The 56488-nt window shown below is 68.2% G+C and carries 54 protein-coding genes (2 of these 54 only partly in view); 16 read left to right on the plus strand and 38 right to left on the minus strand.

The genetic code is table 11. The features are described from left to right. Together M2352_RS13820 and M2352_RS13825 are read right to left on the minus strand one after the other, a co-directional pair. Positions 1-542, minus strand: the 5' end (the start) of a protein-coding gene (locus tag M2352_RS13820; RefSeq protein ID WP_264665055.1) for a metallophosphoesterase. Its footprint begins 1021 nt before the window's first position; 542 of the gene's 1563 nt are visible here — the first part of the coding sequence; its start codon is at positions 540-542; its stop codon lies beyond the left edge, outside the window. Between the two features lie 289 nt (positions 543-831). Beyond that, positions 832-1392, minus strand: a complete 561-nt coding sequence (locus M2352_RS13825; protein ID WP_264665056.1) for a single-stranded DNA-binding protein — start codon at positions 1390-1392, stop codon at positions 832-834. A 281-nt stretch (positions 1393-1673) separates the two neighbouring features. On the opposite strand from M2352_RS13825, the gene uvrA reads away from it, so the two are divergent. Beyond that, on the plus strand, positions 1674-4526 hold the full coding sequence (gene uvrA / locus M2352_RS13830) for an excinuclease ABC subunit UvrA (protein WP_264665057.1): 2853 nt from the start codon (positions 1674-1676) through the stop codon (positions 4524-4526). 63 nt (positions 4527-4589) lie between these two features. Then, positions 4590-4802 (plus strand): hypothetical protein, encoded by a 213-nt coding sequence (locus tag M2352_RS13835; protein WP_264665058.1) that lies wholly within the window; start codon positions 4590-4592, stop codon positions 4800-4802. 323 nt (positions 4803-5125) lie between these two features. Here the strand turns inward: M2352_RS13835 and M2352_RS13840 are convergent, their stop codons facing one another. The 3 genes from M2352_RS13840 to pdxH form a co-directional block, all read right to left on the minus strand. Further along, positions 5126-6517, minus strand: a complete 1392-nt coding sequence (locus M2352_RS13840; RefSeq protein ID WP_264665059.1) for a methyl-accepting chemotaxis protein — start codon at positions 6515-6517, stop codon at positions 5126-5128. 351 nt (positions 6518-6868) lie between these two features. Beyond that, complete coding sequence (locus tag M2352_RS13845; RefSeq protein WP_264665060.1) at positions 6869-7807, minus strand: cation diffusion facilitator family transporter; 939 nt, start codon at positions 7805-7807, stop codon at positions 6869-6871. A 39-nt stretch (positions 7808-7846) separates the two neighbouring features. Continuing rightward, entirely contained in the window at positions 7847-8455 is a 609-nt protein-coding gene (pdxH, locus tag M2352_RS13850; RefSeq protein WP_264665061.1) for a pyridoxamine 5'-phosphate oxidase, read from the minus strand. 223 nt (positions 8456-8678) lie between these two features. Here pdxH and M2352_RS13855 point away from each other — a divergent pair, with 223 nt between their 5' ends. The 3 genes from M2352_RS13855 (at position 8679) to M2352_RS13865 (ending at position 12134) form a co-directional block, all read left to right on the plus strand. After that, the gene (locus M2352_RS13855) at positions 8679-9173 is read left to right on the plus strand and encodes an RT0821/Lpp0805 family surface protein (protein ID WP_264665062.1); all 495 of its coding nucleotides are present in this window, start codon (positions 8679-8681) and stop codon (positions 9171-9173) included. Positions 9174-9218: 45 nt separating this feature from the next. Then, a complete protein-coding gene (locus tag M2352_RS13860; protein ID WP_264665063.1) occupies positions 9219-10145 on the plus strand; it encodes a DnaJ C-terminal domain-containing protein in 927 nt (308 codons plus the stop codon). 132 nt (positions 10146-10277) lie between these two features. Beyond that, positions 10278-12134, plus strand: coding sequence for a potassium/proton antiporter (locus M2352_RS13865; RefSeq protein ID WP_264665064.1), 1857 nt, complete (start codon positions 10278-10280; stop codon positions 12132-12134). Between the two features lie 3 nt (positions 12135-12137). Here the strand turns inward: M2352_RS13865 and M2352_RS13870 are convergent, their stop codons facing one another. Next, positions 12138-12590, minus strand: a complete 453-nt coding sequence (locus M2352_RS13870) for a flagellar basal body-associated FliL family protein (RefSeq protein WP_264665065.1) — start codon at positions 12588-12590, stop codon at positions 12138-12140. A 248-nt stretch (positions 12591-12838) separates the two neighbouring features. Here M2352_RS13870 and M2352_RS13875 point away from each other — a divergent pair, with 248 nt between their 5' ends. Further along, positions 12839-14008 (plus strand): extracellular catalytic domain type 2 short-chain-length polyhydroxyalkanoate depolymerase, encoded by a 1170-nt coding sequence (locus M2352_RS13875; protein WP_264665066.1) that lies wholly within the window; start codon positions 12839-12841, stop codon positions 14006-14008. Positions 14009-14186: 178 nt separating this feature from the next. Further along, positions 14187-14861: an FkbM family methyltransferase gene (locus M2352_RS13880; RefSeq protein ID WP_264665067.1), complete on the plus strand. Its 675-nt coding sequence runs from the start codon at positions 14187-14189 to the stop codon at positions 14859-14861. A gap of 62 nt (positions 14862-14923) precedes the next feature. Here M2352_RS13880 and M2352_RS13885 read toward each other — a convergent pair whose 3' ends face one another. From M2352_RS13885 to M2352_RS13910, 6 genes are all read right to left on the minus strand, one after another. Beyond that, complete coding sequence (locus M2352_RS13885) at positions 14924-15949, minus strand: agmatine deiminase family protein (protein WP_264665068.1); 1026 nt, start codon at positions 15947-15949, stop codon at positions 14924-14926. Positions 15950-16090: 141 nt separating this feature from the next. Beyond that, a complete protein-coding gene (locus tag M2352_RS13890) occupies positions 16091-17782 on the minus strand; it encodes a methyl-accepting chemotaxis protein (RefSeq protein ID WP_264665069.1) in 1692 nt (563 codons plus the stop codon). Between the two features lie 215 nt (positions 17783-17997). Further along, entirely contained in the window at positions 17998-18732 is a 735-nt protein-coding gene (locus M2352_RS13895; RefSeq protein ID WP_264665070.1) for a protein phosphatase CheZ, read from the minus strand. A gap of 202 nt (positions 18733-18934) precedes the next feature. Continuing rightward, a complete protein-coding gene (locus M2352_RS13900) occupies positions 18935-20164 on the minus strand; it encodes a protein phosphatase CheZ (protein ID WP_264665071.1) in 1230 nt (409 codons plus the stop codon). Between the two features lie 12 nt (positions 20165-20176). After that, on the minus strand, positions 20177-20545 hold the full coding sequence (locus tag M2352_RS13905; RefSeq protein WP_264665072.1) for a chemotaxis response regulator CheY: 369 nt from the start codon (positions 20543-20545) through the stop codon (positions 20177-20179). A 379-nt stretch (positions 20546-20924) separates the two neighbouring features. Beyond that, positions 20925-22742, minus strand: a complete 1818-nt coding sequence (locus M2352_RS13910) for an aminopeptidase P family protein (RefSeq protein ID WP_264665368.1) — start codon at positions 22740-22742, stop codon at positions 20925-20927. 438 nt (positions 22743-23180) lie between these two features. Here M2352_RS13910 and M2352_RS13915 point away from each other — a divergent pair, with 438 nt between their 5' ends. Further along, positions 23181-24569 carry an ABC transporter substrate-binding protein gene (locus M2352_RS13915; RefSeq protein ID WP_264665073.1) on the plus strand — a complete coding sequence of 463 codons (1389 nt, stop codon included), beginning with the start codon at positions 23181-23183 and terminating at the stop codon, positions 24567-24569. 41 nt (positions 24570-24610) lie between these two features. On the opposite strand, the gene M2352_RS13920 is transcribed toward M2352_RS13915, so the two are convergent. After that, a complete protein-coding gene (locus M2352_RS13920; protein ID WP_264665074.1) occupies positions 24611-25666 on the minus strand; it encodes a class I SAM-dependent methyltransferase in 1056 nt (351 codons plus the stop codon). A 411-nt stretch (positions 25667-26077) separates the two neighbouring features. Here M2352_RS13920 and M2352_RS13925 point away from each other — a divergent pair, with 411 nt between their 5' ends. Further along, positions 26078-26671 carry an NUDIX domain-containing protein gene (locus M2352_RS13925; protein WP_406567255.1) on the plus strand — a complete coding sequence of 198 codons (594 nt, stop codon included), beginning with the start codon at positions 26078-26080 and terminating at the stop codon, positions 26669-26671. On the opposite strand, the gene mtnA is transcribed toward M2352_RS13925, so the two are convergent. After that, complete coding sequence (mtnA, locus tag M2352_RS13930; protein ID WP_264665076.1) at positions 26672-27763, minus strand: S-methyl-5-thioribose-1-phosphate isomerase; 1092 nt, start codon at positions 27761-27763, stop codon at positions 26672-26674. Positions 27764-27924: 161 nt separating this feature from the next. Here mtnA and M2352_RS13935 point away from each other — a divergent pair, with 161 nt between their 5' ends. Next, positions 27925-29499, plus strand: a complete 1575-nt coding sequence (locus tag M2352_RS13935) for a sensor histidine kinase (protein WP_264665077.1) — start codon at positions 27925-27927, stop codon at positions 29497-29499. Between the two features lies 1 nt (position 29500). On the opposite strand, the gene M2352_RS13940 is transcribed toward M2352_RS13935, so the two are convergent. The 5 genes from M2352_RS13940 to M2352_RS13960 all read right to left on the minus strand — a co-directional run bounded on the left by M2352_RS13940 (position 29501) and on the right by M2352_RS13960 (position 34788). Beyond that, positions 29501-30049 (minus strand): 3'-5' exonuclease family protein, encoded by a 549-nt coding sequence (locus tag M2352_RS13940; RefSeq protein WP_264665078.1) that lies wholly within the window; start codon positions 30047-30049, stop codon positions 29501-29503. A gap of 11 nt (positions 30050-30060) precedes the next feature. After that, the gene (locus M2352_RS13945; RefSeq protein WP_264665079.1) at positions 30061-31875 is read right to left on the minus strand and encodes a DUF294 nucleotidyltransferase-like domain-containing protein; all 1815 of its coding nucleotides are present in this window, start codon (positions 31873-31875) and stop codon (positions 30061-30063) included. A gap of 164 nt (positions 31876-32039) precedes the next feature. Then, positions 32040-33758 (minus strand): cation acetate symporter, encoded by a 1719-nt coding sequence (locus M2352_RS13950; protein WP_264665080.1) that lies wholly within the window; start codon positions 33756-33758, stop codon positions 32040-32042. After that, a complete protein-coding gene (locus tag M2352_RS13955) occupies positions 33758-34060 on the minus strand; it encodes a DUF485 domain-containing protein (RefSeq protein ID WP_264665081.1) in 303 nt (100 codons plus the stop codon). Before M2352_RS13955 ends, M2352_RS13950 begins: the two co-directional genes overlap by 1 nt. 218 nt (positions 34061-34278) lie before the next feature. Then, a complete protein-coding gene (locus M2352_RS13960) occupies positions 34279-34788 on the minus strand; it encodes a DUF1178 family protein (RefSeq protein ID WP_264665082.1) in 510 nt (169 codons plus the stop codon). A gap of 105 nt (positions 34789-34893) precedes the next feature. Here M2352_RS13960 and M2352_RS13965 point away from each other — a divergent pair, with 105 nt between their 5' ends. Together M2352_RS13965 and M2352_RS13970 are read left to right on the plus strand one after the other, a co-directional pair. After that, a complete protein-coding gene (locus tag M2352_RS13965; RefSeq protein ID WP_264665083.1) occupies positions 34894-35484 on the plus strand; it encodes a class I SAM-dependent methyltransferase in 591 nt (196 codons plus the stop codon). A gap of 52 nt (positions 35485-35536) precedes the next feature. Beyond that, entirely contained in the window at positions 35537-36892 is a 1356-nt protein-coding gene (locus M2352_RS13970) for a glycosyltransferase 87 family protein (protein ID WP_264665084.1), read from the plus strand. Between the two features lie 147 nt (positions 36893-37039). Here M2352_RS13970 and M2352_RS13975 read toward each other — a convergent pair whose 3' ends face one another. The 5 genes from M2352_RS13975 to M2352_RS13995 all read right to left on the minus strand — a co-directional run bounded on the left by M2352_RS13975 (position 37040) and on the right by M2352_RS13995 (position 40435). Beyond that, positions 37040-38116: an IS5 family transposase gene (locus M2352_RS13975; RefSeq protein WP_264662801.1), complete on the minus strand. Its 1077-nt coding sequence runs from the start codon at positions 38114-38116 to the stop codon at positions 37040-37042. Positions 38117-38196: 80 nt separating this feature from the next. Then, a complete protein-coding gene (locus tag M2352_RS13980) occupies positions 38197-39051 on the minus strand; it encodes a carbon-nitrogen hydrolase family protein (RefSeq protein ID WP_264665085.1) in 855 nt (284 codons plus the stop codon). Then, the gene (gene grxC / locus M2352_RS13985; protein ID WP_264665086.1) at positions 39051-39311 is read right to left on the minus strand and encodes a glutaredoxin 3; all 261 of its coding nucleotides are present in this window, start codon (positions 39309-39311) and stop codon (positions 39051-39053) included. Before grxC ends, M2352_RS13980 begins: the two co-directional genes overlap by 1 nt. Before the next feature lie 76 nt (positions 39312-39387). Next, a complete protein-coding gene (locus M2352_RS13990; RefSeq protein WP_264665369.1) occupies positions 39388-40152 on the minus strand; it encodes a ComF family protein in 765 nt (254 codons plus the stop codon). Between the two features lie 16 nt (positions 40153-40168). Continuing rightward, on the minus strand, positions 40169-40435 hold the full coding sequence (locus M2352_RS13995) for an EscS/YscS/HrcS family type III secretion system export apparatus protein (RefSeq protein ID WP_264665087.1): 267 nt from the start codon (positions 40433-40435) through the stop codon (positions 40169-40171). A gap of 103 nt (positions 40436-40538) precedes the next feature. On the opposite strand from M2352_RS13995, the gene M2352_RS14000 reads away from it, so the two are divergent. Then, positions 40539-41441 (plus strand): methyltransferase domain-containing protein, encoded by a 903-nt coding sequence (locus M2352_RS14000; protein ID WP_264665088.1) that lies wholly within the window; start codon positions 40539-40541, stop codon positions 41439-41441. Position 41442: 1 nt separating this feature from the next. Here the strand turns inward: M2352_RS14000 and M2352_RS14005 are convergent, their stop codons facing one another. The 5 genes from M2352_RS14005 to M2352_RS14025 all read right to left on the minus strand — a co-directional run bounded on the left by M2352_RS14005 (position 41443) and on the right by M2352_RS14025 (position 45713). Continuing rightward, positions 41443-42207 carry a sulfite exporter TauE/SafE family protein gene (locus M2352_RS14005; protein ID WP_264665089.1) on the minus strand — a complete coding sequence of 255 codons (765 nt, stop codon included), beginning with the start codon at positions 42205-42207 and terminating at the stop codon, positions 41443-41445. 91 nt (positions 42208-42298) lie between these two features. Beyond that, complete coding sequence (locus tag M2352_RS14010) at positions 42299-42748, minus strand: NUDIX hydrolase (protein WP_264665090.1); 450 nt, start codon at positions 42746-42748, stop codon at positions 42299-42301. 24 nt (positions 42749-42772) lie between these two features. Beyond that, positions 42773-43156: a fluoride efflux transporter CrcB gene (gene crcB / locus M2352_RS14015; RefSeq protein WP_264665091.1), complete on the minus strand. Its 384-nt coding sequence runs from the start codon at positions 43154-43156 to the stop codon at positions 42773-42775. 31 nt (positions 43157-43187) lie between these two features. Then, positions 43188-44606, minus strand: a complete 1419-nt coding sequence (locus tag M2352_RS14020) for an FAD-binding oxidoreductase (RefSeq protein WP_264665092.1) — start codon at positions 44604-44606, stop codon at positions 43188-43190. A 99-nt stretch (positions 44607-44705) separates the two neighbouring features. Next, on the minus strand, positions 44706-45713 hold the full coding sequence (locus tag M2352_RS14025; protein WP_264665093.1) for an L-threonylcarbamoyladenylate synthase: 1008 nt from the start codon (positions 45711-45713) through the stop codon (positions 44706-44708). Positions 45714-45861: 148 nt separating this feature from the next. On the opposite strand from M2352_RS14025, the gene parA reads away from it, so the two are divergent. Both parA and M2352_RS14035 read left to right on the plus strand, forming a co-directional pair. Further along, the gene (gene parA, locus M2352_RS14030) at positions 45862-46509 is read left to right on the plus strand and encodes a ParA family partition ATPase (RefSeq protein WP_264665094.1); all 648 of its coding nucleotides are present in this window, start codon (positions 45862-45864) and stop codon (positions 46507-46509) included. Between the two features lie 140 nt (positions 46510-46649). Beyond that, positions 46650-47747: an acyltransferase family protein gene (locus tag M2352_RS14035; RefSeq protein WP_264665095.1), complete on the plus strand. Its 1098-nt coding sequence runs from the start codon at positions 46650-46652 to the stop codon at positions 47745-47747. Between the two features lie 19 nt (positions 47748-47766). Here M2352_RS14035 and M2352_RS14040 read toward each other — a convergent pair whose 3' ends face one another. Both M2352_RS14040 and M2352_RS14045 read right to left on the minus strand, forming a co-directional pair. Next, positions 47767-48714, minus strand: coding sequence for a peptidoglycan-binding domain-containing protein (locus M2352_RS14040; RefSeq protein ID WP_264665096.1), 948 nt, complete (start codon positions 48712-48714; stop codon positions 47767-47769). Between the two features lie 30 nt (positions 48715-48744). After that, a complete protein-coding gene (locus M2352_RS14045; RefSeq protein ID WP_264665097.1) occupies positions 48745-49497 on the minus strand; it encodes an ABC transporter ATP-binding protein in 753 nt (250 codons plus the stop codon). 198 nt (positions 49498-49695) lie between these two features. Here M2352_RS14045 and M2352_RS14050 point away from each other — a divergent pair, with 198 nt between their 5' ends. Then, complete coding sequence (locus tag M2352_RS14050; RefSeq protein ID WP_264665098.1) at positions 49696-49944, plus strand: hypothetical protein; 249 nt, start codon at positions 49696-49698, stop codon at positions 49942-49944. Positions 49945-49989: 45 nt separating this feature from the next. On the opposite strand, the gene pyrC is transcribed toward M2352_RS14050, so the two are convergent. The 7 genes from pyrC to xdhB form a co-directional block, all read right to left on the minus strand. Beyond that, positions 49990-51045, minus strand: coding sequence for a dihydroorotase (gene pyrC / locus M2352_RS14055; RefSeq protein ID WP_264665099.1), 1056 nt, complete (start codon positions 51043-51045; stop codon positions 49990-49992). Positions 51046-51139: 94 nt separating this feature from the next. Continuing rightward, a complete protein-coding gene (locus M2352_RS14060; protein WP_264665100.1) occupies positions 51140-51550 on the minus strand; it encodes a bacteriohemerythrin in 411 nt (136 codons plus the stop codon). Between the two features lie 450 nt (positions 51551-52000). Further along, positions 52001-52786, minus strand: coding sequence for an enoyl-ACP reductase FabI (fabI, locus tag M2352_RS14065; protein ID WP_264665101.1), 786 nt, complete (start codon positions 52784-52786; stop codon positions 52001-52003). Positions 52787-53095: 309 nt separating this feature from the next. Beyond that, the gene (locus M2352_RS14070; protein ID WP_264665102.1) at positions 53096-53464 is read right to left on the minus strand and encodes a YgaP family membrane protein; all 369 of its coding nucleotides are present in this window, start codon (positions 53462-53464) and stop codon (positions 53096-53098) included. Positions 53465-53488: 24 nt separating this feature from the next. Then, positions 53489-54151, minus strand: coding sequence for a PRC-barrel domain-containing protein (locus tag M2352_RS14075; RefSeq protein ID WP_264665103.1), 663 nt, complete (start codon positions 54149-54151; stop codon positions 53489-53491). 76 nt (positions 54152-54227) lie between these two features. Next, positions 54228-55091 (minus strand): glutamate racemase, encoded by an 864-nt coding sequence (locus tag M2352_RS14080; protein ID WP_264665104.1) that lies wholly within the window; start codon positions 55089-55091, stop codon positions 54228-54230. Positions 55092-55164: 73 nt separating this feature from the next. Beyond that, positions 55165-56488 carry the 3' portion of a xanthine dehydrogenase molybdopterin binding subunit gene (gene xdhB, locus M2352_RS14085; RefSeq protein ID WP_264665105.1) on the minus strand. 1025 nt of this gene lie beyond the right edge of the window, so the window shows 1324 of its 2349 coding nt (coding positions 1026-2349); its start codon lies off the right edge, out of view; its stop codon occupies positions 55165-55167.

The raw sequence follows: 56488 nt of genomic DNA on the forward strand, positions 1-56488 counted from the left end.
TGCTCCAATCCGGCAAAATTCATCTGATAGTTGTCGTTTCCCTCCATCAGATATTCTTCCTGCGTCTTGGACTCGGTGAGGGAGGGGGACGGCGCGGTAACGGTTTTCCGATATTTCTGCTTCCACCAGTCATGGTCCCCGATCGCCGGGAACAGACGCATGGTTTCCGATGGGGTGACGCCAGGCGGGGTATAGGGATTGGGGGAGAGCGCCAACTGCTCCACGTCGTAACTGACCGACGGGTAACACAGGAAACCACCATACAGTTTGCCGACGGCGTTGATGTAATCCGTGCTCGTCGCCGGCTCGTTTTCATCGCCCTGGCTCCACGGGCAATAGACCTGATCCCCCACCGAAACCACGAAATTCGATGGGATGGCGGGGGAAACATACTGTTGCATGGCCGTGGCCACACCCGCCGCGGCCATGGCGACGACGCTGGTGGTGCTGTTGTTGGCATCGACGCCGCCCGACCCGTAATCGCCGACCACACCGAAGGTAACCAGAGGAGCAAGGGAAGCAGGAGAGGGAGTTCCGGTCATGATGGCCTCTTATTTTTTGGTACAAGGCGGGCGAAAACCTCGTTGATACGCAAAGAACGCACCCGGATACTCGCCAAAGCCCAATCATGGCACAGTAAAAATTGCAACCAAACGCCGACAATCACATAAATAAGTTCTCAAATAAGATCACATTTTGTCAGATTTGATGAATTGAAGATTGATTGTTTTCATTACCACCGCACCGGGGGCCGGCAGCCGAACAAAGAAAACGGGCGCCGAACCACGTGTCCGGCGCCCGCTTCATCACCCTGACGGCCCGATGACCGGATCAGAACGGAATTTCGTCGTCCAGGTCGTTGTGGACCGGGCCGCGGCCACCGCCGCCCTGACCACCGCCACCGCCGCCGTAGCCGCCGCCCTGGCCGCCACCGCCACCACCGTAGCCGCCGCCACCCTGGCCGCCGCCGCCGTAACCGCCCTGGCCACCGCCATAGCCGCCACCGCCGCCGCCATAACCACCGCCCTGGCCGCCCCCGCCACCGCCGTAGCCGCCGCCGCCGCCGCCGCCGCCTTCGCCGTCACGGCCGCCGCCCATGAAGTCGATCTCGTTCACGCGCACCGACAGGCCGGCACCGCGGGTGCCGTCGCGCTTTTCGAATTCGCGCAGCGTGACTTCGCCCGACACCACCACGGCCTTGCCCTTGGTCAGGTGCGGGGCCAGGGATTCCGCACGGCGGCCCCAGATGGAGCAATCGACCCACTGGGTCGTCTTGCGGTCGCCGAAGCCGACGTCGTTCGCCACCCGGAAGCCCAGAACCTTTTCCCCGCTCTGGACCGAGCGCAGTTCCGCATCGGCCCCCAAACGCCCGCTGAAGGTCCACACGTTCATCTCTTGCCTACTCCTCTCATCCGGGCGCCCGGCTCGGGCGGCGCCTGCTTGGTCTGGTGGGGAAAAAACAACGCCGCGGGGCCGGCGTCAACCGGCCCGTGGACGCCCGCCGGAACCGGCGCTGCGGCGGGCGGTTTAGGGCTTGCGCAGCCCACGGGCTGCTGGTAAGAACAATAGAGGAACACCCTGTGCGATTGCAACGATCCTGACGTTTGCCGTCCTCCGGCCCACCGTTCATCGGCCCGCCGTTCACCGGCCACCGTCCACCGGATGAAGACCCCATGACCAAATGCCTCAGCGTCCGCGGTGCGCGGGAACACAATCTGAAGAATGTCGATGTGGATCTGCCCCGCGACAAGCTGATCGTGATCACGGGCCTCAGCGGGTCGGGCAAATCCTCGCTGGCCTTCGACACCATCTATGCCGAGGGCCAGCGGCGGTACGTGGAAAGCCTGTCGGCCTATGCCCGCCAGTTCCTCGAACTGATGCAGAAACCCGATGTGGAATCCATCGAGGGGCTGTCGCCGGCCATTTCCATCGAACAGAAAACAACCTCGCGCAATCCCCGTTCCACCGTCGGCACGGTGACCGAGATCTACGACTACATGCGCTTGTTGTGGGCGCGGGTCGGCGTTCCCTATTCCCCCGCCACCGGCCTGCCCATCGAAAGCCAGACGGTGTCGCAGATGGTGGACCGCGTGATGGCGATGGATGAGGGCACGCGCCTGCTCCTCCTGGCCCCCATCGTCCGCGGGCGCAAGGGGGAGTACAAGAAGGAGATCCAGGATCTGCGCAAGCGCGGATTCCAGCGCGTGCGGGTCGATGGCACCCTGCACGACATCGACTCGGTGCCCGCCCTGAACAAGAAACTGAAGCACGACATCGACGTGGTGGTGGACCGCATCGTGGTGCGCGAGGGGCTGGGCAACCGGCTGGCGGATTCGCTGGAAACCGCGCTGGGGCTGGCCGACGGCATCATCTTCGTCGAGAACGCCGACAGCGGCGAACAGACGGTGTTCTCGCAGAAATTCGCCTGCCCCGTCTCCGGCTTCACCATCCCGGAGATCGAGCCGCGGCTGTTCTCGTTCAACAACCCCTTCGGCGCCTGCCCCACCTGCGACGGGCTGGGGTCGAAGATCTATTTCGATCCCATGCTGGTGGTCCCGGACGAGCGGCTGACGCTGGCCAAGGGGGCCGTCGCCCCATGGGCCGGATCCTCCTCCCCCTATTACGGCCAGACGCTGCACAGCATCTGCGGCCATTTCGGCGCGTCCATGGACACGCCGTGGCAGGATCTGCCCGAGGAGGTGCGCAAAACCATCCTGTTCGGGTCGGATGGCAAGCCCATCACCATGACCTACGACGACGGCCTCAAGCACTACCAGACCCACAAGGCGTTCGAAGGCATCGTCAACAATCTGGAACGGCGCTACCGCGAGACCGAAAGCAACTGGACCCGCGACGAGCTGTCGAAATACCAGTCGTCCCAGCCGTGCGAGACCTGCAAGGGTGCGCGCCTGAAGCCGGAGGCGCTGGCGGTCAAGATCCGCGGCCTGCACATCTCCCAGACCGCCGAGATGTCCATCGGCGCCGCCGCCGACTGGTTCGCCACCCTCAACGGGCACCTGCGCCCCAAGGACCAGGAGATCGCCCACCGCATCCTGAAGGAAATCAACGAGCGGCTGGGCTTTCTCAACGCGGTCGGGCTGGAGTATCTGACGCTGGCCCGCGGGTCCGGGTCGCTGTCGGGCGGCGAGAGCCAGCGCATCCGGCTGGCCTCCCAGATCGGCTCGGGGCTGACCGGCGTGCTCTATGTGCTGGACGAACCGTCCATCGGCCTGCACCAGCGCGACAACGACCGGCTGCTGGCGACACTGAAACGTCTGCGTGATCTCGGCAACACCGTCATCGTGGTGGAGCATGACGAGGACGCCATCCGCACCGCCGATTATCTGGTGGACATGGGGCCGGGTGCGGGCCAGCACGGCGGCAGCGTGGTGGCCCAGGGCACGCCGGCGGAGGTGCAGCAGAACCCCGCCAGCATCACCGCCGCCTTCCTGAACGGCACCCGCGGCATCACGGTGCCCGAGGCGCGGCGGCCCGGCCATCCCGGCCAGTTCCTGGAGATTACCGGCTGCCGCGGCAACAACCTGCAGAACGTGTCGGCCCGCGTGCCGCTGGGCACCTTCACCTGCGTCACCGGGGTGTCGGGCGGCGGCAAATCCACCCTGGTCATCGAATCCCTGTACAAGGCGGTGGCCCGCAAGCTGATGGGGGCCCGCGAGCACCCCGCCGAGCACGACGCGCTCTTGGGGTTGGAGCATCTGGACAAGGTGATCGACATCGACCAGTCGCCCATCGGGCGCACCCCGCGGTCGAACCCGGCCACCTACACCGGCGCCTTCACCCCCATCCGCGACTGGTTCGCCGGCCTGCCCGAGGCCAAGGCCCGCGGCTACGGCCCCGGCCGCTTCTCCTTCAACGTCAAGGGCGGACGGTGCGAGGCATGCCAGGGCGACGGCGTCATCAAGATCGAGATGCACTTCCTGCCCGACGTCTACGTCACCTGCGACGTCTGCCACGGCAAGCGCTACAACCGCGAGACGCTGGAAATCCTTTACCGCGACAAGAGCATCGCCGACGTGCTCGACATGACCGTGGAAGAGGGCAAGGAGTTCTTCAAGGCCGTGCCCTCCATCCGCGACAAGCTGGAAACCCTGGAACGGGTCGGGCTGGGCTACATCCACATCGGGCAGGCGGCCACCACGCTGTCGGGCGGCGAGGCCCAGCGCGTCAAGCTGTCCAAGGAACTGAGCCGCCGGGCCACCGGGCGGACCCTCTATATCCTCGACGAGCCCACCACCGGCCTGCATTTCGCCGACGTGGAAAAGCTGCTGGAGGTGCTCCACGCCCTGGTGGACCAGGGCAACACCGTGCTGGTGATCGAACACAATCTGGAGGTCATCAAGACCGCCGACTGGATCATCGATCTCGGCCCCGAGGGCGGCACCGGCGGCGGTGAGATCGTTGCCGCCGGCACGCCGGAAGACGTGGCCAAGGTGGAGCGCAGCTACACCGGGCGCTACCTCGCTCCCTACCTCGAAAGCGCCCGGAAGACGCGCAAACGCGCCTGAACGAAACAAGCCTCCCGCAGCAGCGTTTCCGCCCCATCGGAAACCTGCCAAGGGAGCGGTTCGATGAAAACGCGCGTTCTGCCCGGTATCGTTCTGGCGACCGGTGCTGCCCTGCTGGTCGCGGCCTGCGGGTCCAGCGAGACCACCAGCCACCGGACGTCATCCACCACCACCACGACCACCACCACGCCGAACTACGGCACCACCGTGGTCACCCCGGCGCCGTCGGGATCATCCACCACCACCATCGAGCGGCGGACCACGACCAGCGAATGACAGAGGCAGACCGGAGGGCGCCGCCCTCCGGACCTCCATGCCTGATGGCTGGATTCCATGGCTGTCCCAGATTCTCCAGATTCTATGGCTGTCCCAACGGCTGTCCCAACGCCATGCTTGCCCATGGCCCCGGACATGGGACGGGCACGCTGCCAGCGATGCCGATCACGGGACCAACCAGAACACACCGCCGGCGGCACCAGCCAAGGCCAATAACCGCCATAGGGCGGACGCCCGCGCCTTGACAGGGTCCACCCGCGGTTTGCTCGCCTTTGTCCTGATCACGGTTGCTCATCCCCGATGAGGCGGGGGAATCCGAAACCTCAGACCTTGTACGCGATGCGCAGGCCGCCCCAATGACGCCCGCGCACCATGATCGGCGCCGACACGTCCTTCATCAGCGCGAACTTCCCCCCGCCCATGTCGCGGCGGTAGGTCTGGAGCAGGAACGGCTTGACGTTCTTGCCGGCGGCCAGCCCCACCCGGTCGTTGAAGATGCGGCGGTTGCGGCAATTGGCGGCGTTCCACACCGGATCCCTGCCCTGGGGCTGGCTGAAGGCGCGGTTGTGGGTGGGGAGATAGCCGTTTTCGTCCACCGCCACGCAGAACACCACCCGGCCGTTGCGGGTCAGCGTCTCCTCCTGCACCTCCGGCAGCACACGATCGCAGAAATTGGTGAAGCGGGCCATGTACTGCTGCGGGTCGGAGCCGCCGATGGGCTGATACTGACGGTCGAACAGGTCGCCTTCCGCCACCTCACCGCGGGCCAGCCCATCCTCGAACCGGGTGGCGATGCGGGCCGCCGCCTCCTTGGCCATGCGGATGAAGGGGGTGTCCACCGTGTCCACGTCCAATTCGGCGGTGACGCCGATCAGCCGCTCGCTCATGCCCAGCAGGTTGTGGATGCGGTCGCGGGCCTGGGCCAGATTCTCGTTGGAAAGCTGAACGCCGACCGCGAGATCGCCGATCTCCCGCTCCAGCTCGCGGCAGTTCAGCGCGATGTCGGACGAGGCGTTGTCGATCTTGTCGGTTTCGCTGTGCAATTCGGCCATGGCCCGGCCCACGGTGTCGATCACCGCCCCGATGGCCGTCGTGCCCTCGCTCACCGCGCGGGCGCGGCTGGCGCTGGCCGCACTCTCGCCCATCAGGCGCTGGGCCTGCTCGTTGAGGTACTTCAGGGTCGAATCGATTTCCGCCGTCGCCTCGCTGGTCTTGGTGGACAGGGCCTTGACCTCCCCCGCCACCACGGCGAAACCGCGCCCCGCCTCGCCCGCGCGCGCCGCCTCGATGGTGGCGTTCAGCGCCAGAAGGTTGGTCTGCTTGGCGATGGCGTAGATTTCCTTGGCCACCTTGCCCACGCGCTCCAGCGCCTCGCGCAGGCCGACCACCTGGGTTTCGATGCCGCCGACGGAATCCACCAGGGAATGGATGTCGTCCAGCGACTGCTGCACGCGGTCGTGGGACGCCTCCACGTCCCGCCGGGCGCGTTCGGTCACCTGGCGCGCGATGGTGGAGGCCGCGGCGATGCGCTCGGTGCTGCTGGTCATGCGCGAGCCGGTGTCACGAAGCTGGGCGAACACCTCCGCCTGCTTGTTGATCCGTCCGCTGACATCTTCGACGTGACCGGCGACATCGGCGATTTCGATGCCGAGAGTTCCCGCCTCTGTGGCTATGTCCGCGATGAGGTAAGCCCGGTTGCCGAAGGTGCTGTCCATTGCGTCCGCCGATTCTTGCTGTTTTATGTTTGCGTGTTGGGATCGTTCACTCCCCGAACCATATAATGCCGTTTTCTTGCGAGACTGCAATATCACGGGGACATTCTTGGTACGAAGGAACAACCCATGGGGACAGTTTAGCACTCAAAGGATTAACGGATCGTACCAGCGGCACCGTATGACGAGGCCGATTGACGCGCGGCGAAACGCCGTTTCCGATCCCCTGTCCCATGGTTTCGCCCTTGCGCCGGGCAAAGACACGCCACGGGAGATGGCACCCCGCCGGGCGTCTTGCCAACGGGGTGCGACAAAATGCGCAAAATATCGAAATTAGCGAAAATGCCGGGTCTTTCACCCGCCCTGGACGCGCTCGTCCAGCCGGTCGTCGCGCAGCCCGGCGGGTTCCTGGTGGATCAGCACCTCGGCGGGATCGAAGCGGGTCTTCAGATCCCGTTCCACCGCGTCGGTGATGTCATGGGCGCGGGTCAGCGGCAGGGCCGGGTCCAGCTCCAGGTGCAGCTCGATGAACACGCCGGTGCCGGTGCTGCGGGTGCGCAGGTCGTGCATGCCCCGCACCGCCCGGTGTTCCAGGACGGCGGCGGTGATCCGCTGCCGCGCCGCTTCCGGCAGTTCGTGGTCCATCAGCACATTCAGGGCGTCCCGCGCGATGCCGTGGGCGCCATACACCAGAAACGCGGCGATCCCCAGGGCGAACAGCGGGTCAACCGCCGGAATGCCGGTCCAGGTGGTCAGCACCAGGGCCGCGATGACCGCGCTGTTCATCAGCAGGTCGCCGGAATAATGCAGCCGGTCGGCCCCGATGGCGATGGAGCCGGTGCGGGTGACCACATGGCGCTGATAGGCGATGAGCACCGCGGTCAGCGCGATGGACAGCACCATCACGCCGACACCCACCGCCCCGTCCTCCACCGGCTGGGGGCTGGTGAAGCGGTGCACCGCCTCCACCCCCAGGAACACCGCCGATCCGGTGACGAAGGCCGCCTGGGCCAGGGCCGCCAGCGGCTCCGCCTTGCCGTGGCCGTAACGGTGGGCGGGGTCGGCGGGCTTCATGGCATGGCGCACACCGTACAGCGTGACCAGCGACGCCATCAGATCGGTGCAGGAATCCACCAGCGAGGACAGGATGCTGACCGCCCCCGTCATCAGATAGGCCACCAGCTTGGCGGTGATCAGGGTGAAGGCCACCGCGACGCTGGCGATGGTCGCCCGTCGGCGCAGCCTCTCCGCCTCGGCCGGGCTGATGCGGTCCGCCGTGGGGGGAGTGGTCATGATCGTTGCTGCCCTGCGCTGATGAACATCACCGCTTTCTTATGGGAACAGCCGGTCGGTTGTCCATCCGCCGGGAGGCTGGCCAGCCATGACCTCACGGGTAAACAGAATCCGTTCGTGCAGACGGAACGGGCGGTCCTGCCAGAATTCGATGCGGCGGGGCACAATGCGGAACCCGGTCCAATGGGGCGGGCGCGGCACGTGGCCGATGGCGAATTTGGCGGCGAACTGGGCCACGCGCTTTTCCAGCTCCCACCGCCCCTCCATGGGGCGCGACTGCTGGGATGCCCAGGCGCCGATGCGGCTGTCGCGCGGGCGGCTGTCGAAATAGGCGTCGGCCTCGGCGTCCGTGACGGTTTCCACCGCGCCTTCCACCCTGATCTGCCGCTTCAGCGTCTTCCAGTGAAAGCACAGGGCGGCGTTGGTGTTGGCCAGAAGCTGTTCGCCCTTGCGGCTTTCGGTGTTGGTGTAGAAGACGAAGCCGCGGGGATCGACGCCCTTCAGCAGCACCATGCGCACCGACGGCACGCCGTGGGCGTCGGCGGTGGCCAGCGCCATGGCGTTGGGGTCGTTGGGTTCGCTGCGCTCGGCCTCCGCCATCCAGTCGGCGAAGGTGTCAAAGGGATCTCGTTCGGTCAGATCGGACATGGTTTCCTCGGGTCGAACCGGCCCCGGCCCGTCCATGACGGCAGGACGGCTCCCGGAGGGTGGAGAAAAGAATGGCGCGCAAGCCCCCCCGCGTCACGTCGCAATTCACAGCGGCCACAGGTTTTCGTATATCAGGGGCCACCGGCGCGCCGAATCCTTCTTTCCGGTCCCCGATGGGGGGACGGACCGGCGGCGGTGCATCAACTGTCGAGGTTTGGTTTTCATGTCCGCAAAGACCTTTGGTCCCCTGGCCGGCCCCCTGGCCGCGCCCCTGGCTCTGGCCCTGGCCACGGTGATGCTGTCCGGCTGCTTCACGTCCGGTTCCAGCGGCGGCAGCAGCAGCGCGCCGGGCGGCCCCGTGATCGACGCCCGCATGGGCGCCGGCACGGAAAAGCTCAACGCCTCCGGCGTGGGCACCCTGCTCGGCGCCTTCGTGGGCCGCGACATCGCCGATTCCCTGGACAAGGAGGATCAGCAGGCGGCATCCAAGGCCATGACCCGCGCCTATGCCGCCCACCTGGGCGAGGTGACGCAGTGGAGCAACCCCAAGTCGGGCAACTCCGGCACCATCACGACCACCCGTGAGGGCTACAACACCGCCAACACCTATTGCCGCGAGTTCCGCCAGACCGTCACCGTGAAGGGAAAGACGGAACTGGCCTATGGAACCGCTTGCAAACAGGCCGACGGCGGTTGGAAAATCGTCAAGAATTCCTAACGTTCTTGTCATGCCCCACGGTTGAGGGGCGGAACCGGGCAGCCCATGCGTGATCCGTACACGGTCCTCGGCGTTGCGCGCAACGCCAGCGCCGACGATATCAAGAAAGCCTATCGGAAGCTGGCGAAGCAATACCACCCCGACCAGGGTGGCGGCGGCAACGAGGAACGGTTCAAGGAGGTGTCGGCAGCTTATTCCCTGCTGTCCGACACCGACAAACGTGCCCGTTTCGACCGTGGGGAGATCGACGCCGCCGGGTCCGAACGGCACGCGGGCGGCGGGCGCTGGTCCTCGTCCACCCGCGGACGGGCCGGCGGGACCGGCGGCGGCGGCGACGATGCCTTCGGCGACGATTTCTGGTTCTCCGACCTGTTCGGTGCCCGCAAGCGCGGCGGCGCCGCCGGGGCCGGCGGCAGTGCCGGGGTCAAGGCCAAGGGCACCGACATCGCCTATTCCGTCACCGTGCCGTTCATGGAAGCGGCGCTGGGCACCAAGCGGCGCATCAGCCTGTCCAACGGCAAGAGCATCGACGTCGCCATCCCCCCCGGCACCGACAACGAGCAGAAGCTGCGGCTGAAGGGTCAGGGCCTGGCCGGGCTGGGCGGCGGCACCCCCGGCGATGCCATCGTCGAGGTGCATGTGGAGCCGCACCCCCTGTTCACCCGCCAGGGCGCCGACATCCATCTGGAGGTGCCCATCACCCTGTACGAAGCGGTGCTGGGGGCGTCGATCCGCGTGCCCACGGTCAATGGTGCGGTGTCGGTGAAGGTGCCGCCGGGGTCCAACACCGGCTCCGTCCTGCGCCTGCGCGGCAAGGGGGTGATGAACCAGACCACCAAGAGCCCCGGCGACCAGTATGTGAAGCTGCGCGTGGTGCTGCCCGACCCGCCCGACAGCGAGCTGATGGAATTCATGGAAAAGTGGGCGCGCACCCGCAGCTATGACGTGCGCAAGAAGGCCGGGCTGGAGTAACCCCCCGTCCGAATGGAAAAAGTGGAGCCTGCCGCAACGGTCAGGATTGCGCCCGCCGCATCCTTTCCGGCAGACTCCCGTTCCTGATCCACCCCCTTTTGCCCCGGTTCCGGCGGGAAAGAGTCCAGGCACATGGAAGCGGCCTACAGCATCATTCTGGTCGGTTCGGCGCTTCTGATCCTCAGCATCCTGTCGGGGGCGCTGGCGATCCGCGTGGGCACCCCCCTTCTTCTCATCTTCCTGTCGGTCGGGCTGATCGCGGGGGAGGACGGGCTGCTGGGCATCGCCTTCAGCGATGCGCCGCTGGCCTTTCTGGTGGGATCGGCGGCGCTGGCGGTGATCCTGTTCGAAAGCGGGTTCGACACGCGGCTGTCCGCCTACCGCGCGGCGGCGTGGCCGGCCATGAGCCTGGCCACCGCCGGGGTCGGCATCACCACCGGCGTGGTGGGGGTGGCCGCCCATTACCTGCTGCACCTGCCGTGGGTCGAGGCGTTCCTGCTGGGATCGGTGGTCAGCTCCACCGACGCGGCGGCGGTGTTCATGCTGCTGCGGGTCGGCGGCATCACCATCCGCGAACGGGTGCGCTCGGCGCTGGAAATCGAATCCGGCAGCAACGATCCCATGGCGATCCTGCTGACCATCCTTCTGGTGGAGATGGCAACGTCGGGCCATGTGATGGGGGCCGGGTCCATCGCGCTGGAATTCCTGCTGCAGATGGGTGGCGGCGTGGTGGCCGGGGGCCTGGGCGGGGTGCTGCTGGTGGCCTGCATCAACGGCATGAAGCTGGACAGCGACCTCTACCCGGTCATTTCCCTGACGCTGGCGCTGTTCATCTTCGGCGCCACGGCGGCCCTGGGGGCCAGCGGCTTCCTGGCCGTCTACGTGGCGGGGCTGGTGGCCGGCAACGTGCATCTGCGGGGTGCCCAGGGGCTGCGGCGGTTCCACAGCGGCCTGACATGGCTGAGCCAGATCGTCATGTTCGTGCTGCTGGGCATGTTCGCCACGCCGCGCCATTTCGCCGACATCGCCCTGCCCGCGGTGGCGCTGGCGGTGCTGCTGATCCTGGTGGCGCGCCCGCTGGCGGTGTGGCTGTGCCTGATCCCCTTCCGCTTTTCCGCCAACGAGACGACGTTCGTGGCCTGGGTCGGCCTGCGCGGGGCGGTGTCGATCCTGCTGGCGCTGGTGCCGATCCTGGGCGGGCTGGAAAGCGGACAGGTGATCTTCAACACCGCCTTTCTGGTGGTGGTGCTGTCGCTGCTGGTCCAGGGCTGGACCATCCGCCCCATGGCCCGCTGGCTGGGGCTGATCATCCCGCCGCGCACCGGCCCGGTGGACCGGGTGGAACTGGAGTTGCCGGGGGAGGCCAACCACGAGCTGGTCGCCTACACGGTTCACGCCAAGAGCCCCGCCGCGCGGGGGCAGAAGGTGCCGCGCTGGGCGCGCCCGTCGCTGGTGATCCGCAACGGCACGGTGGTGCCCATCTACCGCGCCAAGCCGCTGATGGGCGGCGACCACATCTATGTCTTCGCCGCCCCGTCGCGGCTGCCGCTGCTCGACCGGCTGTACGGCGGCACCCGCCCGCTGGACCAGGACGACCACCAGTTCTTCGGCGATCTGGTGCTGAACCCCGACGTCACCGCCGAACAGGTGGCGGAGATGTACGGGCTGCCGCTGGCCCTGCCCAACGCCGATCTCAGCCTGCGCGCCCTGTTCGCCAAGGAATTCGGGGCGGGGGTGGAAATCGGCGACCGCATGCGCATGGGCGGCGTGGAGCTGATCGTGCGGGACATGGAGGAGGCGGTCATCACCTCCATCGGGCTGGCGCTGGAGCCGACGCCGGTGTCGCAGCCGCGCATCGCCCTGTTCGAGAACCCCGGAACGCTGCTGCGCCGGTCGTTCGGGCGCTGGCGGGCGGCCATCAGCTTCCGCCTGTGGCAATGGCGGGCGCAGCGGCACAAGAGCGTGCCCCCCGCCGGCATCAACGAATGACCGTCACCGGATGACGAAACGGTCCAGCAGCACGTCGCGGACCTTCACGCCCTTCATTTCCCGGTCCAGAACCTGACCGATGGTGCTCTTGACCAGTCTGGCCCCTTCCGCCCCTGCCAGTTGCGACGGATCGAGCTGGCGGATGCGGTCCGACAGCCGGTCGGAAATACGGTCCAGATACGGCGCCGCGACCGTCGGGTCCACGCCGGGGTCCAGCTCGATCAGCGCCCGCACGTCTATCACCTGCCGGTCGTTGCCCATGGCGAACGACATTTCCGGCAGGCGGGCGTAGTTGCGCGTGGTTCCCGTGACCGACATCGGCGATTTCGGCTTGTTGGCGATCACGGCGGTGACGCCGCCCAGCACCGCCAGCAGCAGCAGAACGCCGGCCACGACCACGGGAAAGCTCAGGGAAACATGCTCGCCGTTCTCGCGGCGCCGGAAAATGATGCGCACGGCCGATCCACCCGCTATGGCCGGGGTACCGACACCCCGCCGCCGAGCGCAGAGTAATCGGACAACCAAAGTGTTTAAAGCCGAAAGCGAGGCGTGCGCCCGCTTCCGTCCCCATGCGGCGTCACGGACGGGACAGTTTGTTCTTTTCCCGATACATGCTGCATTGCGTCAATTCATACCATGACAAGTCATGCGTGCTTTGTTAGCAAAAAGTGTCCACCCAATCATAATCACAAGGAATCTCATTGATGAATACGTCAGTGTTCAAGGCGGTCTTTCCTGCCCTGGCCGTCCTGTCTATTGTCACCGCGGCTGCGACGGCCCAGGCCCAGATTGCCGAATTGCGCAGCAGCAACATCAAACTGTCCATCAACCGCGGGGACGTGTCGGTATCGGGGATTTCATCGGGCGCGGCCATGGCGTTCCAGCTTCACGTCGCCCATTCCAAGGATCTGGTGGGGGCCGGTCTGGTGGCCGGCCCGCCGTTCCGCTGCGCCGACCTGATGCTGGGGCAGACTCCACCGGTCACGTCGGACATCACCGCCACCAACATGTGCACGGCCTATTACAAGAAGATCCCCGCCCTGGCCGTGCCGGGCGTGGCCGGACGCCCCATCGAACTGTCACAGCTCGCCTACCTGGCCAAGGACGCCTTCGACCGCCGGGCGGTGGACCCCAAGGACGGCCTGTGCGGTGACCGGGTGTACCTGATCGCCGGGGGCGACGATCAGACGGTGCCCGCCAATGTCACCAACGCCACCAAGGCGCTGTACGAGACCCTGCTCGGGTCGTGCGCCGACAAGACGGCCACGCAGAACATCGTGTCCAAGGTGGTCCCGGCCATGCCGCACACCATGCCGACCACCGCGTCCCCCAACCAGACGGGCTGCGTGGCCGGGGCGCCCTACATCGCCAATTGCGGCATGGACGGGGCGGCGGACATGATGGCGTACCTGCACCACCGCGAGAACGTGCCCCAGGCCAACCGCCCAGCGGAGCCCAGCAACCTGATCCGGTTCGACCAGCACGCGGTGATCGGACCCGGCAACCCCACGTGGCGGATGCACAAGTACGGCTACATCTATGTGCCGGAAGGCTGCAAGAACGGCCAGTCGTGTTCGCTCCACATCGCGCTGCACGGCTGCCACCAGAACCAGGACCAGATCAACCTGGAAAGCTACGACCCCAAGCACACCTATCTGTTCGCCGCCGACGCCGGCTACAACGAATACGCCGAGCGCAACAACATCGTCGTCCTGTACCCCCAGGCCCAGAACACCGACGGGGTGTCGGGGATCAGCGGCAACCCCAGCGGTTGCTGGGACTGGTGGGGTTATAACGGCGCCGGCTATTGGCGCAAGGATGCCCCCCAGATCCGCACCATCTGGAAGTTCGTGGAGACGCTGAGCCGGCGTTGACAGGCCGGGAATTCCCCAGTCATGGCGGCACAATATTATCATGCCGCCATGGCCACCGGTTTCGGGCAAGACACCGTACGGGCGGGCACCCTCTTGTCCGTGCAGCCCATCTGTCTTATAAAATAAAAAGAGATTTTTCCGACCGGCTCACGGCGCCATAATCTTGAAAGGGAAGAGAATGGTGGTCGATAACATTTGCTGCCATTCCTTCTTCGCACAGATTGATGAGAACAGCATCATCGTCGATCTGGGGGCCAATCATGGGGAATTCGCCCACTCGGTCATCCAGCGCTACGGCAGCCGGGTGTTCTCGGCCGAACCGGTGCCGGAACTGGCCGAACGGATCACCCGGCATCCCCGCCTGACGCTGCTGCCGGTCGCCCTGTCGGGGGCGGTGGGCACGATGCGGATCAACGTCTACCCCGACCGCTGCGCCAGCGGTTTCGATCAGTACGAGGGGGAGCGCGCGGGCCAGACCATCGACACCGATACCGTGACCCTGGCGGAGTTCCGGCGCCGCAACGGCATCGGGCGGATCAACCTGCTGAAGATCGACATCGAAGGGGCCGAACTGGACATGTTCGCCGCCGCCGCCGATGCCGAATTCGCCGACATCGACCAGATCACCATAGAATTCCACGATTTCCTTTACCCGGAAACCCGCCCGGCGGTGGAGGCGGTGAAAAGGCGCTTGCAGCACCTGGGTTTCCATATGCTGCCGTTCTCGCTCGACAACACCGACGTTCTGTTCGTCAACCCCAAGGCCGGGGTGGGCTGGCGGCACCGGCTTTGGGCACGGACCGCCGTGAAGTATGGCCGCGGCATCCGGCGCCGGTTGCAACGCCTGACCTGACCGCCGGGCTTTCCGCACCCGGCCATTGCGTCAACCGTCAAGGCCGGTCACGGGGAACCGCTTCACGGGGCCGGCTGCTGTTGGGTAATGCAGTGGATGCCGCCCCCACCGCGCACGATGTCCAGGGCCGGCACCTGGATCACCTCGCGGTCGGCGAAGACCTTGCGCAGGATGCGGAACGCCTCGTCGTCGTGGGGATCCTCGAACGACGGGGCGACCACGCCGCCGTTGGCGATGTAGAGGTTGGTGTAGGAGAGGGTCAGCCGCATCCCGTTTTCGTCCCGGCGGGCGGGCTGGGGCAGCGTCACCACCTCCAGCGCGCGGCCATGGGCGTCGCGGGCCCGGCTCAGCCGGTCCAGATTGTCGTGAAAAATCTTGAAATTGGGGTCCGCCGGATCGTCGGTGGTCAGGGCCAGCACCACGCCGGGACGGGCGAAACAGGCGATCTCGTCGATGTGTCCGTCGGTCTCGTCGTCCTGATACCCCTCGCCCAGCCAGATGACGGTGTTTACCCCCAGATGGTCCTTCAGGTGCTGTTCGATCTCGTCCCGCGACAGGTGCGGGTTGCGGTTGGGGTTCAGCAGGCATTGTTCGGTGGTGATCAGCGTCCCTTCCCCATCCACATGGAACGAGCCGCCCTCCATCACCAGCGGTGCCCGGAACCGCTCCAGCCCCAGGTGTTCCAGCACCAGCCGCCCGACCTCGCGGTCCTTGCCGCACTCGGCGTAGTTGCCGCCCCAGGCGTTGAACCCCCAATGAACGCCGGCCAGAGCGCCCCGGCCATCGGTGACGAAGCTGGGCCCGGTGTCGCGGATCCAGGAATCCGACAGGGGAACCGGCAGAATCTGGATGCCGCTTCCCCCTGCCCCGCAGGCCAGCGACGCTTCGGCCACGTCGGCCGGATCGCAGACCATGGTGACCGGCTCGAATTCCGCGATGGCGCGGGCCACCTCGGCATAGGCTTGGGTGGCGGCGTCGAACCGGCCTTCGGGCCAGGTTTCCGGGCGGCATGGCCACGCCATCCAGCACCGGGTGTGGGGAACCCATTCGCCGGGCATACGGAACCCGCGGGCTGCCGGTGTCGTCATCGCTGCCATCCCTTCCCCTGGTTTTCGCATCCCTGGTTTTCGCACAAGGCGCCGGGCTTTCCCCGGCGCGCCGTCCAGGATTTCACAGCACCCTAACCAGGGATGGCGGGGTTTGGCAATCACGCCATAGGGAAAGGGCGGTCACGCCCGCCGCAGGGTGCCGATGAAGCCCTCCACATCCCGCCGCAGGGCCGAAGCGTGCCCCGACAGGGTTTCCGCCAGCGTCTGCACGTCGCGGGCGGCGGTGCCGGTGGTGCGGGCGGCGTCGTTCACCCGCTGAATGCTGCCGGTGACCGACCGCGCCCCCGCCGCCGCCTGGTCCACGTTGCGGGCGATGTCGCGGGTGGCGGTGCCCTGCTGCTCCACTGCCGCGGCGATTTCGGCGGCGATGCCGTCGATGCGGCGGATGGTGGCGACGATGGCGTCGATCACCGCCGCGGTTTCGCCGGTGGCCCGCTGCATGTCGCCCACCTGGGCCGCGATGTCCTCGGTGGCCTTGGCCGTCTGATTGGCCAGATTCTTGACCTCGGTCGCCACGACGGCGAAGCCCTTGCCGGCCTCGCCCGCCCGCGCCGCCTCGATGGTCGCGTTGAGCGCCAGGAGATTGGTCTGGCCGGCGATGTCGGTGATGAGCTGCACCACGTCGCCGATGCGGTTGGCGGCCTCCGTCAGTTCGCCCATGCGCCCGCTGACCTGGGCCGTCTGGGTCACCGCATCGCGCGCGATCTCGGCGGAGGCCGATACCTGCCGGGCGATGGCGCCGATGGAATCGGTGAGCGTGCCGGTGGTGGCGGTCACCGATTCCAGATTGGCCGCCGCCTGCTGCGAAGCCCCGGCGGCGGTGGTGGCCTGGGCGTGGGCATCCTCGGCGCTGGTGGTCAGGCTGCGGGCGGTTCCGCTCATGCGCTGGGCGGCCTCGGCCACCGCCTCCACCGTCTGGCGCACCGCCCCTTCCAGGGAATCCGCCAGCGTGCGCAGGGCGTCCCGGCGGGTTCGCTCACTCTCGTCCTTGACCTGCTGCGCGCTGTGTTCAAGACGGGCCTTTTCCTGGGCGTTGGCGCGGAACACCTCCACCGTCCGGGCCATGGCGGCCACCTCGTCGGCACCACCGGTGCCGGGCACCGTGACATCGTGGCGCCCGCCGGCCAGCCCCTCCATGCAATCGCGCAAGGACCGCAGCGGGATGACGATGCTCTCCCCGATCCACATCAGCAGCAGCGTCAGCACCACCGCCATGGCGGCGGCGCCGCTGGCCGCGATCACCGTTGCACGGGACAGGGTATCGCCCATGGCGGTGTTCGCCCCCTGCACCTCGCGGGTGAGGGAAGCCTCCAGGGTGGACAGGGCCTTGTCCTCCTCATCGCCGGCCTGGTCGATGCGGTCGTCCAGAGCGTCGAACGCCTTGTCGTCGGCCTTGGCCGTCACCGCCGCGGTCAGATCGGCGAGCGCCGTCTTCAGCACGCCCAGCGAGGCTTCCAGCTTGCGCACCTCGTCCCGTTCCGACGGGGTGTCGGCCAGTTGCCGCAGCTTGGGCAGGGCATTGGTCAGTTCGGCCACCCCCCCGTCCATTTCCTTGCGCCGCTCGGGCTGCACCACCCCCTCGGCCCGGTCCACGATGGTGTCCATGGCCGCCAGAATGACGTTGGCCCGCACCACCCGCAGGTCGGTGATCAGGCGCAACTGCTCCTGCCGCAGGCTGTTTTCGGAAACCGCATCGGCGACGGTGCCGTTGGTCACCACGGTGGTGAGAGTCAACCCGCCCAGTGCTGCCAGGGACAAGGCCCCGATCAGGCGCAGGCGGGTGCGGATGGAAAGCGAATTCAGAAACGCCATGCCGTGCAGTCTCCCCCGTCCCGGACCGTGCGGTCCGGTGATCATGTCCGCCATGATCCGCGGCACGCGCCCCCCGGCGGCACGTTCCACGGACATCATTCGTCAGGCCACCGCAAAGGGTGGCGCCCATGGGGCGCAGACCTCGGCGGTCATCAGAGCCATCACCGGCGCACCGGCGGGGCTGCCGCACCGGCAGCCCCGGACGGCGGTCAGGATCAGGCGAAAAGGGCGTCGATGTCCGACTGGCTGATGTTGCCGGGGACTTCCTCGGCGGACGGGCCATGCAAATCCAGGTCGCCATCCTTCTTGGTGACCGACGGCGGCAGCGGCATCGCTTCGAACTCGCGGCGGTTCCACACCCCCATCATGGCGTCCACGCGCTCTTCGATGAAGGACAGGGCGCGGACCACCTTTGTGATGCGCTGGCCGGTCAGATCCTGGAAATTGCAGGCTTCATAGATACGGACAATAACTTCCTGCATGTCGTTCACGCGGTCGGCCTGATACCCTTCCGGCATCGACGCGCGCAGTTCCTGCACGACTTCTTCCAATTCCTCGGCGCAGGCCATGATGGTGTTGGTCGCGGCTTCCGTCGCGGACACCACCGCGGTCAATTCTTCCGATGCCTGCTGAAATTTGTCTTCACCGGCCAGCGGATGGCGCAGGGCGGCCATTTCCACCTTGGTGGCCTTGATGCGGCCGGAAATGTCGGCGATCTCGGTCTGGATCTGGTCGATCTGCTGGGCGTCCATGCTCAGGAAGCGGTCCAGACGGCTGCCCAGGTCGTGAATGGCCCGCAGCACCTCCTGATTATCGACCGTGACCGTGGCGGCCGGCAGCGGAGCGGCGATCGCAGGGACCGATGCGTCGGGTGCCACCGCATGATACGGGTTGCCGTTGCGCTTGGCTTTTTGCAGCTCGGCCATGAAAGGCTTTTGCAACTGCGTCATGCTGTCCCTGCCTCTTTTCCGCAACGGCCACGGATTCCTGTGGCCCTGATCGTTGGTCCAGTCGCCGCCACATCCTGGGAACGGAGGACGGTAGTCTAGCGGAGTATTTACGAAGAAATGCTTACATGTCCGTCAAATTTCCTTGGTCTTTTGCCTTTTGGCGTCGGCGCCATGCAGACAGCAGACCTCACGACCCCGATCCTCAGCCGAACAGGGCGTCGATGGCCGACTGGTCGAGGGCCGGGGTTCCATCGTCCTCCTCCGGCTTCGGCACGGCCGCCGGGGGCGGGGGCTTGGGCGGCGGCGGTTTGGGCGGGGCGGCGGCAGCGGCGGCAGCGGCGGCCGGCTTGGCCCCCCCCGGCTTGGGCCCCAGCTTGGGCAGCGGCTTGGCCCCCAGCTTGGGCCCCGATCCGGTCACCGGCGACGTGGTGACCGGCGACGTGGTGACCGGCCCGTCGAACAGGCTGTCGATGTCGGCCTGACTGGCCTTGGCCGCCGGGGCGGGAGCCGGCGCGGCGGGCGCCGGGCTGTCGAACAGGCTGTCGATGTCGGCCTGGCTGGCCTTGGCCGCCGGGGCGGGGGTCGGCGCGGCGGGCGCCGGGCTGTCGAACAGGCTGTCGATGTCGGCCTGGCTGCTCTGCACCAGCGCCGCGGGCGGCGGCGGTGGCGGCGGGGCCGCCATGACCACCGGAGCCGGGGCCGGCGCGGCCATGGGGGCCGGGCTGTCGAACAGGCTGTCCACATCGGCCTGGCTGACGCCCTTGCCTTCCATCTGCGGCCCGTTCAGCAGATGGGCGTCGGGGCGATGATCGGTGATCTCGTCCTGAACGTCCAACCCCCTCAGCCCGTCGTCGCCCCAGATGCCGATCATGGCGTTGACGCGCTGCTCGATGTAGCGCAACGCGTTGATGACCTTGCTGGTGCGCTGCCCGGTCAGATCCTGGAACGAGCAGGCGGTGAAGATGTTGGTGACTTCCGATTCGATATCGCTGCACAGGTCGGATGCGGCCCCGTCGGCGCGCAGGCGCGACGACAGATCCATCAGCCGCTCGGCGGCGTTGAGAATTTCGAACGAGGCCCGCTCGGTCGATGTGACGATGGCGTCCAGTTCGCTGGTCGCCGTCACGATCTTGTTGTTGGACGTGTCGGGGGGGCGCAGGGCCGCAACCTCGCGCCGTGCCCGTTCGATGGAGGCGGCCATCTCCATCAGTTCGCGGCGGAGCACCTCCACCCGCTTCACGGTCTCTGCCGCCTGTGCGTTCTGATCCCACGAACGGCGGAAATCCTGCAGCATGCCGCGGATTTCCTCCGACGCAGCTCCCATAGCCCGCCGATGGTAACGGCGCAGGAACGCACGGCCCTTGGCGGTTCGAGCGACCGCTTCTTCGATCTGCTCGAACTCCTCCTCGGTCAATTGCGGCAGTTGCTCCACCGCGGGCTCCTATCAGCCGGTGCCCAGCACGGACTGGATCTTCTGCTTCAGGGTTTCGGCGTTGAACGGCTTGACGATGTAGTTGTTCACGCCGGCCTGCTTGGCGGCGATCACGTTTTCCGTCTTGCTTTCGGCCGTGACCATGATGAAGGGCGTGGACGCCAGCTTGGCATCCGCACGGATTTCCTTCAGCAGCTGGAGACCGGTCATCGGCTCCATGTTCCAGTCGGAGATCACCAGACCGAACTTGTTCTCCCGCAGCTTCTGGAGCGCGCCGACGCCATCACCCGCCTCGTCGATATCGGTGTATCCGATCTGGGTCAGCAGGTTGCGCACGATGCGCCGCATGGTGGCGTAGTCATCGACGACAAGAATCTTCATCTAAGCGTCTCCGCATTCTTAACGTTGGCAGGGCCGTCCCCGTGCGTCGCATCAATGTGCCAAGGGGTGCCGCGTCTGGTGTGCCGGTCCGACTGTTGATGCCCCAAGTCCGACGAAATGTCATCCATTTGGACGATAACCCCGCCGTGGTGAGACAGTCTGCAGCAGGCTTGGTAAAGAACTTGTTTAACCCTGCGGGCGGCCGGTCACGTTATCACACGGACGGTATCCGGTCGGACCGGCGATTCCAGCCGTACAATTCCCGTGGTGGGCTGCACGGGCGGGACGGTGCCAGATTTCACGGGCGAACGCACGCATAGATTTTTCGTAAAGCACGTGTAATCCCACGATCTCCGGCCGATGCCCCCCGTGCCGCCCTTTACCCCGCCAGCGGGATTGTCGCACGAAGCAACCATGCGGCATCGCCGGGTTCCAGGTGCGGGGCCAGGACGGCGTAAACCCGGCTGTGGTAAGAATCGAGCCACGCGGTCTCCTCCACGCTCAGCAGCGCCGCGTCCACCAGCCGGCGGTCGATGGGGACCAGGGTCAGCACCTCGAACCCCAGCATGGGACGCTCGCCGCCGGGCACCGGGGCCGGCTCGGTCACCGCCACCAGATTCTCGATGCGGATGCCGTATTCCCCCGTGCGGTAATAGCCCGGTTCGTTGGACAGGATCATGCCCGGCGCCAGCGCCACCGCGTTGGGGGCCTTGGCCACCCGCTGCGGCCCCTCGTGCACCGACAGATAGCTGCCGACGCCGTGGCCGGTGCCGTGGTCGTAATCCAGCCCCGCCTGCCACAGCGCCATGCGCGCCAGCGCGTCGAGCTGCGACCCGCTGGTGCCCTTGGGGAAGCGGGCCTGCGACAGGGCGATGTGCCCCTTCAGCACCAGGGTAAAGTGGCGGCGCATGGCCGCCGTGGGGGTGCCGATGGCGATGGTGCGGGTGACGTCGGTGGTGCCGTCCAGGTACTGCGCCCCGCTGTCGAGCAGGTAGAGGCAGCCCGGCTCCAGCCGGCGGTCGGTGGCCGGGGTCACGCGGTAATGGACGATGGCGCCGTTGGGGCCGGCGCCGGAAATGGTCTCGAAGCTCAGGCCGCGGAACCGTTCCCCCTCCTGCCGGAAGGCCAGCAGCCGGTCGGCCGCCGCGGATTCGCTCAGGGTGCCGTCCGCCGCCGCCCCGTCCAGCCAGCGCAGGAAACGGACCATGGCCACCCCGTCGCGGCGGTGGGCCGCCCGCGTGCCGTCAAGCTCCACCGGGTTCTTGCACGCCTTGGGCAGGGCGCAGGGATCGCCCTGGCGCACCACGTGGGCGCCCGCCAGATGCAGCCGGTCGAAGATGCGCGCCGCCGCCGACGCCGGGTCGGCCAGCACCCGCCGCCCGCCGCGGCCCAGCCGGTCCAGCGCCGGTTCCAGCGCGTCGGGCGGCAGCACCCGCACCCCGTCCCCCAGATGGCGCCGGGTGGCGGCGGGCAGCTTGCGGGAATCGATGAACAGGTCCACCGCCCCGCCGTCATCGACGATGGCGAACGACAGGGGCAGCGGCGTGCACGGCACGTCACCGCCGCGGATGTTCAGCAGCCACGCGATGGAATCGGGCTGGGTCAGGATGGCCGCACCGATGCCGTCGCGGCGCAGCGCCTCGGCCACCGCCTGCCGCTTCTCACCGGCGCTCATGCCGGCCAGGGCGTCGTCGTGGGGTTCCACCGGGGCCAGGGGAGCCGGGGGCTGGCCGGGCCACACGGCGTCCACCGGGTTGCCGTCGCACGGCACGAGGTCGATCCCCTCCCGCTCCAGCGCGGTGCGGAGCTTTTCGACCCACCCCACCGGGTGCAGCCACGGGTCATAGCCCAGCCGTCCGCCGCGGGGCACCGCCCCGGCCACCCAGCCGGACAGCGAATCCTCGATCAGGTGGCGAAACGCGTACAGGCTGCCGTCCACCTCCGCCTCGACCTGCAAGGTGTAGCGGCCATCGACGAACAGGGCCGCCGTGGCCGGCCCCACCACCGCCAGACCGGCGGACCCGGTGAAACCGGTCAGCCACCCCAGCCGCTGGGCGCGCGCGGGCACATATTCCCCCTGGTGCTCGTCGGCGCGGGGCACCACGAAGCCGTCGAGCGACCGGCGGCGCAGTTCGGCCCGCAGCCGCTCCAGCCGTTCGGCGGGCGGGGGCGCGGGCTCCACCGGCTCCGCCGCCATCGCCTCCTTCAGCGCGCGCAGGGCCCGCATCAGATCCGCCGAGGGGGCGTCCGCCACCAGCGCCATCCACGCGTCGGGACCGGCGCCGTCCGGTGCCGCCAGCACGCCCCGGATCAGCGCCCGCAGCCCATCAACGGTCACGGTGGCGCCACTGGCCGCGAGCAGGCCGCCCAATCCGGCGCTGTCCAACCCGGCACTGCCCAACAGGGTGTCGTCTATCACCGCAACGGTCCTTCCTGTGATGAAACCCGGATCCATGAGGCTAGGCCGCGCACCGCCCCCGGTCAACGGCGCCACCGGCACAAACGGATACGGGAACCGATCCCTTCCTTGAAGCCCCGGCGGCTTTGCTCTTATCCTCAAGGTGGCGGAACAAGCCGGCACTGCCGCTCAACCGGCAGCAATGCGCAACGGAACGGGGACAAGGGGGGACAGGCCATGGGCGGACGCCGCGTGCGTGCGCTGAACGCGGTTGCCGCCGCCGTGGCATGGGCAACCGTGGCATGGGCAACCGTGGCATGGGCAACCGTGGCATGGGCAGCCGTCACCCTTTGGGGGGGAAGCGTGCAAGCCGACACGCCCGGCGGGCCGGTTCAGTTCATTCCCCATCTGGTCTACCGCACCGGCCCCTACGCGCCCACCGGCATTCCGCTGGCCGACGGCATGGCCGATTACTTCACCCTGATCAACGCCCGCGACGGCGGCGTCGGCGGCGTGCGTCTGGCGTTCGAGGAATGCGACACCGCCTACAGCACCGACCGCGGCATCGCGTGCTACGAGGCGCTGAAGGCCAAGGGGCCGACCGGGGCGGCGGTGGTGCTGCCGCTGTCCACCGGCATCACCTATGCCCTGATCGAACGGACGCGGGCCGACCGCATTCCGCTGTTCTCGTCGGGGTACGGGCGGGCCGACGCCGGGGACGGGCGGGTCTTTCCCTATGTCTTCACCCTGCCCGCCAGCTATTGGACCGGGGCCGACGCCGCCGTCACCCACATCGCCCGGGGGCTGGGCGGCACCGCGGCGCTGAAGGGGCGGCGCATCGCGCTGGTTCACCACGACAGCGCCTTCGGCCGCGAGCCGATCCCCCTGCTGGAGGAGCTGAGCGCCCGCTACGGCTTTGTTTTCGAGAGCTTCCCCGTCGCCCCGCCGGGGCTGGAGCAAAAGGCGGTGTGGCTGCAGGTGGCCCGCCAGTTCCGCGCCGACGACGTGCTGCTGTGGGGCTGGGGCGTGCTGAACAGCGCGGCGCTGAAGGAGGCGGCGGCGGTGGGCTTCCCCGCCGACCGCATCATCGGCGTGTGGTGGGCCGGGTCGGAACAGGACGTGCTGCCGGCGGGCGATGCGGCGCGGGGGTACAAGGCGCTGGCCTTTCACGCCACCGGCGACCGTTTTCCGGCCATCGACGCCATCCGCCGCCATGTGGTGGAGCGCGGGCGGGCGGCGGGCGACGGCAGCCACGTGGGAAGCGTTCTCTACAACCGCGGCCTCTACAACGCCGTGGTGGTGGTGGAGGCGATCCGCACCGCCCAGCGCCGTTTCGGCGCCCGCCCCCTGACGGGGGAGGAGGTGCGGTGGGGCTTCGAATCCCTGAACCTGACGGCGGAGACCATCCGATCCCTGGGGCTGGAGGGGTTCATGGCGCCGTTGCGCATCACCTGCACCGACCACGAGGGGATGACCCCGATTCGCATCCAGCAATGGACCGGCAGCGCGTGGGTTCCCGCCTCGGACTGGATCGAACCGGACCGCGCGCTGATCCGCACCCTGGTGGAAAGGTCCGCCGCCGTCTATGCCGCCGACAAGAGGATCGTTCCCCGCTCCTGTCCCTGAACGCGGGGAATGCCGGGGCGGCGGGGAGCGGCCGGGCTTTCCTACGCCGGCTTCAGCGCCACGAAGCGGTAGAAGCTCAACCCCCTCCCCAGCACCTGCAGCCGCGCCCACCACAGGGCCAGCTCGCGGGCCAGCCCGGCGAACAGGCGCCCGTCGGGGGGCATGTGCTCGATGCGCTCCGACAATTGGCGCACCCGCTCCAGCACCTGCGCCCGGTGGATCTGGGTCAGATCCTCGCCGATGCGCACATCCAGGTTGCGCTGGGTCAGCTCGTCCGTCATGCGCTTGGTGGTCCAGGGGAACAGGTCGGTGGGCTCCTCCTCCTTCCAGGCGTTCCAGGAATCCCACGAATCCGGGGTTCCCTCGATCACGTAATCCATGAACAGCGCGCTGCCCTTGGGCTTCAGGCAGTCGGCAACGTTGTCGAGAAAGAAGTCCTTGTCGCGCACCCGGTGCATGATGCGGTCGGCCAGCACCAGATCGTAGCTGCCCGCCGGGCGGAAGTGTTCGGGGTCATAATGGATGACCGGCGCCTTGCGGTCCATGCCCTGGATCTGGGACCGGCGCATGGCCATGCGGGCCAGCAGCGGCGACGGCTCCAGCCCGGTGACCCAGGTGTCGAAGGCGTTGACGATGGCCCGCGCCACCCCGCCCAGCCCGGCGGCCAGATCCAGCACCGATTTCGACGGGTTGAGGCCGAAGGGGCGCACGGCATCGACCATCCAATGGGCATCGCCGGGGGCGGTGAACCCCTCCCCCCACAGCATCTGGGCGCCGCGCACGCGCTCCACCGACCAGACGGGCCAGCCGCGGCGGTCGAGCTGCAGCCCTTCCAGCCCCTTTTCCTCCGCCTCTTCCGGGGTCATGGGCGGGCCGGCGGCCACAGCCCCGGCGCCCGCGGCGGCGGTGCTGGCCGCCACGGCGTCGGCGTGCGTGCCGACACCACCCTGGCGCAGGCTGAAACGGCGGTCGCTCATGCCCTGCCGGGCCACGCGCGCCTGTTTTTGCAGGGTGGACAGGTCGTAGCCTTCCCACCATGCCAGCAGCCTCGCCCGCCAGTCGGGGTTCAGCCACCGCTCGATCTCACGCGGATGCACGGTTGCCCCCTTTCACCCCCCAAAGCGGCGTATAGCCCGCGTGCGACATCACCCGACCCGAAAAGCGGCATTTTGTCGCGGAACGCCAAGTCAAAAGAGACCAACGCCGCCACTTCGGCAAAGCAGCCACCAAAGACCGAAATCAAAGGCGGAACTTTACCTCGATAAAGAGTGTTGCACGCCTCCCCCCATGGGGTCAATAAACAGTATTTTAACCATTAGACTTCCATTTACTGCGCTATCGTCCGGTCTTTTCCGACAATTTTACGAAAATGAAACGGGGGGACCCGCCGGATGTCCGGCGTGTCACGATGGGCGGCGCCGACCGTCGGCGTGTGCCAAAACTTTCCAAGCCACCCCGCCACCGATCCCGTATGATGCCGGTCGCGTCTTTTCGAAAGGAACATGGCCGTGCCGACATCCAAGACCGGCAACCCCTGGACCGTCCTGCTCAGCAAGCCGGTGTACGAGAATCCGTGGATCAGCGTGACGGAACACGACGTGCTGAACCCGGCGGGCAAGCCCGGCATCTATGGCGTGGTCCACATGAAGCATGTGGCCACCGGCATCCTGCCCATCGACGAGACCGGGCACACGCTGCTGGTGGGGCAATACCGCTTCGCGCTCAAGGCCTATAGCTGGGAGATCCCCGAAGGCGGCGGAAAGATGGGCGTCGATCCGCTGGAATCGGCCCAGCGCGAACTGGCGGAGGAGACCGGGCTGACCGCCCGTCAATGGCATGCGCTGGCCACGCTGCACCTGTCCAACAGCGTGACGGACGAGGTGGCCTACGGCTTCCTGGCCTGGGATCTGGAAGAGGGAATCGCCGCCCCGGAAGAGACGGAGGAGCTGCAGATCCGCCGCGTGCCCTTCGCCGAGGCGTTCGCCATGGCGATGGACGGGCGCATCACCGACGCCATGGCCGTCACCCTGATCCTCAAGGCCCGCCTGATGGCCCAGGCGGGCGCCCTGCCCAAAGAGGTCGCCCGCTTCCTGAAGGGGTGATCAGCGCCGCTCGGGAAACAGCCCCAGCAGCCCGTCGCGGTTGGCCGGGCAGACGCCACGTTCGGTGATCAGCCCGGTGACCAGCCGCGCGGGGGTCACGTCGAAGCCATAGTTGACCGCCCCGCTGCCCGCGGGCGTGATGCGCACCGTTTCGATGCGGCCGTCGGCGGTGCGGCCGGTCATGTCGGTGACCTCCGCCGCGTCGCGCTCCTCGATGGGGATCTCGCGCACGCCGTCGCTGATGCGCCAGTCGATGGTCGGCGACGGCAGGCCGACATAGAACGGCACACCGTTGTCGTGCGCCGCCAGCGCCTTCAGGTACGTCCCGATCTTGTTGCACACGTCGCCGGTGGCCGTGGTGCGGTCGGTGCCGACGATGCACAGGTCCACCTGTCCGTGCTGCATCAGGTGGCCGCCCACATTGTCCACGACCACCGTGTGGGGGATGCCGTGGCTGTTCAGTTCCCACGCGGTCAGGCTGGCCCCCTGGTTGCGCGGGCGGGTTTCATCGACCCACACGTGCAGGGGAACGCCCTGCTCCGCCGCCACATAGACCGGGGCCAGCGCCGTTCCCCAATCCACCGTCGCCAGCCAGCCGGCGTTGCAGTGGGTCAGCACGTTGACCACCTGCCCCGGCTTGCGCGCGGCGATGGCCTGGATCAGGCGGGCGCCGTGCTCGCCGATGGCGCGGTTGATGGCCACGTCCTCATCCGCCACCGCCGCCGCTTCGGCATAGGCGGCCCCCACCCGCGACGAGGGCGGCAGCGGGGCCAGATGGGCGCGCATCCGCTCCAGCGCCCAGCGCAGGTTGACCGCGGTGGGGCGGGTTTCCAGCAGGCGGTCATAGGCGTCGTCCAGCGCGGCATCGGAGGCGTCCTCGGCCATCGCCAGCGCCATGCCATAGGCGGCGGTGGCGCCGATCAGCGGGGCGCCGCGCACCAGCATGGCGCGGATGGCATAGGCCGCGTCGGCCAAGGTGTGCAGCGACACCACGGCAAAGGCGTGGGGAAGCCGGGTCTGGTCGATGATCTCCACCGCGCGCCCATCGGCGGCCGGCCAGATGGTGCGATAAGGCACGCCATTGATTTTCATCGACCCTTACTCCCTGACCGGCTGGTTGCGGCACGAGATTAGGCACCGCCACCAAAGAGATCAACCGTTTGCCCCGCCCCGCCCCCAAAGGGGGAGTTGGCGCCGTCCGGGCGGGTGCGCACCTATGGGCCGTCCCCCATGTTCCGCCGATGTGGTTGCCGATGCCGCTGCGCACCTTGCGTTCCCGCCTGTTCTACCGTCTGCCGGGCGGGGTGCTGATCCTGCTGGCCTGCTCCGTGGCCCTGGTGGTCACCGTCGCCCTTCTGGGGCTGGTGGTGTGGCGGGACCGGGAACAGACGCTGGCCGCCGCCCGGATGGCCGCCGACACCGGCAACCGCCTGCTGGCCGAACGCACCGCCCGCATGCTGATGGCCGGCGACGGCATCATCCTGCGCCTGACCGCCCCGCCCGACGGCATCCCGCCGCTGGCCGCTCCGGTGGAAGCGGTGTGGATGGCCGACACCGCGGGCCGGGCGCTGTCGGGAACCATCATCCCCGCCGCGACGGATTCGCCGGCCCTGATGGCGGCGGTGCAGGCGGCCGGGGGGATGCCGGTGGTCCGCCGCGCGGCGGTGACCCTTGCCGGGGTCGAGCCGCCGCTGATACTCGCCCGCCCGCTGGCCGATGCCGGCGGCACCATCCAGGGCTATGCCGCCGTCGCCCTGACCGGGGGGGCGGTGGACGCCGCCCTGCGCCCGCCTCCGGCGGTGCCGGGCACGGCGGTGCTGACCGGCCTGGGGGGGGCGGTGCTGGCACGGGTTCCCACCACCTCCGCCGCTCCTCCCGAGACCGGCTCGATCCAAACCGACAGCCGCGACATTCCGGGCTACCCGCTGGCGGTGCGGCTGAGCGTGGACGGCGATGCGGCCCTGACCGCGTGGCGGGCGCGGCTGGCGGAATACACCGCCTATGGCGCCGGAACCATCCTGATGACCGTTGCGATCGGCCTGCTGGCACTGCACCGCGCCCGCCGGGAGCGGGAAGCGGAAGACGCCCTTCAGCAGGCCTATGATTCCCTGGGCGAGCGGGTGGACCGGCGGACGGCGGAACTGACCGAGGCCAATGCCCGGCTGGAGCACGCCCTGGCCGACAAGGAGATCCTGCTGAAAGAGGTGCAGCACCGGGTGAAGAACAATCTTCAGGTCATCTGCAGCCTGTTGCGGCTGCAGGCCGGGCGGCTGGACGGGTCCATCCGCGACATCTTCGACGAAAGCCTGCGCCGCATCCAATCCATGAGCCTGGTGCATGAGTTGCTCTACCGTTCCGAAGAACCGGCGCGCATCGACCTTGCCGATTACCTGGAGCACCTGTGCGCGCGGCTTCAGCGCTCCTTCGGTCCCAGCGCGGTGCGCCTGACGGTGGAGGCGCAATCCTGGACCGTGGACGTGGACCGGGCCATGCCGCTGGCCATGATCGCCAGCGAACTGGTGTCCAACGCCCTGCGCCACGCCCACCCCGGCGGCGGCGAGGGGCTGATCCAGGTCACGCTCGCCCCGCCGGGGCCGGACGGCGGCGTGGTCTTGCAGGTGGAGGACGATGGGGTCGGCCTGCCCCCCCACGTCGGCATCGCCGCCGGCAGCGGGCGGGCCACGATGGCGTCACAGGAAAAGGGGCTGGGTCTGATTCTGGTGCAGTCGCTGGTGGCTCAGGCCGGGGCCACCCTGCACATCGCGCGGGAGGACGGAACCCGCTTCACCGTCCGGGTTCCGCCCGCGGCGGCGGCCCGCGCCGCCTGAATCAGGCGCCGCTCAACGCCCGCAGGCGGACATAGGCCATGGCCACCGCCACCGCCGTGCCATAGGCGCCCTCGGAACTCCGTTCCGGCAGCGCCAGAGCGCCCAGGATCGAATCGAGCCGCAGATCCACGGCGTTCTTGCCCGGCACCTTGGTGCGGCTGCTGTAGTACAGCTCCGACACGTCGATGCGGCGGTTGGGCAGCGGGATGCCGATCATCGGCTGGACATAGCGGTCCAGCAGGCCGCCGGAGAAATCCACCACGAACCCCACCAGCGGGCGGCTGCCGATGAAATGCAGCACCCGGCCCAGCGCCGGTTCCGCCGGTTCGGTGGGCCAGAAGCTTTCCTGGATGTGCTGGCTGGTCAGGATGCGGTTGCCGCGCACCCGCACCGCCGCGACCGTCCGCAAATCCGCCTTGGCCGCGTCGAAGGACGTGGCCTCGCATTGGATGACGACGGCCTCGTCCGCCGGCTCGTCGGACAGCAGGAAGGCATAGTCGGGGTCGGTCAGGTGCTGGCCCTTCAGCCGCGCCTTCAGATCGCTCAGCATCGCCACCCCCGTCAATGCATGTTGAGATGAAAGTGATAGGAGACGAATTCCTTGAACTTCTTCACCAGGGCCAGACAATCGTTGAACTGGTCCCGGTCCATCTTCGACATTTCCGCCGGGCGGACGGAGTTGTCGATCTTCCCCTCCTCCGGCCCGTCGGTGTCCACCCGCGCCTTGAGCCGCAGGGTGGAGAGGAAGGCGAAGGCTTCGGCCAGATCGGCGGCGAAGTCGCGCTCCATCAGCCCCTTGTCGGCCAGCGCCCAGATGCGCTGGGTGGTGTTGGTGGGCACCAGATGCTTTTCCAGCGCCAGCGCGCGGATGCCGTGGACGATGGGGAAGATCGCCGCCTTCTTGATGTCGATGGGCTGGGCGTTCTTGCGCTCGAACAGCCCGCCGAACAGGCCCGACGGCGTGTCGAACGCCAGCACCGGGCGGGCGAAGTGGGAGAAGAAGCCCTGGTTGTCCGACAGCCGGTCCAGCAGGTAATGCTTGGCCGCCGCCAGCAGCTCGGGATCGCCGGCCACCGCCTCGGCGTCGAAGAAGATCGCCAGATTGAGCTGGGCGTTTTCGTCGGGGCGGTGGATCCAATGGAACAGCGCGTCCTTGTACGCCGCCAGCGGGCGCGTCCATTCCGGGTTCGACACCATGATGTTGCCGGGGCACGGCGGATAGCCGAACGACACCAGGGTGCGGGTGAATTCCGCCGTCACCCGGTCGAGATCGGGGCAGGTGTAGCCGTCGCGCAGGATCAGGCCGTTGTCCTGATCGGTCTTCAGGATCTGCTCCCCGCGCCCCTCGCTGCCCATGACGATCAGGCAGGCGTTGGCCAGCAGGTCCGGCGGCGCCAGCAACTCGAACAGGCGGCGGAAGATCTTGCGGTTCAGCTCCGTCACCAGTTCGGCGATGAACGGCACCTTCACGCCGGTGGCGTGCAGCGTGCGGATCAGCGTCAGCATGTCGGCGCTGGCGCGGGCCAGATCGTCGGTGGTCGCCGCCTTTTCCACCTGCAGCGCCACCACCTGCGAATGGTTGGACAGCGCGCCCAGCAGGTCGGCCTGTTCCAGCAGGCCGACGATGGCGTCGTCCTCGGTCACCACCACACGGCGCACCGAATGCTTGGTCATCAGCACCAGCGCGTTGAACAGCAGGTCGTCGCGGTCCAGCGTGATCAGATCATAGCGCGCCACCGGACCCACCGGGTCGGTCACCGGGCAGCCATCGACGATGACCCGTTCGCGCAGGTCGGTGCCGGTGACGATGCCGGTGCGCCCGCCCTCTTCCGCCGGCTGCACCAGGATGGCGGTGGTCCGCTGGTCCTTCATGACGACGGCGGCGTCGCGCAGCGTGGCGGCGGCGGGCAGGAACACCGGCGGGTGGATGTACGCCTGCCGGATGGTGGCCATGGTCAGCGCCGCCATCTCCCGCGTGTCGCGGCGGCTGGCCAGTGCCTGGAGCCGTTCGGCGAAGTTGCGGTAGACGTACGCCCCGAAGGATTCGTTGACCCGCGCCAGCTCCAGCAGCGTGTCGCGGGGCAGCAGATAGCACAGCGTGTCCTCGGCCGCTTCGAACACATGCTCCGGCCCGGTGAACAGGGCGCGGATGTCGAAGGTGTCCTTGGGGCCATAGGCGGCCACCACCGTTCCTCCCGACCGCTCGTGGACCAGACCGCCCAGCACCACGAACAGGCAGTCGCTGGTGTGGTCGCATTCGATCAGGGCATCGCCGGTGCTGTAAACACCGATGTCGAGGGCGCGGATCAGCCGCTGCTGTTCCGGCGGCGTCAGCCGGTCGAAGGGCGGGACGGAAAAATCGAAGGCTTCGGGCAAGGCCGGCTCCGGGCACGACATCAGTCGGAAGGGGGACGGGTAAAAAGAAAAGGCGCCCCAAGATCCGGGGATCTTGGAGCGCCCGAAGAGTACACCACCGCCACGCGGCGCGGAAGGTGGTGCGGCTTTTGGTGCCGGTTCGTGGGCCGAAGCCCACTCCCCTTTTAGTGGGCCGAGGCCCCTTCGGCACCCAGGCCGGTCTGCGACCGGATGTACTGGGCCTTGAACTTCTCGCGTTCTTCGGCAGCCTGCGCGCTGTTGTCGGTGATCGAGAAGAACCAGATCCCGATGAACGACAGGGTGATGGAGAACAGGCCGGGGTTGTCGTAGGGGATGATGGCGGTCTTGTTGCCCAGCACGGCGACCCACACCGTCGGACCCAGGACCAGCATCACCACCGCCGAGATCAGGCCGAGGGCACCGCCCAACACCGCACCGCGGGTGGTCATCTTGCCCCAGAACATGGACATCACCAGGATGGGGAAGTTGGCCGAGGCGGCGATGACGAAGGCCAGGCCCACCATGAAGGCGACGTTCTGGTTTTCGAAGGCCACGCCCAGGAAGATGGCGAGGATGCCGATCACCACGGTGGTGATCTTCGACACGCGGATTTCGTCCTGTTCGTTCACACGGCCCTTGGCGATGACCGAGGCGTACAGGTCGTGCGACACGGCCGAGGCACCGGCCAGGGTCAGACCCGCAACCACCGCCAGGATGGTGGCGAAGGCCACGGCGGCGATGAAGCCCAGGAACAGCGACCCGCCCACCGCGTTGGCGGTGTGGATGGCGGCCATGTTGGAACCACCGATGATCATCGACGGGTTCACGGCACCGTTGGCGGCGGCCACCTTGGCGGCATCCAGGAACGGATAGACACCGTCGGCGTTGGGCACCAGCAGCAGCACGATGGCGCCGAAGCCGATGATGAAGGTCAGGATGTAGAAGTAGCCGATGAAGCCGGTGGCGTAGAACACCGACTTGCGGGCTTCCTTGGCGTCGGCGACGGTGAAGAAGCGCATCAGGATGTGCGGCAGGCCGGCGGTGCCGAACATGAGCGCCATACCCAGCGAGATCGCCGAGATCGGGTCATGGATGAGCGAGCCGGGGGCCATGATGGTGCCGCCCTTGGCGTGCACCGACACCGCCTTGGTGAACAGCGCTTCGGGCGAGAAGCCGAACTGGGCCAGGATCATGATGGCCATGAACGACGCACCCGACAGCAGCATCACCGCCTTGATGATCTGCACCCAGGTGGTGGCCAGCATGCCGCCGAAGGTCACGTAGGCGATCATGATGACGCCGACGATGATGAGCGCGACGAAGTAGTCCAGACCGAACAGCAGCTGGATCAGCTTGCCCGCACCCACCATCTGCGCGATCAGGTAGAAGGTGACGGTGGCCAGCGAGCCGCAGGCGGCCAGCGTGCGGATCGGGGTCTGCTGGAAGCGGTACGACGCCACGTCGGCGAACGTGTACTTGCCCAGGTTGCGCAGGCGTTCGGCGATCAGGAACAGAATGATCGGCCAGCCGACCAGCCAGCCCACCGAGTAGATCAGCCCGTCGAAGCCCGAGGTGTACACCAGACCGGCGATACCCAGGAACGACGCCGCGGACATGTAGTCACCGGCGATGGCCAGACCGTTCTGGAAACCGGTGATGCCGCCGCCGGCGGCATAGAAGTCCTTGGCCGACTTGGTCTGTTTGGCAGCCCAATAGGTGATGCCCAGCGTCAGCAGCACGAACGCCAGGAACATGCCGATGGCTTCCCAGTTCGTCGCCTGCTTCTGGACGGCGCCGTCCACCGAAGCGGCGAAGGCCGCCAGGGGAGCGGAGGTGAGCAGGGCCGCCGCGGCCCCGGTGACACGGGTCGTCAGGCGGCTCATCACTTCGTCTCCTCAAGGATCTGGCGGTTCAGCTCGTCGAATTCGCCGTTGGCACGCTGGACGTAGATGCCCGTCAGGATGAACGCCGAAACAATGGTGAACAGGCCGACCGGAATGCCCCAGGTCATGGTGCCGCCGCTGATCGACGTGCCCAGGAAGCCCTTGGCGAAGGCGACCAGAAGGATGAAGCCGAAGTAGATCACGAGCATGACGATCGACAGCGTGATCGCGAACGCGTCACGCTTGGCGACAAGCTCCTTGAATTTCGGATTCTGCAGAATCCGAGCGTTTCTATCTTGCATAGTGCGTCCCCTCGCGAGTGCCAGAGAGTTTTGTAAGGTCGTTGGAAGACACTCGGGCGCTATGGTCTTTACCTAGGCATGGGACGTCAACCGTTTTGATGCGTGTGGCCTGCGAAATTGTGCCTTGACGAACGGACTTGGGATCGTTCCAAACATCCCCGGCAAGCCGGTGCGCAGATTTATGTCGCACTGCACACCAGCGGGGAAACGTCGGTACCTTAGGAATTTGTGCGGGGCAACCAGGGAATGCGGTGAAACGTCACACCCTCCTCCTGCAGCGCCTCGGCCTCCTCCCGCGTGGTCTCACCATAAATTCCACGGGCGTCGGTTTCGCCGTAATGAATCTTTCGCGCTTCTTCGGCGAAGCGGTCCCCGACATAATCGCAACTCTTCTCCACCGCGTGGCGCACTTCACCCAGGTGGCGCATGACCTCGCGCTGGAACGCGGCCATCCGTTCGTCCACGGGCGCCGATGGCGGGGCGGGGGCGGCCACCGCCGGCACGCCCGCTCCCGGATTTTCCCGTTCGGGCACCGACGGGGGCGTCTCGGATTTGCTGCGGTGCGATTTCGCAATGCGGGGTGCCATGGGCGCCTTGCCGATGCGGGCATCGCCGCACACCGGGCAGGTCAGCAGCCCGGCGGCGGCCTGGGCATCATAGGTTGCGCTGTCCCGGAACCATGCTTCGAAGCGATGGTCGGACGGGCATTTCAATTGATAGAGAATCATCGACCGAAAGAACCTCGCACACCACGGCGGTCATACCTATAGTTCCACCCACTTCACCACGACCGCCGCGCGGCGTCAAATGCCGCCCCTGCCGGATGCTCCGCCATGACCGTCTGCCCGCCCTCCGCCCCCCTGCCCGCCGGCTGCGGCGGTGATCCATCGTCCTGGATCGTGCGCTTCGCCCCGCTGGTCACGGCGGGCGGGGCGGTGCTGGACGTGGCGTGCGGCGGCGGCCGGCACCTGCGCCATTTCCACCGGCTGGGCCACCCGGTGACCGGCATCGACCGTGATACCGGCGGCCTGGCCGATCTGCACGCGCACGAGGGGGTGACCATCGTCACCGCCGATCTGGAGGACGGCTCCGCCTGGCCGCTGCCCCATGACGCGCGGTTTGCGGCGGTCGTCGTGACCCATTACCTGCACCGCCCGCTGTTTCCCCGGCTGCTGGACGCCGTGGCGCCCGGCGGGGTGCTGCTGTACGAGACGTTCGCCAGCGGCAACGAACGCTATGGCCGCCCCTCCCGCCCCGATTTCCTGTTGCAGCCGGGGGAGTTGATCCAACGGGTGGCGGGCCGCCTGACGGTGGTGGCCTATGAGCACGGGCTGAATCCCGGCCCGCGGCCCGCGGTGATCCAGCGGCTGGCGGCGGTGGCCCCGCCGGGCGAGCCCCGCCTCTTCATAGGACATTTGCCTTAATCCCCTTTTTCGCGCATCTGTAGGACGGATCGGGAGACCGGGGGTCTGAAGGGTGAGCGTTCCATTGTTCGACGGACGGGCCGGCACCGGCGTCCGTTTCGCCGTACCGGGGGGCCGGTGGGCGGTGCTGTGGTGGGTGTTCGTGGCGGTGACCGCCGTGCTGGCGGCGCTGAAGCCCCTGCGCCCCATCACCCGGATCTATCAGGCCTCCGCCCTTGACTGGTGGTCGGGCGTTCCGGTCTACACCGGCGGCATCCACGGATTTCTCTATTTCCCGTCCAGCGCCTTTCTGTTCGGGCCGCTGGCGGCCCTGCCCCTGCCGCTGCTGGATCAGGTGTGGCGGCTGATTCAGGCGGGGATTCTGGCCTGGGCCGTGTGGCGGGCGGCACGGCTGCTGCTGCCCGACGGCGGGGACCGCATGGCCCCGCGGGTGCTGGCGCTGGTGATCCCCGCCGTGTCCATCAACCTGCTGCGCGGGCAGTGGGAACTGATCATGGCCGCGGTCCTGCTTCACGCGGCGGTGGACGCCGCCTGGGGCCGGTGGGTGCGCGGCGGGCTGATCCTGGCGCTGGCGGTGGCGCTGAAGCCGCTGGCGCTGGTGCCCGCGCTGCTGTTCGCCGTGGTGCGGCCCCGGCTGATCCTCCCGCTGGCGCTGGGGCTGGCGGCGGCCTTCGCCCTGCCCTTCCTGCACCCCGACCCGGCCTATGTGCTGGACCAGTACGCGGCGATGACCGCCAAGCTGCTGACGGCGGCGGAGCCGGACAGCGGACGGTGGTTCAACCTGACCATGCTGCTGAACAGCCTGGGCCTCGGCCCGTCCTACGGCGCCATGACCGGGGTGCGGCTGGCGGCGGCGCTGGCGACGCTGGCGGCGGCGTGGGTTCTGGTGCGGCGGCTGGACGGGCGCAGCGGCGCCATGGCGGTGCTGTGGCTGGCCTTCGCCTATCTCGCCCTGTTCAACCCGCGGACGGAGGAAGGCACCTACGCCAACATCGCGCTGATGGCGGCCCTGGCCGCGTGCGCCGAGGCGGCGCGCACGCCGCGGGGTGTACGTCCGGTTCTGCTGGGGGCGGCGGCGCTGGCGCTTGGCACCCACACGTACGGCGACTGGCTGTACCGCCCCACGGAAACCTGGATCAAGCAGGCGGTGACGCTGGCCCTGTACGCCTATCCCCTCTGGCTGGCCGCCACCCACCGGGCGTGGGCCGAACCGGTGGCCGAGCCGCCCGCCCCCGACACGTACGGCTGGCGGCGGGACCGGGTGGCCTTGGCCGCCTGCCTCGCCGTTCCCGTGCTCATCGGGCTGGCGCACGCTCCCCACCGCCTGCCGGCCCTGGGTGCCGCGGCGGCGGCGTGCGTCACGCTGGGCCGGACGGCACCGGCGCGCCGCTGGCTGAAGGGGCTTTAGCAGGGCGCGGAAAAACGGACCGATGCGGTGGCATTGTCTCCGCTGAAGCTTGGAAATGGTGTTTTCGGGGCCTGTTTTGGTCTGGATGGCGCCTTTTTCCGCGCCCTCAGGCTCCTGGAGCCGCCATTCAGGCGGACTCCGGGATGATTATGCCGTTGTCAGCAGCTTGGGCAGACGGATCAGGTTATAGGCGGCGGCAGTCAGCGTGAACATCCAACCGACGCGGGCGGTGCCGCGGTGACGGGTCTTGCGCAGCCCCGCCCCCTTGATCCAGCCGAAGACCTCCTCGATCCGCTTGCGGATGCGCAAGGACACGGCATAGCCGGGGTGACGGGTGGTCCGGCCATCAATGGCTGAGCGGCGGTTGCTGGTGTTCTGGGCAACGTGCGGGGTGGCGCCCAGGCGGCGCATGTTCGCCACGAAATCCTTGGTGTCGTAAGCCTTGTCGGCGCCCAGCGTGATGCGGTGGCAGCCGGAGATGGCCTCGACCATCGACACCGCCGCCTCGCGTTCGGCCAAGCCCGTAGCCGCCGTCAGCCGGACATCCACCACCAGAGCATGGCGGTTCTCCATCAGCGCGTGGCCCATGAAGGCCAGCTTCGCCGGCTGCCCGTTGCCCTTGCGGTAGAGACGCGCCTCGGGATCGGTTGTGGAGGCATGCGTTTCGTTGGACCGTTTCTCACCGTGAAAGTCGCGCTCGCCGTTGCGGCCCGGCCCCGGCGGCTCACCGCTGCCATCTTTGGGCCGGAAGCTCTTCACGCTGGCCCACGCCTCGATCAGCGTGCCGTCCACCGAGAAGTGCTCGTCCGACAGCAGCGCCTTGACCCGCGGCTGATCCAGCACGGTGGCCAGGAACGTGGCCGCCACATCCCCCGCCAGCAAACGCTCACGGTTCTTGGTGAAGACCGTCACGTCCCACACCGGGGCGTCCATCGACAGCCCGACGAACCAGCGGAACAGCAGGTTGTAATCAAGCTGCTCCATCAACTGGCGTTCCGAGCGCACCGAGTAGAAGGCCTGGAGCAGCAGCGCCCGCAGCAGCTTCTCCGGTGCGATCGACGGCCGCCCGATCTTCGAGTACAGACCCTCGAAGGCTGGCGACATCACCTCCAGCGCTTCATCCACGATGGCCCGGATCGCCCGCAACGGGTGGTTGGCCGGAACCCGAGCCTCACAGCTCACGTAGCTGAACAGACCCTCGCTGCGTTCGTCCGAACCCCGCATCGCCCCCTCGCCGGCCTCATTCTCTACGAAATGAGAGAATCACGACCGGCCAGCCGGGCATAGCCTTTTTCCGCGCCCTGTTAGCCGCCCAGATCGAACGGGCGGTCGTGGGTCAGCGACGGGATCATCCGCCGTGCCTCGGCCACCGCCGCCAGATCGAGGTCGGCGGTGATGATCCCCACCTCCTCGCCGCCATCGGCGATGATCTCGCCCCAGGGGGAGATGATGAGGGAATGGCCGAAGGTCTTGCGCCCCTGGTCGTGGGTGCCGGTCTGGGCCGGGGCCAGGACGAAGCACCCGGTCTCGATGGCCCGCGCCCGCAGCAGCACATGCCAGTGGGCCCGCCCGGTGGGCACGGTGAAGGCCGCCGGCACGGTCAGCAACGATGCCCCCGCCTTGGCCAGAGCCCGGTACAGGTGGGGAAAGCGCACGTCGTAGCAGACGGTCATGCCCAGCCCGCCCCACGGTGTGGGCGCCACCACCCCCCGTTCGCCGGGACGGAAGGTGGCGGATTCGCGGTAGCTCTCCCCGCCCGCCAGATCCACGTCGAACATGTGGATCTTGTCGTAGCGGGCCACGAGCCGCCCCTGGCCGTCGAACAGCAGGCTGCGGTTGGCCACCCGCCCGTCGTCCAGCCGGATGCCAATGGTGCCGGCCAGAATCCACGCCCCGGTTTCCTGCGCCAGACCGGCGAAGAACGGCACCGCGGGGTGCTCATCCTCCCCAGACACGCGGGCGAGCACCTTGTCCCGCCCCTGCACGATCATGGCGACGTTTTCAGGCAGCGCGATCAGTTCCGCCCCCGCATCGCGGGCCCGGCGGACCAGATCCCCCGCAGCGTCGAGGTTGGGCCGGATCTCGGTCCCGGCGTTGACCTGGATGCAGGCCGCCCGGACCCGGCCCCCCGCCCCCGGCGCCATCGCCGGCGCGTCCATCACGCCAGCCCCAGCAGCGGGTCGAGCCTGCCCTGGCTGTCCAGGGCGTGGATGTCGTCGCACCCGCCCATGGATTGCCCGTCGATGAAGACCTGCGGCACCGTGGTGCGCCCGCCGGCCCGCTCGATCATCTCGTCCCGGCGGTTGGGGTACTGGTAAATGTCGATTTCCTCGTACGCCACCCCCTTGCCGTCCAGCAGCCTCTTGGCACGCACGCAATAGGGGCAGAAGGGCGAGGTATAGATCACAACATCGGCCATAGCGGACACTCCACCGTTTGGAATCGTTATAGTCTGAACAGCCCGCCCGCGCCAGCGTCACACGGTCCCTTCCAGATCATACCGCCTTGACCACGCGGGCGATGGTCAGCAGATCCACCGCGGCCGCCCCGCCGGCCAGCAGCGCGCGGGCGCATTCCGCCGCCGTGGCCCCGGTGGTCAGCACGTCGTCCACCAGCACCACCCGCCGCCCGGCCAGATCCGTCTTCGCCCCCGCCCGCACGGCAAAGGCGCCGGCCACGTTGCGGCGGCGGCCCGGCCCGTCCAGCCCGCCCTGGGTGCGGGTGCGGCGGCGGCGGACCAGCAGGTCGGGGATCACCGGCACCCCGCACTCCCGCCCCACCGCCTGGGCCAGCAACGCCGATTGGTTGTAGCGGCGCATCAGCAGGCGCCAGCGGTGCAGCGGCACCGGCGCCAGCAGGCCGGCATCGGCCAGCACGTCCGCCCCGGCACGTGCCAGCCACGCCCCGAACGGGCGGGCGGCGTGGGTGCGGTCGGCGTGCTTGAAGGCCAGGACCAGCGGACGGCTGCCGTCGTCATAGACCATCACCGACCGCGCCCGCCCGAACGGCGGCGGATCGGCCATGCAGCCGGCGCACAGCACCGTCCCCTCCACCCGATAGGCGAAGGGCAGCCCGCAACAGGCGCAATAGGGCGGTGCGATGAAGGTCAGCCGCCGCCAGCACCCGGCGCACAGGCCCCCCTGCCGCTCCACCACCGTGCCGCAGACCAGACAGCGCGGCGGCAGCAGCGTGTCGAGCGCCAACGCCGCCGCGCGGGCCACCCGATCAGCCACCCGATGAGCCAGGGTGCCGGGCGTCATCGCCATCCCCCCGTTCCTATGGCAGGTGCATCATGCGGTCGAACATCAAGAGCGTGAAGTCGCGCAGCGCCATGAAGATCGCCGGGGCCGAGATGAACAGGATGACGATGGTGCCGATGATCTTCAGGTTCTGCTGGATGGTGGCGTCCTGGATGTGGGTCACCGACTGGAACAGGGTGACGACCAGCCCGATGCCGGTGGTGATGAGCAGCGTGGGCAAGGACAGCTTGATGATGATCAGCAGAGCGTCATAGGTGACGCTGATGGCGTCTTCGATGCCCATGTGGGCCGTTCTCCCGTGGGTCCGCCGGGGCACCATACCTCTCCCATCCGGGGGCTGCCAGGGGGATTGAGCGGACGGGGGTTAGGGATTACTCTGCGGCCCCATGAGCGACACCGACATCATGACCGTCTTCGACCGCGCCCTGGTCCGCCGCCGCCGCGACCGGGCCGCACCGGGGTTCTCCGGCTTCAATTTCCTGATGGAGGAAGTGGCCGAGCGTCTGGCCGACCGGCTGGAGGATGTGCGCCGCAGCTTCCCCACCGCCCTTGACCTGGGGTGCCGCGACGGCACGCTGGGGCGGGTGCTGGCGGGGCGCAAGGGCATCGAAACGCTGGTGTCGTGCGACCTGTCCCCCGCCTTCGCCGCCCAGGCCGCCGCCGGGGGGGCCGGCCTGGTGGTCGCGGCGGATGAAGAGGCGCTGCCGTTCGCCGAGGGCGCCTTCGATCTGGTGGTCAGCGCGCTGGACCTGCACTGGGTCAACGACCTGCCGGGTGCGCTTTTGCAGATCCGCCGCAGCCTGAAGCCCGACGGCTTCTTCTGCGCCGCCATGCTGGGCGGGGAAACGCTGATGGAACTGCGCCGCTGCCTGATCGACGCGGAACTGGAGATGTGCGGCGGCATGAGCCCCCGCGTGTCCCCCTTTGCCGAGATCCGCGACGCCGGGCGGCTGATGCAGCGGGCGGGGTTCGCCCTGCCGGTGGTGGATTCCGACACGCTGACCGTCACCTACACCGACGCCTTGGCCCTGATGCGCGACCTGCGCGGCATGGGGGAAACCAACACCGTGCTGGCCCGGCGCAAGGTGCCGGCCCGGCGCGGCATGCTGTTCGACGCCGCCCGCCGCTATGCCGAGCATTACGCGGAAGAGGACGGGCGCATCCCCGCCACCTTCCAGATCCTCTATCTGGCCGGCTGGGCGCCCCACGAAAGCCAGCAGCAGCCACTGGCCCCCGGCAGCGGGCAGGTTCACCTGTCCGACGTGCTGAAACCGGGCGGGTGCGGGTAACTCAGGCGACCCCGGCCAGCAGCCGCCACGCCATCCACCCCAGCACCCCGGCGTTGACCACCATGATGAACGGGGCCACGCGGGCGACGGCGCCACGCCACGCCCGCCCGGCCATGTGCCCGGCCAGCCCCACAGCCACCAGGCTGGGCACGGTGCCCAGCGCGAAGGCGCCCATGCCCAGCGCACCCGTCAGCGCGCTGCCGCTGGCCGCCGCCACCGCCACCGCGCCATAGAGCAGCCCGCAGGGAATGAAGCCCAAGGCCACCCCCAGCCCATAGCCGCGCCAGCCGGTGGGGTTGCCGAACAGCGGGCGGGCCAGCCGCGCCACCCCCTCGCCCCACCCGCGGGTCCAGCGCCCCCCGTGGGGCAGCCACGCCGACAGGCCGCGCACGGCGTATCCCAGAAAGAACAGGGCGGCGAACAGCAGCAGCGCCGCCGACAGCCAGCGCAGGCCCGGCATGGCCCCCACATGCCCGGCCATGGCCGCCGCCGCCCCCCCGATGCCGGCATAGGTGGTGGCACGGCCCAGATGGTACGGCACCGCCGCCGCCCCGATCAGCCGGTGGAATTCGCTCATGCGGTCGATGGACAGCCGCTCCAGCTTGGCCGTCACCTGGGCCAGCACGAAGGGGCCGCACATGCCGGCGCAATGGGTCGCCCCCCCCACCAGCCCGGCGGACAGCAGCGCCACCAGAAAACCGGAGTCACGGTCGATGACCACGGCACACTGGTTGAGACCCTCGTGAAGCAGCGACAGCACATCCACGGCACGGACACCCGGCAGGGGGAAGACGATGCCCGCACCCTACACAGGCCGGGCGCCCGCGGCCTTGCGCTAGGTCAAGGCCGGGGGGAGGTCAGGGCTGGGGAAGCGGCGGCATCGCATCGGCGGCGAAGGCACGCAGCAGGTCGGCCAGGTCACCCTCGTTCACCAGGGATGCCGCTTCCAGCGGGTCCATCCAGCGGCGTTCGCGCTGGCCCTTTTCCGGCCAGGACTCCAGTTCCTGCTCCACCGCCAGCAAAAAGACCTGCACGGCGCAGGCCCGCGCCTTGCCGGACTTCATCCGCTTGTCGTAATGGTAAACCCCACAGGGTTTGGACGACACGCGGCCCAGCAGTCCGGCCTCCTCGAAGGCTTCGCGGGCGGCCATGTCGTGGGGCTTGGTGCGCTTTTCCGGCCAGCCCTTGGGAATGATCCAGCGCCCGGTGTCCCGCGAGGTGATGAGCATCACCTGACGCACGCCGTCGATGTCACGGTACGGGAGGGCCGCGTACTGGTCGCGGGGCTGGCGCTTCACGGCGTTCATATCACCTGTATGCTTCGTAACGGGTTACGGCTCCAGCAGCGTGGCGGCCAGATGGCCCCCCCACACCGCGGCAAGACAAAGAACAACCGACAGCACCACATTCATCCCCGCCCCCAGCCATTCGCCCTCGCGCAGCAGTTCCAGGGTCTGCAGGCTGAAGCTGGAGAAGGTGGTGTATCCGCCGCACAGCCCGACCGTGATGAACAGCCGGGCGTCGCCGGGAACGGCGAACCGCGATCCCGGCGCCGTCAGCGTGGCGGCCAGACCGATCACGAACGACCCCAGGATGTTGATGAGCACGGTTCCCACCGGAAAGCGCAGACCGAAGGCCGCCGCCCAGTTGGAGCACGCGAACCGGGCCATGCCGCCCAGCGCGCTGCCCAGCGCGATCCACAGATAGGTTGCCATTCCCCGTTTTCCCAGCCTGTCCGCCGCCGGATCAGGGCAGCATCTTGCCGGGGTTCATCAGCCCGCGCGGGTCCAGGGCCGCCTTGACGGCGCGCAACATGGCCATTTCCACCGGGCTCTTGATATGCGGCATATCGTCCTTCTTGAACCGCCCCACCCCGTGCTCGGCGGAGATGGAGCCGTCCAGGTCCAGGATGATCTCGTTCACCACATGGCAGATGTCGTCCCAGCGGGCGAGATAGGCGGCGGTGTCGGCCCCTTCGGGCTGGGTCAGGTTGAAGTGGATGTTGCCGTCGCCAACGTGGCCGAACGGCACCGGGCGGATGCCGGGGCACGCCGCCTCCACCGCCGCGGTGGCGCGCGCGATGAACTCCGCCACCTTGGACACCGGCACCGACACGTCGTTCTTGATGGACCCCCCGGCGTGCTTCTGCGCCTCCACGATGGCTTCGCGGATGAACCAGAGCTGCTTGGCCTGCCCTTCGGACGCGGCAATGGTGGCGTCGGTGGCCAGTTCCGCCTCGAACGCTTCGCCCAGGGCGGCTTCGAAGTTGTCGCGGAAGGCGTCCGACCGGGTGCCGGCGGTCATTTCCACCAGCACGTACCACGGCGACGGCTCCGACAGCGGGTCGATGGTGCCGGGCACGTGCTTCAGCGCGAAATCCAGCGCGCGGCGGGCCATCAGCTCGAACGCCGTCACCCCGTCGCCCGACGCGGCGCGCAGGCGGGCCAGCAGTTCGATGGCCGCATCCGGGCTGGGCACCGCGACGAACGCGGTTTCCACCTGCCGCGGGCGGGGATAGAGCTTCAGCACCGCGCCGGTGACGATGCCCAGCGTGCCCTCCGCCCCGATGAACAGGTGCTTCAGGTCATAGCCGGTGTTGTTCTTGCGCAACGACCGCAGCCCGTCCCACACCGACCCGTCGGGCAGCACCACCTCCAGCCCCAGCACCAGATCGCGGGTGTTGCCGTAGCGGATGGTCATGGTGCCGCCGGCGTTGGTGGAGATCAGGCCGCCGATCTGCGCCGTGCCCTCCGCACCCAGGCTGAGCGGCAGCAGCCGGTCCTGGTCCGCCGCCACCTGCTGCAACGTCTGGAGCACGCAGCCGGCGTCCACGGTCATGGTGTAGTTCAGCGGGTCCACATTGCGCACCCGGTTCAGCCGCGACAGGCTGAGCACGATGTCGTGGCCGTCCTCGTACGGGATGGAGCCGCCGACCAGGCTGGTGTTGCCGCCCTGGGGCACGATGGGCTGCCCGGCCTCGGCGCACGCCTTGACCACCGCCGCCACCTCCTCCACCGTCGCCGGGCGCACCACCGCCGGGCTGCCGCCGACGAACCGCCCGCGCGCCTCGGCCAGATAGGGCTGCATGTCCGCGGGGTCGGTCAGAAGCCCCTTGGGGCCGACGATGGACAGGATGCGGTCGAGCAGAGCGGCGGTGCTGGTCATGGCGGCAAGCTTTCGGATGGACGAATCGGAAAAGGGTCGCAGGGAACCTGCACCCTATCCCGTTGCGCCCCCGATTTCCACACCTGCCGGGCGAAAACCCTACCGCGGGGCGGCGGCGCGGCGCAGGCGGTCGTTGATGGCGGTGCCCAGCCCCGCTTCGGGGATCGGCATGACGGCGATGGCCCGCACCGCGGGCTTGTCCAACTGCCGCAGGAAGGCGAAGAGATTGGCCGCCGCCTCGTTCAGGTCGCCGGTGGGCGACAGGTTCAGGCGCGTCACGCCGCCGCGGATCAACTGGTCGGGGCCGAAGGCCAGCAGCGCCTCGTCCGCCGCCACATCCAGCGCGTTCAGCCGCACGCCGGCAGCGGGGGCGTAGTGGCTGAGCAGCTGGCCGGGGGATTTCTTCGGCGACTCCGAGCCATCGCCCCCGACGGTGGCGATGGGCAGGCCCAGGAGGCGTTCCATATCCTCGCGCAGCACGGCACCGGGACGCAGCAGCACCGGCTCGTCCCCCGACAGGTCGAGCACGGTGGATTCCACCCCCACCGGGCAGCGCCCGCCGGCCAGGACCAGCGGCACCCGCTCGCCCAGGCTTTCCACCACGTGCAGCGGCGTGGTCGGGCTGACCGCGCCCGAACGGTTGGCGCTGGGGGCGGCGACCGGGCAGCGGGCGGCGCGCAGCAGCGCTTGGGCCACCGGGTGGCCGGGCACGCGGATGGCGACCGTATCCAGCCCCGCCGACACCAGCAGCGACAGCCCCGCCCCCGCCTTGCGCGGCAGCACCAGCGTCAGCGGCCCCGGCCAATGCTGTTCGGCCAGCGCCACGGCGCGGGCGTCGAAGTCCGCGAAGTCCTGCGCCTCGGCCAGCGAGGGCACGTGGACGATCAGCGGGTTGAAATGGGGCCGCCCCTTGGCCGCGAAGATGGCCGCCACCGCCTGATCGCTGGTGGCGTCGGCGCCCAGCCCATAGACGGTTTCGGTGGGAAAGGCCACCAGCGCGCCGGAGCGCAGCAGGTCGGCCCCCCGCGCCAGGGACGCGGCGGTGGGCGGCTGGATCTGCAGCGGGCGCGGGGCCGCGGACGGGGGGGTGGAGGCTTGGTCGGTCACGGGCGGGGTTCTAGCGGATCGTTCGCACAGGGTCAAAGCGGATGGGGCAAAGCGCCGGGTTGCGCATGGCAGCCCCACGCTTTATGACGGACATCCGGGTCCAGACACCAGCAAGATGCCCCGCCCCCACGAAAAGGAAAGGCACACCATGGCCGGCAAGATCTTCACCGTGGCGCAACAAAAGGGCGGGGCCGGCAAGACCACGCTGACCGCCCATCTCGCCATCGCCTGGACCCAGCTGGGCCACCGGGTCGCCACCGTGGACATCGACCCCCAGGGCAGCCTGTCCCGCTGGGTGGAGGTGCGGGCGGCGGCGCGCGGCGGCGATCCCGGCTTCACCCACGCCCGCATCACCGGCTGGCGCACCCAGGGCGAGGTGGAAAAGCTGGCCCGCACCCACGACGTGGTGGTGATCGACAGCCCGCCCCACGCCCAGACCGAAGCCCGCATCGCCGTGCGCGCCGCCCATCTGGTGATCGCCCCCGTCCAGCCCAGCCCCATGGACCTGTGGGCCACCGGCCCGACGCTGGACCTGGCGAAACAGGAAAAGCGCCCGCTGGTGCTGGTGCTGAACCGCGTGCCGCCGCGGGCCAGGATCGCCGACGAGCTGGTGGCCGCGGTGCAGGACCTGGCCAACCCGCCCGACGTCGCCATCGCCCTGACCCAGGTGGGCAACCGCACCGCCTATGCCGGCACGCTGATGACCGGCCTGTCCGCCACCGAAAGCCCGCGCAAGACCCAGGCCGGGGCCGAGATGCAGGAGCTGGCGGCGGAGATTCTGCGCCGGGGGGGATGAGAGGCGGTCCCCGCGGTGGCCATGAAAACAGTTGCGGGGGCATTGTAATCTATGCATGTTACCGGCATCTTTAGGTCGCAAATGAAACGGCGCGCTCTGGCCTTATCTGTTTGCCGCATCCCAAAGGGCCTTCTCCTTATATGGCGCAAAATATGGCGCAAACAGAGAATCATTCCGGCTTTTCCCACTCCGCGCCAATCGAGATTATTCAACTATACCGTGCCATCGCCGCCATAGCCGTCTTTATGTATCATGCTTATATTTTCTCGAACGCGTTCTTATTGATTAAATCTCCTGACTGGTTCCGGTTTATCTTCGGTCATGGCAAGTATGGCGTCGATTTCTTTTTTACTTTGTCCGGCTTCATCATCCTGAATGCCCATTATCAGGACCAGGATACTCTCGCATCGTCCAAGCGCTATGCCTTGAAACGAGGGATCCGGATTTTTCCGGCATATCTGCCAATATCCATAATATCTTTGATTGTTTACTCCCTAGATCCGAACATCGGATTGAAGACAAAAGAAAACATAAGCATCATATCTTCGCTTTTTCTCATACCGTCCTCTGGCCATCCGGCGCTCAGCGCTGCCTGGACCCTGATTCATGAAACAATATTTTATACGATTTTTTTAGCGTACTTCTTTTGGAGGAAGGCTTTTTTCGCCATCATCGGCCTCTGGGCATTGATCATGGCGCTGAACGTGCTGCTGCCGCTGGGGCTGGCAAGCAACGCGGTTTCCGCCAAGGTTCTCAGCCCCATCAACCTGGAGTTTATCGGCGGGCTGATATGCGCCTTTGTATGGCGGCGCGTCAATGCGGGAACCGCCACGGGAATTGCCCTGCTTCTTTCCGGTGTGGCCGGTCTTGTGGTGGTTGTCGGGACCGGTTTCATCACGAACGTCCATCACCGCTGGATCCTTGGCATCCCCTTCGCGCTCATCCTGCTGGGCGGATGCTATCTGGAGAAGGGGCGCGGCCTCAACATGCCCCGCCCGGCCCTGGCGCTGGGCGATGCAAGCTATGCCCTTTACCTGATCCATGCCCCGCTGATTTCGGTGATGTTCCGGGTGGTTCCCGGCATCAACAGATCCCTGGGCGCCCTTGGCCCGGCCGCGGAATGGGCGGTGACGGTTTCCCTCACCGCCGGGCTCTGCATCCTGGCGGCGCTGCTCTACCACAGGCTTTATGAACGCCCGGTCCTGAGCTTTCTCCACGCCAGGATGCTGAGCCCCTGAGCCGGAAAGAGGTGGCCGGTCAGCGCCGGGTACGGGCCGCCCCCAGACGCGGCTCCACCACCAGCTCGTCGCGGGACGGGGTGAAGGACGGTTCGCGGCGGCTGGCCGGACGCTCCTCGTCGTTGTCCGCCCCCGCCGGGCCGAAGCCGGGGGGCTGCGCCCGCCCGCTGCGCCACCAGCCGAACCCGACGAACCCCAGCGTGCCGGCCAGCACCGCCATCACCACATAGCGCAGCCAGCCGGGCAGGCTCCCGCCCTCGTCCCCGCCCTTGGACAAGAGGGTGGTGGGCACCTCCTTGCCGTCGGCGGTGGTGGCGGTGACCGACGAGCGCGGGGCGGCACTCATCGCCGGGCCGGCGTCTGCGGTCTGGAGGGCGGTGCCATGGCCCGCCCCGCCGCTGCCTTGGGACGGCGAGCTATGCCCTACACCGCCGGACGAGGCCGCCGGAGGGGGGGTGTAACGCTGCGTGCCGCCCGCAGAGGACGAAGCCGACGACGACGCACCCGGCGGCGGCACGGCCACGCCCGCCGGGGCCTGACGCACGATGGGGCCGAGCATCACGTCGCCGCCGCCCTGGGAATGCACGTCGCCGGAACGGGTGGCCGCGCGCGGAGTGACCTCGCGCTCGGTCAGCTTGGGCGTGCTGCCCGGTTTTTGCGAGGCGAGGTTGCCTACGGTGCCCGATGCCTTCCGGTCGCCCATCATCTTGGCCACCGTGGCGGCATCCAGGTTCCCCGTCGCCGGCAGGCCCACCGATTTCTGGTATTGGCTGAGCGCAGCGCGTGTCTGGGGCGTCATCTGGCCGTTCGCCCGGCCACCGATGTTGAAGCCCTTTTCCTTCAGGATGGTCTGTGCCCATTGCACGTCCGCCGCCCCCGGCTCGTTGGCCAGGGCGGGGGCACCCGCCATCCCGGCCAGAACCGCCAGCACCGCCCACGGCACCTTGCGGCCGGTCTTGACCGTCATCCCCTGTTCCTCCTGCGCGCCATCGCTGGTCTATGACGGATTTAGGTAGCAGATTCCGCCGCGCGCTTCGGGCGCGAAATTCGCGTCCCTGCGTTTCGCACACCGTTTCGCCGGCGACGATGGCACCGCCGCAACAGCCACCGTCACCGCCCGCCCGGCCAGATGCGCCCCGTCGCCGGCCACCACCACCGCGCTGCCCCGCGCCACCGCCTGCGCCAGCAGCCGTTCCACCCCCCGCCGGCCCGCCCCATCCAGCCCGCGTAAGGGGTTGTCGGCCAGAATCACCGGGTAGTCGATGGCAAAGGCCAGGGCGGCCGGCAATTTCCGCCGCTCCGCCGCCGGCCAATGGCCGATGGTGCGGTGAAACAGCGTCCCCGGCACCCCGAGCGCGCCCAGAACCCGCCGCGCGGTGTCCGCCGCCGGATCCCACGCCCGCCCCGCCCGCAGGGCCGGACCGGCCACCGTTTCGATTCCCGTCAGGTCCGGCGGCAGGCGCCGGCCCGACTCGACGGTGCCGATGGTGATCCGCCGGATCTCCAGCAGCCGCTCCGGCCGCGCCCCGGTGACCTCCACCTCCACCCCGGCGTGGAGCACCCGCACGGCACCGCATGAGGGGCGCTCATCGCCGGCCAGGATGCGCAGCGCCGCCGACACCGCCCCCGCCGGCCCGGCCAGGGCCACGCACTCGCCGCCGTTCACCGCCAGCGACAGACCGGAAAAGCCGTTTTCCGGCACATCCCACGGCGCGCGGCCCACATCCAGCCCCGTCAGCCAACAGACCATGGCCGCTCCCTCCCGTCCCCCCGTCTTTGCCGCGGGGGATATGATTTTCCCACCAGTGTGCCCGAGCACGCGGCGGAACGGAATCGACCAAAAGTCAGGGCCGGAACGGGGGCTGAATTAAGGAATCGCCGCCAAAGCCGTGCTATCGTTGCGTTTCTTCCCCGAAAGGGGCGCTGCCGGGGGCACAGGAGAATGGCGATGGGACGGGTGGCCGCGCTGGCCGCGGCGGTGATGCTGACGGGATGCTCCGGCCAGCCCAGCTATCGGGAGTGGAAAGCCACGGAGGAGACCCCCATGGCCGCCTATGACGAATGCGGCCTGGAGGTGGACGCGACCATGCGCCTGCGCGGCTATCCCCTGCGCCCGCTGCCGGAAACGCCGCAGGCGGGGTATCGGAAGGAGATCTTCGCGCAGTGCATGCGCAAGAAGGGGTACAAGGCCGACTGACACGAGAGCGCGTGGCCGTATCCCCGATGCTCTTCCGTTTTTCGGTCAGACCGCGCCCATGAAGCGCCAGGACAGCTTCTCGCCGCTGCGGAAGGGCAGAACGGCATCGCCGTCGGGCAGGGTCACCAGATCGAGAACGACCGTGCCGCTGCGCTCCAGCACCACCTGTTCCTCCGACACCGGCAGGCCGTAGAAACGCGGGCCGTTCAGGCTGGCGAAGGCTTCCAGCTTATCCAGGGCGCCCGCCTCCTCGAACGCTTCGGCGTAAAGTTCCAGGGCGGTGGCGGCGGTGAAGCAGCCGGCACAGCCGCACGCAGACTCCTTGGCGGTGACCGGGTGCGGGGCGGTGTCGGTGCCCAGGAAGAACGGGCCTTCGCCCGAAATGGCCGCTTCCACCAGCGCCCGGCGGTGCTTTTCCCGCTTGGCGATGGGCAGGCAGTACAGGTGCGGGCGGATGCCGCCCTGGAAGATGTGCGAACGGTTGATCAGCAGGTGATGCGCCGTGATGGTCGCACCCACCCGGCCCGAGTCCGCGTGGGCGCGGACGAAATCCACCGCCTCCTGCGTGGTGGCGTGTTCCAGCACCACCCGCAAGGTGGGATGGCGCTCCAGCAGCGGCGCCAGGGTGCGGTCGATGAACACCGCCTCGCGGTCGAAGATGTCAACGTTGCCGTCCGTCACCTCCCCATGGATCAGCAGCGGCAGGCCGATCTCGGCCATCCGCTCCAGCACGCGGGCGATGCGGTTCAGGTCGGTGACGCCATGGGCGCTGTTGGTGGTGGCGTTGGCCGGGTAGAGCTTGGCCGCGGTGAAGATCCCCGCCGCCGCCCCCGCCGCCAGATCGTCCGGGTCGGTGGCGTCGGTCAGGTACGCCGTCATCAGCGGCGTGAACTCCACCCCCGCCGGCAGCGCCGCCAGGATGCGGTCACGATAGGCCGCGGCGTCCGCCGCCGTGGCCGCCGGAGGCTTCAGGTTGGGCATGATGATCGCCCGCCCGAACTGCCGCGCGGTGAACGGCAGCACCGCCGCCAGCATGGCCCCGTCGCGCAGATGGACGTGCCAGTCGTCGGGACGGCGCAGGACGAGACGGGGGGTGGGCATGGCGGCGGCTCCCAAGATCCGGGTGGCGGTGATGCCGCCCCTTGTAGCCGCAACGCCCCGCCCGCTCAACCGTATCGGGGGCGGCCGCCCGCGGCTACAGCCATACCCCGCGCACATAGGGGGTGAGCTGGGTGTCCTGCAAGATGATGTGGTTCACCAGCCAGTCGGCGGTGAAGCTGTAGATCCGCTCGGCGTTGGCGTGGGTGGGATCCTGGGTGAAATAGCCCGACAACTGGCTGATGATCTTCACCGCATGGACGTGCTGGGCCTTGTGCTCGGCGAACTTGGGATACTTCACCATCTGCATGATGCGTTCTTCGCGCGCAAAATGCTCGTGGGTGTATTCCAGCAGCTTCATCAGCGTCATCGCCACCTTGGCCGGCAAGAAGGTGCGCGCGTGCAACGCCTCGTCCAACTGGTTGAGGTAGTCGATCAGATGCTTGTGGTCCTCGTCGATGGACGGCTGCCCGACGCTGAGCTGCCGCCGCCAATGTATGGCCGCCATGCCTCCTCCGACCCATGCTTCCCGGCGGTTCCTTAACACGCCGGCCTTTCACCAACACCAAAAATGGTTAAATTCCGGTAAGTATAAATCTCCGGCGGGTGTTCCGCCGCCGGGCCGGTAAAGGGCTGATGCCGGCATCAGCCAATGGTTCCGCACGCAAATGGTCACGCATCACAATCGAACATTGCCTGGTCAAACCCGCCGCCCCGGCGCGCAGCGCTGACAAATCCGTTCTTCGTCATCGCTTTAACACCTATGCGCAGGCCGATGATGCGCGACTTTCGATTACCGGCGGAAGCGGGAAGTCGCCGACACGGCAATGTGACGCACCCGCGCCCGCCCGGTTCGGCATCTCCGTACCGCGCGCAAACGAAACGGGCGGGAGCCGAAGCCCCCGCCCGCCATTCGTTTTCAATCTATAGTTAACGGACCGCTAACAAAGCGGCCGGGTTAGCCAACGATGGAATAACCGCAATCCACATAGGTGGTGTTGCCGGTGATGCCCTTTGCCCCGTCGGTGGCCAGGAAGGCGGTGGTGTAGCCCACCTCTTCGATGGTCACCAGCCGGTGTTCCGGCGCGCGGTCGGCGGCCTTGGACATCAGCTCGTCGAAATGGGCGATGCCCGACGCCGCACGGGTCTTGATCGGGCCGGGCGACACGGCGTGGACGCGGATGCCCTTCTGGCCCAGCTCGGCGGCCAGATAGCGCACGCTGGCTTCCAGCGCCGCCTTCACCGGCCCCATCACGCCATAGTTGTCGATCACGCGGATGGCGCCGAAATACGACATGGTGATGAGCGTGCCGCCGTCCTTCATCAGCGGTTCGGCATAGCGGGCCATGCGGATGAACGAATGGCACGACACGTCCATGGCCTTCATGAAGCCGTCGCGCGACACGTCCACCACGCGGCCGTGCAGATCCTCGCGCGGGGCGAAGGCGATGGAGTGAAGCGCGAAGTCCAGCTTGCCCCACTTCTCGCCGATCTTGTCGAACATGGCCTGAAGTTCGCCTTCGCCCGTCACGTCCACCGGCTCGAAGATCTCGGCCCCGATTTCGCCCGCCAGCGGCTCCACATGGGGCTTGGCCTTTTCGTTCAGGTAGCTGATGGCCAGATCGGCGCCCAGAGCCTTGAACGCCTTGGCACAGCCCCAGGCGATCGACTGGTCGTTGGCAATGCCGAGGATCAGGCCCTTCTTGCCGTGCAGGCTGGCGGCGGCCGGGATGATGGTCGTCATGGTGAAATCCTATAACGAGCGTGGTCGGTGCGGGTGACGGGGGTAAGCGCCCGTCATCCCACGGCTATGCTGCGATGCAATATATCGGTGTTTTTTCTTTGCCGCAATGCGTTAAATAATTGTCATAGAAGCTTTAATTGATTTTCATATCGGCGCCGGAAAGAAAATCCCAACCATTCGGGGCCGCTCTTCCAACGATTTTCGCACGAAAATTGCCCCGTCTTGTTCGGGCGCAAAACAAAGACAGCCCCGGTCCAGCGCGGACGGGGGCCGCTTTGACCGCCTGCGACATAATTACGCTGTTCCCCCTTACGCCTTTCCCGGCGAGAACGAGGGCGGGTCGCTGGCGGGGAAGGATTCCTCCGCCGCTTCGTCAACCGTCTCCTTGCAGTCCGTGCCGTGGATGTCGCCGGGGTGGCGGGTGTAGCGTCGGGCGGGGCCGGGATCGTCGGGGCCGGTGGCGTGACGGCGGTCCATGGCGCTGTAGAGCGGGCAATGGCCGGTCAGGCCGCGGGCGGCCAGGACACCGCCCACCAGCGCCATCACCGTGCCCACCGCCGATCCCCGCCGCAGGCCCGCCACCGTCAACAGGCTGCCGCCCACCAGCGACGCCAGCCGTTCCCCGTCGCCGACGTTGACCGGCGGCCGGTGATCGTGAATCTCCGATCGGATGGACATGGGGTCTGTCTCCTTGAAACGTGCTCAGGGCTGGGGCTGGGACGGGGCCGGCGAATCGGCACCCGTGCCGCCGGGTTCGGCGGGGGCGGTGGCCCCGGTGGTGCCGGGCGGGGGCGTCTGCGCCGTGGCCAGGGCCTGATGCAACCGGGTCACCTCCTGCGACAGCCGGTCCACCTCCTGCCGCAGGGCGGCGGTGTCGCGGCTGGCCGCCACCGCCTCCGCCGACCAATAGGGCGGCACGCCGTAATAGGCATGAACCGCGGTGGCCCATTGGGGATCGGTCATGTCGGGACGGTTGGAGCCGGTGAACTGCGGCGCCCCCTTCATGCGGTCGGCGGAAACGTTCAGCTCCAGCCGGCCGTCGGGCGTGGACGTCATCAGCGCCCACGGCACGGGGAAGGACCGTTCGCCGATGCCCAGGAACCCGCCCAGCTCCACCACGGCATAGACGATGCGCCCGCTGACCGGATCGACGACGATATCCTCGATCTCGCCCAGCCGGCTGCCGTCGGGGGCAAAGACCGAGCGGGATTCCAGATCGTCCGCCGACACCGCCACGGGGCGGTCGGGGACCGGGCGTTCCTGGGCGGCCGCGTGGCCCGGCGCTGCGGCCAGAACCGGCATCGCCGCCACCGCTCCCAGCAACGACAGGGCCAGGACGGCGGGGGTAAGGGCGCGGGCTGGCATCGGTCTCGGTCCTCCGGTCTGACGATGGTCTGGTACCGGAGAGAACGCGTGCGGGCCGGCGGAGTTCCCGCGCGGGCTATGAACCCAGGGATGCGAAGGGGGTGGGGTGCCCGAAGAAACGCCCGGCCAGCCGGCTGACCGTCTCCACCGGGCCGGTGGTCAGGAACACCGGCCCCTGCCCCGCTTCCGCCGGGCCGGGGGCGTATTCCGGGTGGCGTTCCAGATAGTTTTCCAGCGACCGCGCCGTCAGGGTCGGCTGGCACAGCACCTCCACCCCCGGCGGCAGGGCGCGGGTGAACAGCGGTGCCACCAGCGGGTAATGGGTGCACCCCAAAACCACCGTGTCCAGCGGCACGCCGTCCAGTTGCGCCAGCAATTCCGCCACATAGCCGGCGACGCGGGGAGCCATCTCGTCCGCGGTGGCGCCGCGCTCGATCATGCCGGCCAGATCGTTGCACGGCTGCTGGAGCACGCGCACATCCGGCGCGCGCTTGGCGATTTCGCGGGGGAAGGAGCCGCTGGCGACGGTCAGCGGCGTGGCGAACACCGCCACCGTGCGCGGCGGCCCCGCCGGTTCGTCCAGGGGGGGGACGGGCGGCGCTTCCACCATCCACGGCACGCGGGTGATGGCCTCCACCATCGGCACCAGCACGCCCAGCACGTTGCGGCCCGGCCACGCGGTGGGCAGCCAGGTCCGCTGCATCCGCCGCAGCGCCACGGCGGCGGCGGTGTTGCAGGCCACCACCACCAGCCGGCACCCGCGGGCGAACAGCGCGTCCACCCCGCGGCGGGTCAGCTCGTACACGTCCTCTTCGCTGCGCAGGCCATAGGGGGCCTTGCCATGGTCGCCCAGATAGACGAAGGGCCGGTCCGGTGCCGCATCCACCAGCGCCCTCAGCACGGTCAGCCCGCCGTGCCCAGAATCGAAAACCCCGATCACCCGTCCGCCACCATCGCTGATCCACCTCCCCCACCCTTACTCCAGAAGAGGGGGTGGGGGAAGGGAGCGTATATCAGCCGTCCACCCCCGCCCGCACCGCCGCGCACGCCATCAGCACGCGTTCGGGCGTGGCGGGGATGTCCAGGGTCACCGGGTGGGCGTGGTTGCCCACCGCCGCCACCGCGTCCTTCAGCGCCAGCCACGCCGACAGCGCCAGCATCAGCGGCGGCTCGCCCACCGCCTTGGAGCGGTGGATGGTGTCCTCGCGGTTGGGACAGCCGTCGAACAGCTCCACGCGGAAATCGGCGGGCACGCTGCGGGAGGTGGGGATCTTGTAGGTGCTGGGGGCGTGGGTCTTCAGCCGGCCCTCGGCGTCCCACCACAGCTCCTCGCACGTCACCCAGCCCAGCCCCTGGACGAAAGCGCCCTCCACCTGCCCGCGGTCGATGGCCGGGTTGATGGACCCGGAACAATCCTGCACCAGATCGGCGCGGGGGAAGCTGTATTCGCCGGTCAGGGTGTCGATCTCCGCCTCGGTCACCGCCACGCCCCAGGCGAAATAGAAGAAGGGCCGCCCCCGCCCCGCCGCCGCGTCCCACCAGATCTTCGGCGTCTTGTAGTGGCCGGTGGCCGACAGCGGCACGCGGTTGAGATAGGCCAGCCTGGCCGCCTCGGCGAAGGTCAGGGCGTGGTTGCCGGCGGTGATGCGGTTGGCCTCGAACACCACCCGCTCGATGGCGACACCGAAATGCTCGGCCAGAAAGGCGGCGATGGCGTTCCTGACCGTCAGCGCCGCCGTGCGCACCGCGTGCCCGTTGAGGTCGGTGCCGGTGGAGGCGGCGGACGGCGGGGCGTTGGGCACCTTGTCGGTGTTGGAGGCGGTGACGCGGATGGCATCCACGTCGATCTGGAACACCTCCGCCGCGATCTGGGCCATCTTCACATGGATGCCCTGCCCCATCTCGGTGCCGCCGTGGTTCACCTGCACCGAGCCGTCGGTGTAGACGTTGACCAGCGCCGCCGCCTGATTGAGATGGCGGGCGGTGAAGGAGATGCCGAACTTCACCGGCGTCAGCGCCAGCCCCCGTTTGCGCACCCGGTTCGCGCGGTTGAAGGCGTCGATCTCCGCCCGGCGGCGGCGGTAGCCGCTGGTGCGCTCCACCCGGTCCAGCAAGGTGGGCAGGATGTCGGTGTCGGTCACCGTCATGCCATAGGGCGTCACGTCCCGCCCCGGCCCGTACAGGTTCGCCCGCCGTACGTCCAGCGGGTCGCGGCCCAGCGACCGGGCGACCGCGTCCACCACATGCTCGATGGCCGCCATGCCCTGCGGCCCGCCGAACCCGCGGAACGCGGTGTTGGACACCGTGTGGGTCATGCAGCGGTGGCCGGTGACCGTG

The sequence above is a fragment of the Azospirillum fermentarium genome, from assembly GCF_025961205.1.
In the GTDB taxonomy this organism is placed as follows: Bacteria; Pseudomonadota; Alphaproteobacteria; order Azospirillales; family Azospirillaceae; genus Azospirillum; species Azospirillum fermentarium.

Bases quoted from the DNA above. Each gene is read 5' to 3' on its own strand.
- pdxH (WP_264665061.1), bottom strand. From the start codon at position 8,455: ATGTCCGATCTGACCGAACGAGATCCCTTTGACACCTTCGCCGACTGG.
- M2352_RS13885 (WP_264665068.1), bottom strand. From the start codon at position 15,949: ATGACGACACCGGCAGCCCGCGGGTTCCGTATGCCCGGCGAATGGGTT.
- M2352_RS13965 (WP_264665083.1), top strand. From the start codon at position 34,894: ATGACCGTCTGCCCGCCCTCCGCCCCCCTGCCCGCCGGCTGCGGCGGT.
- M2352_RS13865 (WP_264665064.1), top strand. From the start codon at position 10,278: ATGGAAGCGGCCTACAGCATCATTCTGGTCGGTTCGGCGCTTCTGATC.
- M2352_RS13825 (WP_264665056.1), bottom strand. From the start codon at position 1,392: ATGAACGTGTGGACCTTCAGCGGGCGTTTGGGGGCCGATGCGGAACTG.
- M2352_RS13845 (WP_264665060.1), bottom strand. From the start codon at position 7,807: ATGACCACTCCCCCCACGGCGGACCGCATCAGCCCGGCCGAGGCGGAG.
- M2352_RS14010 (WP_264665090.1), bottom strand. From the start codon at position 42,748: ATGAACGCCGTGAAGCGCCAGCCCCGCGACCAGTACGCGGCCCTCCCG.
- M2352_RS13990 (WP_264665369.1), bottom strand. From the start codon at position 40,152: ATGACGCCCGGCACCCTGGCTCATCGGGTGGCTGATCGGGTGGCCCGC.
- M2352_RS13995 (WP_264665087.1), bottom strand. From the start codon at position 40,435: ATGGGCATCGAAGACGCCATCAGCGTCACCTATGACGCTCTGCTGATC.
- M2352_RS13855 (WP_264665062.1), top strand. From the start codon at position 8,679: ATGTCCGCAAAGACCTTTGGTCCCCTGGCCGGCCCCCTGGCCGCGCCC.
- M2352_RS14035 (WP_264665095.1), top strand. From the start codon at position 46,650: ATGGCGCAAAATATGGCGCAAACAGAGAATCATTCCGGCTTTTCCCAC.
- M2352_RS13940 (WP_264665078.1), bottom strand. From the start codon at position 30,049: ATGCTGAGCGATCTGAAGGCGCGGCTGAAGGGCCAGCACCTGACCGAC.
- M2352_RS14070 (WP_264665102.1), bottom strand. From the start codon at position 53,464: ATGTCCATCCGATCGGAGATTCACGATCACCGGCCGCCGGTCAACGTC.
- M2352_RS13915 (WP_264665073.1), top strand. From the start codon at position 23,181: ATGGGCGGACGCCGCGTGCGTGCGCTGAACGCGGTTGCCGCCGCCGTG.
- M2352_RS13840 (WP_264665059.1), bottom strand. From the start codon at position 6,517: ATGGACAGCACCTTCGGCAACCGGGCTTACCTCATCGCGGACATAGCC.
- uvrA (WP_264665057.1), top strand. From the start codon at position 1,674: ATGACCAAATGCCTCAGCGTCCGCGGTGCGCGGGAACACAATCTGAAG.
- M2352_RS14045 (WP_264665097.1), bottom strand. From the start codon at position 49,497: ATGGTCTGTTGGCTGACGGGGCTGGATGTGGGCCGCGCGCCGTGGGAT.
- M2352_RS13975 (WP_264662801.1), bottom strand. From the start codon at position 38,116: ATGCGGGGTTCGGACGAACGCAGCGAGGGTCTGTTCAGCTACGTGAGC.
- M2352_RS13910 (WP_264665368.1), bottom strand. From the start codon at position 22,742: ATGGCGGCGGAGCCGGTGGAGCCCGCGCCCCCGCCCGCCGAACGGCTG.
- fabI (WP_264665101.1), bottom strand. From the start codon at position 52,786: ATGACGACCATCATCCCGGCCGCCGCCAGCCTGCACGGCAAGAAGGGC.
- M2352_RS14020 (WP_264665092.1), bottom strand. From the start codon at position 44,606: ATGACCAGCACCGCCGCTCTGCTCGACCGCATCCTGTCCATCGTCGGC.
- M2352_RS13890 (WP_264665069.1), bottom strand. From the start codon at position 17,782: ATGGCGTTTCTGAATTCGCTTTCCATCCGCACCCGCCTGCGCCTGATC.
- M2352_RS13960 (WP_264665082.1), bottom strand. From the start codon at position 34,788: ATGATTCTCTATCAATTGAAATGCCCGTCCGACCATCGCTTCGAAGCA.
- M2352_RS14000 (WP_264665088.1), top strand. From the start codon at position 40,539: ATGAGCGACACCGACATCATGACCGTCTTCGACCGCGCCCTGGTCCGC.
- crcB (WP_264665091.1), bottom strand. From the start codon at position 43,156: ATGGCAACCTATCTGTGGATCGCGCTGGGCAGCGCGCTGGGCGGCATG.
- M2352_RS13895 (WP_264665070.1), bottom strand. From the start codon at position 18,732: ATGACGCAGTTGCAAAAGCCTTTCATGGCCGAGCTGCAAAAAGCCAAG.
- parA (WP_264665094.1), top strand. From the start codon at position 45,862: ATGGCCGGCAAGATCTTCACCGTGGCGCAACAAAAGGGCGGGGCCGGC.
- M2352_RS13935 (WP_264665077.1), top strand. From the start codon at position 27,925: ATGCCGCTGCGCACCTTGCGTTCCCGCCTGTTCTACCGTCTGCCGGGC.
- M2352_RS13955 (WP_264665081.1), bottom strand. From the start codon at position 34,060: ATGCAAGATAGAAACGCTCGGATTCTGCAGAATCCGAAATTCAAGGAG.
- grxC (WP_264665086.1), bottom strand. From the start codon at position 39,311: ATGGCCGATGTTGTGATCTATACCTCGCCCTTCTGCCCCTATTGCGTG.
- M2352_RS13860 (WP_264665063.1), top strand. From the start codon at position 9,219: ATGCGTGATCCGTACACGGTCCTCGGCGTTGCGCGCAACGCCAGCGCC.
- M2352_RS13880 (WP_264665067.1), top strand. From the start codon at position 14,187: ATGGTGGTCGATAACATTTGCTGCCATTCCTTCTTCGCACAGATTGAT.
- M2352_RS14050 (WP_264665098.1), top strand. From the start codon at position 49,696: ATGGGACGGGTGGCCGCGCTGGCCGCGGCGGTGATGCTGACGGGATGC.
- M2352_RS14040 (WP_264665096.1), bottom strand. From the start codon at position 48,714: ATGACGGTCAAGACCGGCCGCAAGGTGCCGTGGGCGGTGCTGGCGGTT.
- M2352_RS14060 (WP_264665100.1), bottom strand. From the start codon at position 51,550: ATGGCGGCCATACATTGGCGGCGGCAGCTCAGCGTCGGGCAGCCGTCC.
- M2352_RS13835 (WP_264665058.1), top strand. From the start codon at position 4,590: ATGAAAACGCGCGTTCTGCCCGGTATCGTTCTGGCGACCGGTGCTGCC.
- M2352_RS13875 (WP_264665066.1), top strand. From the start codon at position 12,839: ATGAATACGTCAGTGTTCAAGGCGGTCTTTCCTGCCCTGGCCGTCCTG.
- M2352_RS13950 (WP_264665080.1), bottom strand. From the start codon at position 33,758: ATGAGCCGCCTGACGACCCGTGTCACCGGGGCCGCGGCGGCCCTGCTC.
- pyrC (WP_264665099.1), bottom strand. From the start codon at position 51,045: ATGCCCACCCCCCGTCTCGTCCTGCGCCGTCCCGACGACTGGCACGTC.
- M2352_RS13980 (WP_264665085.1), bottom strand. From the start codon at position 39,051: ATGGACGCGCCGGCGATGGCGCCGGGGGCGGGGGGCCGGGTCCGGGCG.
- mtnA (WP_264665076.1), bottom strand. From the start codon at position 27,763: ATGAAAATCAATGGCGTGCCTTATCGCACCATCTGGCCGGCCGCCGAT.
- M2352_RS13905 (WP_264665072.1), bottom strand. From the start codon at position 20,545: ATGAAGATTCTTGTCGTCGATGACTACGCCACCATGCGGCGCATCGTG.
- M2352_RS14075 (WP_264665103.1), bottom strand. From the start codon at position 54,151: ATGCCAGCCCGCGCCCTTACCCCCGCCGTCCTGGCCCTGTCGTTGCTG.